Source organism: Pseudoalteromonas sp. SMS1, from assembly GCF_021530565.1.
Lineage (GTDB): Bacteria > Pseudomonadota > Gammaproteobacteria > Enterobacterales > Alteromonadaceae > Pseudoalteromonas.
The window spans coordinates 115344-173014 of the sequence record NZ_JAKGBI010000008.1; the positions used below are offsets into that span (position 1 = coordinate 115344).

The 57671-nt window shown below is 42.6% G+C and carries 49 protein-coding genes (2 of these 49 cut by a window edge); 17 read left to right on the top strand and 32 right to left on the bottom strand.

Going from position 1 to position 57671, the window contains the following annotated elements; translation table 11 throughout:
* The 3 genes from L1286_RS11340 to L1286_RS11350 all read right to left on the bottom strand — a co-directional run.
* Window positions 1–1509 carry the 5' portion of a DUF1566 domain-containing protein gene (locus L1286_RS11340; protein WP_235407166.1) on the bottom strand. Its footprint begins 558 nt before the window's first position, so only the first 1509 of its 2067 coding nucleotides appear in the window; it begins with the start codon at window positions 1507–1509; its stop codon lies beyond the left edge, outside the window.
* Between the two features lie 82 nt (window positions 1510–1591).
* Window positions 1592–3301 (bottom strand): hypothetical protein, encoded by a 1710-nt coding sequence (locus L1286_RS11345; protein ID WP_235407167.1) that lies wholly within the window; start codon window positions 3299–3301, stop codon window positions 1592–1594.
* A gap of 53 nt (window positions 3302–3354) precedes the next feature.
* On the bottom strand, window positions 3355–3999 hold the full coding sequence (locus L1286_RS11350; protein ID WP_235407168.1) for a hypothetical protein: 645 nt from the start codon (window positions 3997–3999) through the stop codon (window positions 3355–3357).
* A gap of 283 nt (window positions 4000–4282) precedes the next feature.
* On the opposite strand from L1286_RS11350, the gene L1286_RS11355 reads away from it, so the two are divergent.
* Window positions 4283–4894: a PKD domain-containing protein gene (locus L1286_RS11355; protein ID WP_235407169.1), complete on the top strand. Its 612-nt coding sequence runs from the start codon at window positions 4283–4285 to the stop codon at window positions 4892–4894.
* Window positions 4895–4950: 56 nt separating this feature from the next.
* On the opposite strand, the gene yfbV is transcribed toward L1286_RS11355, so the two are convergent.
* The gene (gene yfbV, locus L1286_RS11360) at window positions 4951–5397 is read right to left on the bottom strand and encodes a terminus macrodomain insulation protein YfbV (RefSeq protein WP_235407231.1); all 447 of its coding nucleotides are present in this window, start codon (window positions 5395–5397) and stop codon (window positions 4951–4953) included.
* 152 nt (window positions 5398–5549) lie between these two features.
* Here yfbV and L1286_RS11365 point away from each other — a divergent pair, with 152 nt between their 5' ends.
* From L1286_RS11365 to L1286_RS11395, 7 genes are all read left to right on the top strand, one after another.
* Entirely contained in the window at window positions 5550–6755 is a 1206-nt protein-coding gene (locus tag L1286_RS11365; RefSeq protein WP_235407170.1) for an acetate kinase, read from the top strand.
* On the top strand, window positions 6752–8896 hold the full coding sequence (pta, locus tag L1286_RS11370; protein WP_235407171.1) for a phosphate acetyltransferase: 2145 nt from the start codon (window positions 6752–6754) through the stop codon (window positions 8894–8896). The genes L1286_RS11365 and pta overlap by 4 nt, the downstream gene beginning before the upstream one ends.
* Before the next feature lie 114 nt (window positions 8897–9010).
* Window positions 9011–9391 (top strand): ACT domain-containing protein, encoded by a 381-nt coding sequence (locus L1286_RS11375; RefSeq protein WP_235407172.1) that lies wholly within the window; start codon window positions 9011–9013, stop codon window positions 9389–9391.
* Window positions 9391–9897, top strand: a complete 507-nt coding sequence (locus tag L1286_RS11380; protein ID WP_235407173.1) for a PTS glucose transporter subunit IIA — start codon at window positions 9391–9393, stop codon at window positions 9895–9897. The genes L1286_RS11375 and L1286_RS11380 overlap by 1 nt, the downstream gene beginning before the upstream one ends.
* Window positions 9894–10241: an ArsC family reductase gene (locus L1286_RS11385; protein ID WP_235407174.1), complete on the top strand. Its 348-nt coding sequence runs from the start codon at window positions 9894–9896 to the stop codon at window positions 10239–10241. Before L1286_RS11380 ends, L1286_RS11385 begins: the two co-directional genes overlap by 4 nt.
* Entirely contained in the window at window positions 10238–11389 is a 1152-nt protein-coding gene (gene dapE / locus L1286_RS11390) for a succinyl-diaminopimelate desuccinylase (RefSeq protein ID WP_235407175.1), read from the top strand. Before L1286_RS11385 ends, dapE begins: the two co-directional genes overlap by 4 nt.
* Window positions 11389–12063 carry a M15 family metallopeptidase gene (locus L1286_RS11395; RefSeq protein WP_235407176.1) on the top strand — a complete coding sequence of 225 codons (675 nt, stop codon included), beginning with the start codon at window positions 11389–11391 and terminating at the stop codon, window positions 12061–12063. The genes dapE and L1286_RS11395 overlap by 1 nt, the downstream gene beginning before the upstream one ends.
* A gap of 50 nt (window positions 12064–12113) precedes the next feature.
* Here the strand turns inward: L1286_RS11395 and L1286_RS11400 are convergent, their stop codons facing one another.
* Both L1286_RS11400 and L1286_RS11405 read right to left on the bottom strand, forming a co-directional pair.
* Entirely contained in the window at window positions 12114–13328 is a 1215-nt protein-coding gene (locus L1286_RS11400) for a pyridoxal phosphate-dependent aminotransferase (protein WP_235407177.1), read from the bottom strand.
* A gap of 186 nt (window positions 13329–13514) precedes the next feature.
* A complete protein-coding gene (locus L1286_RS11405) occupies window positions 13515–13859 on the bottom strand; it encodes an Hpt domain-containing protein (protein WP_235407178.1) in 345 nt (114 codons plus the stop codon).
* A gap of 132 nt (window positions 13860–13991) precedes the next feature.
* Here L1286_RS11405 and L1286_RS11410 point away from each other — a divergent pair, with 132 nt between their 5' ends.
* From L1286_RS11410 to L1286_RS11420, 3 genes are all read left to right on the top strand, one after another.
* Window positions 13992–14597 (top strand): tRNA-uridine aminocarboxypropyltransferase, encoded by a 606-nt coding sequence (locus L1286_RS11410; protein WP_235407179.1) that lies wholly within the window; start codon window positions 13992–13994, stop codon window positions 14595–14597.
* Complete coding sequence (locus L1286_RS11415; RefSeq protein ID WP_235407180.1) at window positions 14587–15375, top strand: CLCA_X family protein; 789 nt, start codon at window positions 14587–14589, stop codon at window positions 15373–15375. The genes L1286_RS11410 and L1286_RS11415 overlap by 11 nt, the downstream gene beginning before the upstream one ends.
* Window positions 15376–15541: 166 nt before the next feature.
* Window positions 15542–17572: a hybrid sensor histidine kinase/response regulator gene (locus L1286_RS11420; RefSeq protein WP_235407181.1), complete on the top strand. Its 2031-nt coding sequence runs from the start codon at window positions 15542–15544 to the stop codon at window positions 17570–17572.
* A gap of 6 nt (window positions 17573–17578) precedes the next feature.
* On the opposite strand, the gene L1286_RS11425 is transcribed toward L1286_RS11420, so the two are convergent.
* Together L1286_RS11425 and apbC are read right to left on the bottom strand one after the other, a co-directional pair.
* A complete protein-coding gene (locus L1286_RS11425) occupies window positions 17579–20044 on the bottom strand; it encodes an EAL domain-containing protein (RefSeq protein ID WP_235407182.1) in 2466 nt (821 codons plus the stop codon).
* A 216-nt stretch (window positions 20045–20260) separates the two neighbouring features.
* Window positions 20261–21334, bottom strand: coding sequence for an iron-sulfur cluster carrier protein ApbC (gene apbC, locus L1286_RS11430; RefSeq protein WP_235407183.1), 1074 nt, complete (start codon window positions 21332–21334; stop codon window positions 20261–20263).
* A gap of 193 nt (window positions 21335–21527) precedes the next feature.
* Between apbC and metG the strand changes: the two genes are divergently transcribed.
* Window positions 21528–23552: a methionine--tRNA ligase gene (gene metG, locus L1286_RS11435; RefSeq protein ID WP_235407184.1), complete on the top strand. Its 2025-nt coding sequence runs from the start codon at window positions 21528–21530 to the stop codon at window positions 23550–23552.
* Between the two features lie 58 nt (window positions 23553–23610).
* Here the strand turns inward: metG and L1286_RS11440 are convergent, their stop codons facing one another.
* From L1286_RS11440 to tmk, 6 genes are all read right to left on the bottom strand, one after another.
* Window positions 23611–27291, bottom strand: a complete 3681-nt coding sequence (locus L1286_RS11440) for a sensor histidine kinase (protein WP_235407185.1) — start codon at window positions 27289–27291, stop codon at window positions 23611–23613.
* A gap of 104 nt (window positions 27292–27395) precedes the next feature.
* Entirely contained in the window at window positions 27396–29240 is a 1845-nt protein-coding gene (locus L1286_RS11445) for a metallophosphatase (RefSeq protein WP_235407186.1), read from the bottom strand.
* The gene (locus L1286_RS11450; protein ID WP_235407187.1) at window positions 29221–30018 is read right to left on the bottom strand and encodes a TatD family hydrolase; all 798 of its coding nucleotides are present in this window, start codon (window positions 30016–30018) and stop codon (window positions 29221–29223) included. The genes L1286_RS11445 and L1286_RS11450 overlap by 20 nt, the downstream gene beginning before the upstream one ends.
* Before the next feature lie 9 nt (window positions 30019–30027).
* Entirely contained in the window at window positions 30028–30354 is a 327-nt protein-coding gene (locus L1286_RS11455; protein ID WP_235407188.1) for a PilZ domain-containing protein, read from the bottom strand.
* A gap of 4 nt (window positions 30355–30358) precedes the next feature.
* Complete coding sequence (gene holB / locus L1286_RS11460) at window positions 30359–31270, bottom strand: DNA polymerase III subunit delta' (RefSeq protein WP_235407189.1); 912 nt, start codon at window positions 31268–31270, stop codon at window positions 30359–30361.
* A 32-nt stretch (window positions 31271–31302) separates the two neighbouring features.
* A complete protein-coding gene (tmk, locus tag L1286_RS11465; protein WP_235407190.1) occupies window positions 31303–31935 on the bottom strand; it encodes a dTMP kinase in 633 nt (210 codons plus the stop codon).
* A 402-nt stretch (window positions 31936–32337) separates the two neighbouring features.
* Between tmk and L1286_RS11470 the strand changes: the two genes are divergently transcribed.
* Window positions 32338–34524 (top strand): GGDEF domain-containing phosphodiesterase, encoded by a 2187-nt coding sequence (locus L1286_RS11470; protein WP_235407191.1) that lies wholly within the window; start codon window positions 32338–32340, stop codon window positions 34522–34524.
* A gap of 167 nt (window positions 34525–34691) precedes the next feature.
* Here the strand turns inward: L1286_RS11470 and adk are convergent, their stop codons facing one another.
* From adk to glk, 6 genes are all read right to left on the bottom strand, one after another.
* On the bottom strand, window positions 34692–35336 hold the full coding sequence (gene adk / locus L1286_RS11475; RefSeq protein WP_235407192.1) for an adenylate kinase: 645 nt from the start codon (window positions 35334–35336) through the stop codon (window positions 34692–34694).
* A 261-nt stretch (window positions 35337–35597) separates the two neighbouring features.
* Window positions 35598–36602 (bottom strand): type I glyceraldehyde-3-phosphate dehydrogenase, encoded by a 1005-nt coding sequence (gene gap / locus L1286_RS11480; protein ID WP_235407193.1) that lies wholly within the window; start codon window positions 36600–36602, stop codon window positions 35598–35600.
* Window positions 36603–36618: 16 nt separating this feature from the next.
* On the bottom strand, window positions 36619–37239 hold the full coding sequence (locus L1286_RS11485) for a bifunctional 4-hydroxy-2-oxoglutarate aldolase/2-dehydro-3-deoxy-phosphogluconate aldolase (RefSeq protein ID WP_235407194.1): 621 nt from the start codon (window positions 37237–37239) through the stop codon (window positions 36619–36621).
* 22 nt (window positions 37240–37261) lie between these two features.
* Window positions 37262–39115, bottom strand: coding sequence for a phosphogluconate dehydratase (gene edd, locus L1286_RS11490; RefSeq protein ID WP_235407195.1), 1854 nt, complete (start codon window positions 39113–39115; stop codon window positions 37262–37264).
* A gap of 270 nt (window positions 39116–39385) precedes the next feature.
* Window positions 39386–40396 (bottom strand): LacI family DNA-binding transcriptional regulator, encoded by a 1011-nt coding sequence (locus L1286_RS11495; protein WP_235407196.1) that lies wholly within the window; start codon window positions 40394–40396, stop codon window positions 39386–39388.
* A gap of 11 nt (window positions 40397–40407) precedes the next feature.
* A complete protein-coding gene (gene glk / locus L1286_RS11500) occupies window positions 40408–41424 on the bottom strand; it encodes a glucokinase (RefSeq protein WP_235407197.1) in 1017 nt (338 codons plus the stop codon).
* 280 nt (window positions 41425–41704) lie between these two features.
* Between glk and L1286_RS11505 the strand changes: the two genes are divergently transcribed.
* Window positions 41705–42730 (top strand): LacI family DNA-binding transcriptional regulator, encoded by a 1026-nt coding sequence (locus L1286_RS11505; RefSeq protein ID WP_235407198.1) that lies wholly within the window; start codon window positions 41705–41707, stop codon window positions 42728–42730.
* Here the strand turns inward: L1286_RS11505 and L1286_RS11510 are convergent.
* From L1286_RS11510 to L1286_RS11520, 3 genes are all read right to left on the bottom strand, one after another.
* Window positions 42727–43677, bottom strand: coding sequence for an ABC transporter substrate-binding protein (locus L1286_RS11510; RefSeq protein ID WP_235407199.1), 951 nt, complete (start codon window positions 43675–43677; stop codon window positions 42727–42729). The genes L1286_RS11505 and L1286_RS11510 overlap by 4 nt on opposite strands.
* An 81-nt stretch (window positions 43678–43758) precedes the next feature.
* On the bottom strand, window positions 43759–44340 hold the full coding sequence (locus L1286_RS11515) for a pyridoxine/pyridoxamine 5'-phosphate oxidase (protein WP_235407200.1): 582 nt from the start codon (window positions 44338–44340) through the stop codon (window positions 43759–43761).
* A 58-nt stretch (window positions 44341–44398) separates the two neighbouring features.
* On the bottom strand, window positions 44399–44737 hold the full coding sequence (locus L1286_RS11520) for a gamma-glutamylcyclotransferase family protein (protein ID WP_235407201.1): 339 nt from the start codon (window positions 44735–44737) through the stop codon (window positions 44399–44401).
* Between the two features lie 215 nt (window positions 44738–44952).
* Between L1286_RS11520 and L1286_RS24230 the strand changes: the two genes are divergently transcribed.
* Window positions 44953–46134 (top strand): GGDEF domain-containing protein, encoded by a 1182-nt coding sequence (locus L1286_RS24230; protein ID WP_235407202.1) that lies wholly within the window; start codon window positions 44953–44955, stop codon window positions 46132–46134.
* A 310-nt stretch (window positions 46135–46444) separates the two neighbouring features.
* Here the strand turns inward: L1286_RS24230 and L1286_RS11530 are convergent, their stop codons facing one another.
* The 5 genes from L1286_RS11530 to L1286_RS11550 all read right to left on the bottom strand — a co-directional run bounded on the left by L1286_RS11530 (window position 46445) and on the right by L1286_RS11550 (window position 50709).
* A complete protein-coding gene (locus L1286_RS11530) occupies window positions 46445–46810 on the bottom strand; it encodes an NUDIX domain-containing protein (protein WP_235407203.1) in 366 nt (121 codons plus the stop codon).
* Window positions 46811–47451: 641 nt separating this feature from the next.
* The gene (locus L1286_RS11535) at window positions 47452–48258 is read right to left on the bottom strand and encodes a hypothetical protein (protein ID WP_235407204.1); all 807 of its coding nucleotides are present in this window, start codon (window positions 48256–48258) and stop codon (window positions 47452–47454) included.
* Window positions 48251–49288: a hypothetical protein gene (locus L1286_RS11540; protein WP_235407205.1), complete on the bottom strand. Its 1038-nt coding sequence runs from the start codon at window positions 49286–49288 to the stop codon at window positions 48251–48253. The genes L1286_RS11535 and L1286_RS11540 overlap by 8 nt, the downstream gene beginning before the upstream one ends.
* Window positions 49289–49291: 3 nt before the next feature.
* Window positions 49292–49957 carry an ATP-binding cassette domain-containing protein gene (locus L1286_RS11545; protein ID WP_235407206.1) on the bottom strand — a complete coding sequence of 222 codons (666 nt, stop codon included), beginning with the start codon at window positions 49955–49957 and terminating at the stop codon, window positions 49292–49294.
* A gap of 2 nt (window positions 49958–49959) precedes the next feature.
* Window positions 49960–50709, bottom strand: coding sequence for an ABC transporter permease (locus tag L1286_RS11550; protein ID WP_235407207.1), 750 nt, complete (start codon window positions 50707–50709; stop codon window positions 49960–49962).
* A gap of 300 nt (window positions 50710–51009) precedes the next feature.
* On the opposite strand from L1286_RS11550, the gene L1286_RS11555 reads away from it, so the two are divergent.
* Both L1286_RS11555 and L1286_RS11560 read left to right on the top strand, forming a co-directional pair.
* Window positions 51010–51600, top strand: coding sequence for an acyl carrier protein phosphodiesterase (locus L1286_RS11555; RefSeq protein ID WP_235407208.1), 591 nt, complete (start codon window positions 51010–51012; stop codon window positions 51598–51600).
* 56 nt (window positions 51601–51656) lie between these two features.
* Window positions 51657–52028 (top strand): VOC family protein, encoded by a 372-nt coding sequence (locus L1286_RS11560; protein WP_235407209.1) that lies wholly within the window; start codon window positions 51657–51659, stop codon window positions 52026–52028.
* Window positions 52029–52043: 15 nt separating this feature from the next.
* Here L1286_RS11560 and L1286_RS11565 read toward each other — a convergent pair whose 3' ends face one another.
* The 4 genes in view from L1286_RS11565 to L1286_RS11580 are tightly spaced (at most 22 nt apart) and all read right to left on the bottom strand, a layout consistent with a single transcriptional unit that may run on beyond the window.
* Window positions 52044–53696 (bottom strand): HD domain-containing phosphohydrolase, encoded by a 1653-nt coding sequence (locus L1286_RS11565; protein ID WP_235407210.1) that lies wholly within the window; start codon window positions 53694–53696, stop codon window positions 52044–52046.
* Window positions 53697–53712: 16 nt separating this feature from the next.
* A complete protein-coding gene (locus tag L1286_RS11570) occupies window positions 53713–55938 on the bottom strand; it encodes a CHASE2 domain-containing protein (protein ID WP_235407211.1) in 2226 nt (741 codons plus the stop codon).
* Window positions 55935–56753, bottom strand: a complete 819-nt coding sequence (locus tag L1286_RS11575) for an MBL fold metallo-hydrolase (RefSeq protein ID WP_235407212.1) — start codon at window positions 56751–56753, stop codon at window positions 55935–55937. Before L1286_RS11575 ends, L1286_RS11570 begins: the two co-directional genes overlap by 4 nt.
* A gap of 22 nt (window positions 56754–56775) precedes the next feature.
* A protein-coding gene (locus L1286_RS11580; RefSeq protein WP_235407213.1) for an Ig-like domain-containing protein crosses the window boundary here: on the bottom strand, window positions 56776–57671 show its end. The gene runs 4843 nt beyond the window's last position; 896 of the gene's 5739 nt are visible here — the last part of the coding sequence; its start codon lies off the right edge, out of view — the gene reads right to left on this strand; the stop codon is at window positions 56776–56778.

The window sequence follows — 57671 nt, forward strand, 5'->3', positions numbered from 1 at the left end:
GGGGCTATACCATTGATCCGTCTCATCTATTAGCCTTTTGTCGCCTGTATCGTTAAGCACTTTGACTGGCAAGGTATTAACTTGAGTACTTTTAGATACTTTTACTCCGTCACCCAAGTCGACTTCCAATTCAAATCGGTATTCTTGAGGCAATGCAGTGGCAGTAAAGCTAGGCTCAAAGGTAGAAGAGCCATCCAAAGTAACTTGGCTACCAAAGCTTTGACGCCAAGTCACTTTGCGTGCAAAAGACGCCGGCACATTGATACGCGCGAGCAGTGGCACCTTACTTTTCGTATACCGCTTGGTCGCATGTTCAAAAGCAATCACTGGCAGCTTTTTCACACTTACATCGATAACTTGCTCATTTTTATTGCCATGAATATCAGTCGCTGACAGTTGTACACTTGCAGTTTCATTACTGTCAGCAATGGCTGTAAGCACATACTCGCCATCAGTAACATGTGTAATTTTCAGTAATGCAGGTGACAAGTTATTCAATTGAAAATCATATACTTCTTTCTCTGGTTCCATCACATTTACAGTCAATTGTGTCTTCTGGGTATGCCATAAAGTCGGGTTTGCTAATTGGTGAGAAAGTTGCGGCGGTAAATTCGGTTCTATGGTGATATCAAATTCCTTTTCTAATACCGCTTGTTGATCGTGTGTTATGATTTCGACTTTTACTGCCAGCGTCGCCTTTGACGCAACTTCGACATTTTGTGCCAATAGCTCAACATTCTTTGTTGTTTCATTTTGTAATGAAATTGAGCTGAATAGAGGTGGTACAACAACACGCCACGTATAGTTAATTTGAGCATCAACTGGCAGGTTGTTTATTGATGCGCTCACCCCACCAGGTATTAACGCCGTGTAGTCACTATCCAACTCTAAATTCAATTCAGGTTGAGGCGCCACTACACCAAGAGAAATATTTTTACTTTTAATGTACTGCCATCCATTGTGTACATAGACCGCATTCACCAAAATTGCGTTTGATCCGGAATAACGTTTATTTACTTTTAAAGTTACCGTGTCACCATTTGGTGTCACTTTCAAGCCTCTATCATTGCCAAACTCATCTGCAACGACCCACTCTATATGAGTGCCCATTGGTAGACCCGATAATGTGTAATCTGCCGACTGCCCTTTACTGAGTGTGTCTGCTCCTTGTATCGTAACGTTTATTGGCTCAGGCTTGTTCTGCTTGACCTCCAACTCTAAATCAGCAACATCATAGTTCCACCCGTCGATACCATAAGCACGTATAAAGATATACGAATCTGTACTAGCTGAATTTAAAGCAAGCTGCAGTGTTTGTTGCTTATCCCCTGTCGTATATATCTCGCCGTTGAAAAATGACTGCTGCCATTCAATTTGCTGGTATTTTCCACTGTCAACCACATTAAACATCACAGCTTCACCAGGCTGAATATATTTAGGCCCATGGACTTCTAATGCTTCAGCTTGAAAACCCAATGCAAGCACAAGCAAAAGCCATAAATGCTTCATACACATAGAACTTTCCTTTTTTAAACCTGAAATATAAGTAGAAGCTGCCTAGCAGCTTCTACTATTTTTGGTGGGACTTGACTTAATTAGCCTTGAAAGTTAAGTACTTGTCTTTCGGAATATACGTGATTTCATTCGAACGCTCAGTGTAGAAGCGGCTCTTATCACTGTAGAATCTGCTGTAGTTACGACGGTTGTCTAGCGTACCGACTACCCAGCCAATCGCACAACCCCAAGGGCCGAAGCTACAACCAACTTGTTTTGCAGCGTCCGACCAAGCTTGGTGCTCAGCGTCGTTCAATGGTGCAGCTGAAATACGAGGGTACACGCTGTCCATTACACCAAATGCGATTCTACGCATAATGGCTTCTTTGACCGTCGCTTTCATATCCTCATCCCAGTATTGGCTGAAAGGCGGGTTAATGAAGTTAACTTCGAAGTCTTGAGTATTTTTAGTCCACTCATGGAAACTACTCTTACGCTTCTTCCAGAATAGGAAACCACTTGATTTGTTAGAAGTCATACGACTGATGATGCTATGTGCTTTATATTTTGCTTCATAGCCAAACGGTACTTCGATTAACCACTGAACGCGTAGTGCAGGTTGAATGAAGGTATCCATTTTCGCCGCAAGTTCACTTTCAGTTACACCATCATTTTTAAGCTTACAAGCACCGTGAAGGTTAGTTGCAACGCTTGCACTTGAAGAACCGAAACTACCATAAACCAGTGCATCAACTTCATTTGGATTGATGTTATTCATGTACGCACCATCTTCGGTTGATTTATCTTCACCGTTGTAGTTTTCGTACAAGTTATCAAACCCTTTTGGCTTGTAGCTGATCAATTGCTTAGGCAATGTAACACTATGAATTGGTGTGATGTTATTCAGTGCAGAATCACCTGTGCCCGCATATGAAGGGCTCATGTTAAGAACAAACTCAGCAGCTACCAGCGGCATCGGTCTCCATGATGCAATCTGTGGAATATTGGTGTTCAAACGACGAATGCTGTCAACGTGCGCATCGTAATCAAGTTGATAGATGATTTTTGTGTTCGCACCATACATTGTCGCAAGTTCAATGTAGTTTTCTTTGGCACGTTGCTCGATGTTTGCAGCGTAAGTTTCATAACGCATGACACGCTCATCGATCTCAAAAATCTGCTCTTCAAGACCTTCAATTTCTGCAACTAAGCGATCGATTTTATATAAAGCAATGTTGTTTGTAGAACGGTAGTCGTCATAAATACGTTTTGCTTCGTAATATGCATCTTCAGTCGCATAGCGCGCTTCAAGACACTCTTGCGTAGTCATTACACCGCTTCTTAGACAGCCGCTATAGGCGCTGAAACGGTTAGTATATTCAAGTAAAGCCATTTCGTATGACTGTTTGAATACACCGTATTGCCAATAATCAATCTGACCTTTTAGTGCTGTAAGCTCAACGTTTGATTCGATCTTTGCATCAACCAGAGGCTCGCCATCTAACTGCAGTTGAAATGCTTTGTCACGCCAAACTTTCGAACGAGTTTGAGAAGAATCAAATTCAGATTTCGCGTAATCAAGGTTACTACAAAACGAAATACCCTGTGTTTCCACATATCCGCCAAGAGAAGCCGTCCCCAAATCAGGTGGTGCAACATAAGCCGTTTTACAATTTTGGCTAAACATTACATCTGCACCACCTGTATTCACTGTGCTACCAAACGAGCAATCTTCACGTAGGCTAGGAAGTGCCATTGAAGTTGCAGGAATTGATAGAACTGCCAGTGCTAAAATAGATTTTTTCACTGTTTTCATCCTTATATTAGTATTAAGCGAGTCCTTGGACCCAATGTAGTGATTTACTGAACTTCATGTTCATTTTTTACTGCATTTGTCATCGCATCGATTTCTCGTTGCCATTCCTTCCTTGATTCTCTTCTTTTTTCTAATGCATCAGCGACGGTACTGCGAACGTAACTTAAGTCTTCCTCGTAGGCATTCTCGCCATACTTTTCGTCAAACTCAGCCTCAATCCTTTTGAGATCTAGTTCACCAATACGCTTAATTACTTTATTAAGGTGGGTATAAGCACGTTTAAGCGATGCAATATCTTTATCGCTTAAGTTGCTTTGATTAATCATTTCAACTGCTTGTGTAGCTTCGAGCTGTGCTCGAATAAAGTCATATTCTCTTTCAAGCTCTCTGAAATCATGTAGTTCATCCAACGGACGAAGCGGAAAGTCAAACACTGAAGTGTCGCCGTCTGTTAAGGCCGGCTTGGGCGCGTCAGACAGTTTTGCTTGCTCTGCAATAGCAGGGGTTTCACGTGTGTTGTTAGTTTCAATTTTTGCATTTGAAGGCTGTATTGAGGACTTACTATCTAGTCTTGAGATCTCATTTTTTGATTTGTTATCACTGACTGAATAATAATTTTCATAACCTAACCATGCTCCAATTACGGAGGTTACTACTACAACAGATACCACATACGACTTAACTTTCACCACTCACTCCTTGAATCTTCCTAGACATCATTTATGAGAATTAAAAATCTAATATGTTATTTTTTGAGTAAATTACCTAACAAATTATAAACATTACTTCCGCGATAAGATCAACCTTTTTATCCACTTTTTTTCACTTTTGATTTACACAATTAAAATAATATAAACTTCACTTTACTTTTTTATCGTTGAAACGTCCCTGTAAAAATTGCATGTAAAAATTGTCGACTAACGTATCTAATACGGATAATATGCTGGGGAAGAAGGAATTAAGGATTAAAAAATGATTCTAAAATGGAACTTTTGTGCAAAGTTAATTTTGCTCGCTGCTGTAACTCAGGCAACAAACCTACACGCAGCAGATTTGACCTATCAATGGAATTTTGGCGATGGAAATGAGAGCACAGAAGCAAGCCCCAAACATGAATACGACACGCCTGACTTTTACACAGTCACTTTAAAAGCCTATGTAAATCAAGATCTAAGCTATAGCAAACAATACGAAGTTGATGCTGTAACCCCTGCAATAAAATCGTTAACCGTACAGATACCTGAGCGCGTTGAGCAAAATGAGGAGACACTCCTTTCGGTTAATTTAACGTCCGATTATGACCTCAGTTTGGACTACACGTGGACGCTACCAGACAATAAAGTGATTTCTGGTGAAAATTCTACGGTTAAATTTGAAAATAGTGGTGAAAACAGAGTTGCACTCAACGCTTATTTCAAAGAACGTTTGGTTTCAGAACAAGTTATCAAGATTAACGTTTTAGCGAAAGACGATACAACACCAACTACCCCGCCAACAAAAGAAGAGAGTGGTTCTGGTGGTTCGTTATTTTGGCTGTCTTTTATTGCGTTACTAGTCACTAGGTTGAAAGCCAGCAAGCTGTAAGTCCATGCTGCTGACGCGCCTGCGGTCGCAAGGCGCGCATGCGTGGGTGTAGGATGTTAAAGATTTTCTTTGGTAAACGCCTTATCCATTTTCTCAAACATGTCTTTTAGCAATTTTGCCAGCTCTCGATATGTTGGTTTTCTTGTGCAGATTGATCCTTCATAACCTTGTGCGACCATTTTTTGGTATAAGTCTCGGTACCAACTGGACAATGCAGGAGTCAAAGATGTGTCACATCGCTTACCGAGCCAGAGCAGCCCTTGAACAGGTAAAGTAAGAAAAAATAACGCAATGGCAATTGATTGCGGTAAATAGTCCATCCCAAGTAGACTGGTCTGAAAAAACACAGTGAACAACGCGAGAATCGGCATTGTTTGCAGTGCCAGTTCCGTGGCTTTAATGACTTTAAATTCAGGAAATAAAGGGATTAATTCTTTTCGCATTGGCCATTCTTTGGCGTATTGGCGACCCAGTTGCACTTGTGAAATAAGACTTTTCTGCATCATAACTCCTAGGTGCTAACTATTATCTAAAAAATAAGGTAAAATTGAAGTCATACTAGTCAATTATACCTTAGTATTAAGCATAATGCCGATTGAACTTCTTCATTTAGCTTAATACGCAAATACTCTTATTGTCAAAACGGAAAGTCATTATGTCATCGTCGCATGTTTTGGTCCTCAATTGTGGCAGTTCTAGCCTCAAATTCGCAATCATTGACTCTCACTCTGCAACAGAGCACCTATCGGGGTTAGCCGAGCGTCTAGGTGAAGCCTCACCACAAATTAAATACAAGATTAATGGTGAAAAGCATACTGTTGCTTTAGCTAATGGCGACGCGCATGAAGTCGCCATAAACCAGCTTGTAAAGTTGGTAAAGTCACTAAAATTAGACCAACAGTTAGTGGCTGTTGGCCATCGTGTCGTTCATGGTGGTGAACACTTTACAAAGTCAGCACGCATCACCGAGTCTGTTTTGGAAGCGATCAAGCAAACAGCAACACTGGCGCCGCTACACAACCCTGCCAATTTACTTGGTATCAAAGCCGCGAGTGAAGCATTTTCATCTCTTCCTCAAGTCGCTGTTTTTGATACGGCTTTCCATCAAACTATGGCGCCACAAGCGTTTTTATACGCGCTGCCCTATGAGCTGTACAAAAAACACAGTATTCGACGATATGGGTTTCATGGCACCAGCCACTACTACGTATCGGCACGAGCAATCGATCTATTAGGCTTTCAAGGTAAACCTTCTAAAATTATTACTGCACACCTTGGAAATGGTTGTTCAGTTTGCGCTGTTAAGGACGGAAAATCCGTGGACACCAGCATGGGACTCACACCACTTGAAGGGCTCGTGATGGGTACTCGTAGCGGTGATATTGACCCTGGCTTGTTTGCTTATTTGGTGAATCAGCTCCATTACTCTGCCTCACAAATCGACACATTGCTAAATAAGGAAAGTGGGTTATTGGGGATCAGCGAACTTTCGAATGACTGTAGAACCATTGAAGAAAGTGCAGCACAAGGTCATGCTCAGGCGCAACTTGCGCTGGATATATTTTGTTTTAGACTCGCCAAACAAATTGCCAGCTTTGCCGTACCCTTGGGAGGCATAGATGCACTAGTATTTACTGGCGGGATCGGGGAAAACTCGGATGTCATTCGTGCAAAGGTTGTAGAACAGCTCGCCTTCCTTGGTTTTAAATTGAACACAGACTCTAACTTAGCTGCAAGGTTTGGTAATGAAGGCATCATCACAGATCAAGAATCCACACCTTTAGCATTAGTTGTGCCTACAAACGAAGAGTTGGTTATCGCGCAAGATGCAGCCAAACTGGCCAAGGAGCACGCATCATGAGTCGTAGAATTATGCTCATCCCCATTTCGACAGGGGTAGGTTTAACATCAGTCTCTGTCGGGTTGGTGCGCGCACTAGAACAAAAAGGGGTCAAAGTTAATTTTTTCAAGCCAATCGCACAGCCTAGAAACGCTGATATTGGCCCAGAAAAATCGACGCTCATCATAAAACAAGGCTCCGCCATTGAGCCTCCCACCCCATTCGAGCTGCATTATGCAGAACAAATGATCGGGGATGGAAAAGGAGACGACCTTCTTGAGGAGATCGTAGAGCGATTTGAAAGCTCAGTGCACGACGACGAAGTTGCTATCATAGAGGGTATGGTCCCAACCAGAAAACAACCCTATGCAGGCAGAGTTAACAGAGAGATTGCACAAACGCTGGGTGCCGATATCGTGTTTGTATTAACACCGGGCAATGACAGCAATGATCAATTAGAAGATCGCTTGGAAATTGCATCCGGTAATTACGGTGGTATTGACCATGCTCGTGTTCTAGGTTGTATTTTTAACAAAGTCAATGCGCCACTTGATGAGGATGGTCGAGCACGTGCAGATCTCGTAGATCAACATGAGCCTGAGCAGTTAGAAAACGAAATGAACCGTTTAGCTTCATTGCCTATTTTCAGAAAACACCCATTTATGCTGCTCGGCGCGATTCCTTGGGACTTTGACCTTGTAGCGCCTCGTGTTCGAGATCTGAGCGAATACCTACAGGCCGAGATCATCAATGAAGGAGATATGGCACATCGTCGTTTACGCCGAGTAACATTTTGCGCCCGTACCGTCTCTAATATTTTGAACCACTTCACGCCAGGCGCGCTGCTGGTAACACCTGGTGATAGGTCTGACATTTTAGTTGCGGCCTGTTTATCAGCGATGAATGGCACAAAGATTGGGGCAATATTGCTCACTGGTGGCTTTAAACCTGAGCCTCGTATTATGGAGCTTTGTCAGCAAGCAATGAACACAGGCTTACCCATTCTTGCAACAGAAGCGGATACTTGGCGGACCTCATTATTACTCCATAACTTCAATATGGAAGTGCCAGCAGACGATGAACAACGTATTGATAAAGTCAAACAGCACAACGCCGATCACATCGACCCGGACTGGTTAGATAGTTTATCTCAGGGCGTTGCCCGCACGAGAAAGCTCTCTCCTCCCGCATTCAGATATATGTTGACGGATTTAGCCCGACGTGCGGATAAGACCATTGTTTTGCCCGAAGGCAATGAACCAAGAACGATCAAAGCGGCTGCGATTTGCGGTGAACGTGGTATTGCAAAAACGGTTCTGTTAGGTGAGTACGATGAAATCCAACGCATTGCAGCTCAGCAAGGTGTGGTCTTAAACGAAAACGTGACCATCTTAGACCCAAGCCAAGCCATAGAGAAATATATTGCTCCTATGGTCGAGTTGAGAAAGAACAAAGGGCTCACTGAAGTGGTTGCTGCAGAGCAACTTCAGGACAACGTCGTCCTTGGTACGATGATGCTTGCCGAATGCGAAGTCGATGGCCTTGTATCTGGTGCCGTCAACACAACTGCCAATACAATTCGCCCTCCTCTGCAGTTGATTAAAACTGCACCTGACTCCTCTTTGGTGAGTTCTGTTTTCTTCATGCTGCTGCCTGACCAAGTGTTGGTCTACGGAGATTGTGCAATTAACCCGGATCCGTCCGCTGAACAGCTCGCTGATATCGCCATTCAATCCGCTGACTCGGCAGCTGCCTTTGGCATAGAGCCAAAAGTCGCTATGATTAGCTATAGTACAGGTACTTCTGGACAAGGTGCAGACGTGGATAAAGTCCGTGAAGCGACTAAGCTTGCTCAGGCAAAACGACCAGATCTAGATATTGACGGTCCTTTACAATACGATGCAGCCATCATGGAAAATGTTGCCCGTAAAAAAGCACCAAATAGTAAAGTTGCAGGTAAAGCGACTGTATTTGTATTCCCTGATTTAAATACAGGTAATACAACTTACAAAGCGGTTCAGAGAAGTGCTGACCTCATTAGCATTGGTCCAATGCTTCAGGGTATGCGCAAGCCGGTCAATGACCTCAGCCGAGGTGCATTAGTCGATGATATCGTTTATACCATTGCACTGACCGCTATCCAAGCAGCACAGCGTCATTAATGTCGCTTCGTAACTAGCTGAAGAGAGAAGAATTATCTTCTCTCTTCACAAAAGGGTTTCTTTTCATCATGCTTGCCTATACTATGAATAAGTCGATGCTGTTAGAGCGCAAGTATGTCAAAACAAACGCTACAAATACTACAACAAGACTTTACTATCCATAGCTTAGATAGCGATGATGGTATTCCCGCAAATGTTTTAAAATCAGACATCTTTTTTATCGCTAAAACAGCAGAAGAGTTATCAATTGTTTGTCCGTCTCATGTTGACGTGAAAAGTTTTGCCGCAGAGCCTTATTGGCGAGCCATCGAGATTATTGGGCCACTTGGGTTTTCATTAACTGGCATCATGTCTAATATTTCTGGCGTTTTGGCTTCTGCCAATGTGTCGATATTTTCTATATCAACGTATGATACCGACTATATTTTAGTCAAAGAGCAACAATTGAATAATGCCATACAAGCCCTTAAGAAAGACGGTTACCTGTTCGTTTAATGATATTTTCTACACCCATTAAATATGCGCCCATAACACAAATTGCAAACCCTCTGTTGCATATAGCTAGCCCTTTTTCAGGAAAAGTGCTGCCACTACAGAATCACCCCATACAATTATTTGCCAGCGGCGTTTTAGGGATCGGTGTTTGTGTGAAGAGCAACCAGGCACTGATGCTGTCGCCTTGTAAAGGAAAAATAATCAAAACGACTCAGCAAGGTTGCGAATTTATCATACGCGCTGATTCAGGGTTACAACTTTTAGTACATTTACATATTCCACCTGAATACAGGAAAATGGAAAAACTGATACAACATAGTGTCGGAAAAAAAGCGGTATCTGCAGGCGATGTTTTGTGTTACTTCGATGTACCTCAGGAGCAAACAATTCTCGGCGCCATTGTGATTCTCAATGCGGACAAATTAGGGCCATGTTATTATCCACTCAACCAAGTCAATGCGGGCACAGATCCGCTTATAACATTAGCAAGAGCATGTAAATTATGAGTATAGTTCTATACGGTATTCCAAACTGTGACACGATAAAAAAAGCCAAAAAATTTCTAGAACAAAATGACATTGAATACACCTTTCATGATTACCGTAAGGATGGATTGACTGCGCAGCAACTAGATACATTTGTCGCTAACCTAGGTTGGGAAACAGTGTTAAACAAACGAGGTACAACTTATCGCGCATTAAGTGATGAGCAAAAGCAAAACCTCAATGAAGCATCAGCTAAACAATATATGCTTGAATCACCAGCAATGATCAAGCGCCCTATCCTCGCTTTTAATTCAAACTATCATATCGGCTTTAAAGCAGACCAATATCAAGAGATATTTAAATGAGTGAATCAGCCTCTTTAAGTGATGTTGTTGAGCTCGCCTCGGCTCTGATCCAGCGTCCTTCTGTCACGCCAGAAGATGCGGGTTGTCAACAACTCATCAATAGCCGATTAGAACCTTTAGGCTTTAAAGTTGAAGAACATTTTTTCATCGATACATTAAATACTTGGGCTAGAAAAGGATCTGACGGACCGCACTTTTGCTTTGCTGGCCACACAGATGTTGTGCCAGTAGGTAATGAGAAGGACTGGCGTCACCCCCCTTTTGCAGGACTGGTAGAAGAGGGGGTACTTCATGGTCGTGGCGCTGCAGATATGAAAGGTTCACTCGCGGCAATGGTTGTGGCGACTGAACGGTTTGTCAAGAAGCATCCGGACCACAAAGGATCTATCAGCTTTTTAATTACATCTGACGAAGAAGGTCCCTTTATAAATGGCACGACCAAGGTCGTTGATCTTCTTGAAGCGCGCAATGAAAAAATTGATATGTGTCTTGTGGGTGAGCCATCTTCTCGAGATACACTAGGCGATGTTGTAAAAAATGGTCGCAGAGGGTCGCTCACTGGGCACTTAAAAGTAAAGGGAATACAAGGCCACGTTGCATACCCTCACCTTGCTAGAAACCCTATTCATGAAGTTGCACCAGCGCTTGCAGAACTCAGCTCGAAAGTGTGGGACAGTGGCAATGATTACTTTCCAGCGACGAGCTTTCAGATCTCTAATATTCACGGGGGAACTGGGGTTGGAAATGTGATTCCGGGTACAGTCGATGTCCAATTTAATTTCCGCTTCAGTACTGAGTCAACCGTCGAACAGTTGCAGCAAGGTGTCAACGACATTCTCGCATCGCATAACCTAGATTATGAACTTAACTGGACAGTAAATGGCTTACCATTTTTAACAGAACCTGGGGCGCTCCTCAATGTGACGCTTGAGTCGATTAAAGAAGTGACAGGCGTTACTTCAACGCCAGAAACATCTGGGGGCACTTCAGATGGACGCTTCATTGCCCAAACAGGCTGTAAAGTTATAGAGTTAGGCCCGCTTAACAAAACGATTCATCAGGTAGATGAGCAAGTTTGTACAAAATCTCTCGACGATTTAGCGCTGATATATGAGCGCATTCTAGAAAAGCTCCTGGCAAAAAAATAATGACTGAATTCAAGCTTCAAGCGCTGGGCCTTTCTGGCTCCCATCTAACGGATTACCAAGGCAACCAAATCCATGCGGGTGTTTTGGAGGACCTTAAAGGTTTAGACGCCTCGGCCAAGGCGGCAGGATTTGATTTTACCATTGCATCAGCGTACCGAGACTTTCATCGACAAAAAGCAATCTGGAACGCAAAATACAGTGGAAAGCGCCCTATTTTGGACAGCCAAAATCAAGTCATTGATATTGCTGGCCTCACGAGTGAAGCAATTATCGAAGCTATCCTGCTTTTTTCGGCAATGCCAGGGACAAGCAGGCACCATTTTGGCACAGACATAGATGTCTATGCCAAAAACTGCCTATCGAATGGGGCATCACTTCAGCTTGAACCATGGGAATACGAAGTGGATGGGCCTTTTTATGCATTCTCGTGCTGGCTTGAAGAAAACCTGCATAGATTCGGTTTTTACAAACCCTATGATAAATTCAGAGGTGGGGTGGCAGCAGAGCCTTGGCATATTAGCCATTTTGAGTTGGCAAATGACATGTCAAGCCACCTCGATATCGCAACCATTGCCGATGTGATTGCACAGCATGACGTGTTAGGTAAGAACACCATTGTGCACAACATAGACACTTTATATCACCGCTTTGTTGTCAACGTCGCCTCGAAATAAACGCCCATTTAAAATACGATGCCCCTTCTGTGAGGGGCATATATCAAACACTACTGTCTATAACTATCGAAAAACCGTTTCATGGATTGTAGTGCTGGCTCTAGCTCATCTTTATGCGGTAAAAACACTAACCTGAAGTGATCTGGTGATGGCCAGTTAAATGCCCGACCATGGACAAGCAAGATCTTCTCTTCTCTTAATAAATCGAGCATCATTAACTCATCATTTTTCACGTTAAAATGCTTAGTATCCACTTTAGCAAACGCATACAATGCCCCCTTTGGCTTTACACACGATATGCCCTGAATATCATTTAGCCCCTGCCATGCAATATTTCTTTGTTCGTAAAGCCGCCCACCTGGTAATAAGAGATCGTCAATTGATTGCACGCCTCCTAGCGCTTGTTGAATGGCAAACTGGGCTGGCACATTGGCACACAAACGCATTGAGGCCAACATATTTAGACCTTCCAACAAGTCACGCATGACAGATACTTTACCACTAGCTACCATCCACCCCATTCTGAGGCCTGCTGCACGGTATGTTTTGGCTAGCCCATTAAAAGTGATGATTGGTAAGTCATCACACAAAGATCCAATTGAAAAGTGCTCTGCATCATCAAATAGTATCTTTTCGTAAATTTCATCACTGAGTACGAGTAAATTGTGCTCTCTGGCGATATCAAGTAAGCCTTCCAGAAGCGCTTTACTGTACACAGCACCAGTTGGGTTATTAGGGTTAATAAGTACAAGTGCTTTTGTTTTGCTGGTGACCTTTTCACGAATGTCTGCCAAATCAGGGAACCAGTCAGCACACTCATCACACATGTAATGTACAGGTACGCCGCCTGCTAAAGTGACAGATGCAGTCCAAAGTGGGTAATCTGGTGCCGGGATGAGCACTTCATCACCATCATTGAGCAAGGCTTGTGTCACCATCTGAATCAACTCACTCACACCATTACCAATAAAAATATTGTCGACGCTTAAATTAGGAAAATCTTTCTGCTGATAATATTGATAAACGGCCACTCTAGCAGAGTAAAGCCCTTTTGAATCACAGTACCCTTGCCCTTGACGAAGGTTTCGAATGATGTCTCGGTGCATATCTTCAGGCATATCAAAACCAAATGCAGCGGGGTTGCCAATATTCAATTTGAGCACTTTGACCCCTTCATCTTCCATTTTTTGTGCTTGGCTTAATACAGGCCCGCGTATATCGTAGCAAACACCTGTTAACTTATTACTTTTAATTATTTTATTCATGATTAGTCTCACCCCCATTCCATGGCTAGCATACCCATTACATGACTAATTTAAAAGCGTTTAACAGTGCTTATTATGGACAATTTGGGAGATATTGAGCGTGAAGTTAGTTTGGCCACCGCTACATACAACGATGGCCCAGCAATGCGTGGCGATTACAAAGGAAAAGAATGCATGTGGACAGGTTTACACACTTGAAGTGAGCCACTGTTGCAGTTTAGATTTGGAAGACACAACTTGATCGGTTAAGTTGTCAATTTGTGCTTTGGCTTTGTCAACTTCATTGGCAAGTAATGCCATCTCAATTTCTCGCGCAACATCAGACAAGCTCATCGCCCCAAACTGTGCCGCATTTGACTTTAAACTATGTGCGTTTCTGGTCGCAGCTTCTAGATCAGAGTCAATTGTCATTCTCACTTCGCTTTCAAGTCGTTCAAATTCGGTTAAGCAAAACTCCAATGTGTCAGTAAACTGGTCTCCTAAAAGAGACTGCATATTGTCCAAGCAGGTTTCGTCAATTATAGTGCTCATAAAATTCCTTTACAGTAGTATAACCCGTATACGCCCTTCATAACTATATGCTAGCCAAGAGTGGCGACAAGGGCAAAGATAACCACAAAATTATGTTAATATAGATAGCACTTTAACTTGCTCCGACCCTCTATGAAAAGAAGTACCTGTAAAATTTGCCACTTTTCTGTAAAAACATGTATATGTGCACATATTTCAAAGCCAATATGCAATAAAACTCGTATTGTGGTTCTCCAACATCCCAGTGAGCTCTCCACACCTAAAAACACAGTTCGGCTACTTAACTTGCAGCTAGAGAATATTGATATTTTTGTAGGAGAAACGCCAGAAGACTTTGAAGATGCACAAAAAATTGCTTCAACCATGCATTGTGCCCTTTTGTATCCTGGAGAACATGCACTGGGCATTGAAGAGATCCCCCGCAACCAGCCACGAATTGATTATTTGTTTGTGCTCGATGGCACCTGGAAAAAAGCCCATAAACTCGCCATGCTCAACCCTTGGTTAAACAAGTTACCTCAAGTTTCTTTTAACAACGCGCCGACGAACCAATATAAAATACGCAAAGCAGAGCAACAATATAGCCTTTCAACACTTGAAGCTTGCGCCTACTTTTTAAGTATCTATGACACATTAGACCCAACTCCCTTGTATGACTTACTTAAGGGCATGATTTATGAACAGACCAAGTTTATGCCCGACCATGTTAAGGAGCGGTATCTAGACAATGACGACTAGGCTGACTAAGCACTTTCGCAGAACAGGGCCTGATTATCGGTTTGGCGATCAAGTCTGTTTTGATGAAATCAAAACCACATTCGGTTTTAAAACCATTATTTTAGGAAACTGGGTCACAAAAGATGAGCAGTATATAGCAGCAAACCTAATCTACGATGCATTGGCAGATCTTGCTCAAATGCTGTCACTGCCGCCTCATGCTATCGGCCTGAGAAATACATTAAATTTGGCTTTTGGAAGCAGAGGTCAAAAAGGGGTTCAGGCCCACTATGAACCCGCAAGAAGAACACTAGCCCTGGCCAAAAATGCTGGCGCGGGTGCTTTGGCACATGAATGGTGGCATGCATTTGATCACTACATTTGCAAACACCTGTTTTCACACTGTAGCGCTTCAGACTTTGCATCATCTATGTGGTTGAACGCTTCACCCAACTTACAACACCCCCTAAATCAAAAACTCAATCATATATATAAATCTGTATTACTTAATGAAAACGGCGAACAACCCAGCCCTTTTTTTACACGCTCGATTCAGCTCGACAAGCACCTAGGCAGGCTATATTACAGCCTCCCTGAAGAATTAACGGCGCGAGCATTTGAATGTTCGATAGCCTATAAAACTGAAATCGAAAATGAGTTTTTAGTCTCAGACGTCAAAAACTCTAAATTAGAACGCTCTGGCGGCTTTTTACTACATCAAGAACGCAGATTAATTTGTGACAAATTTGATAACTACTTTAAATCACTTGGCGATGCATTACACTCACTTCAGCCTTAAAAGCTATCGTTTACAACCCTTGTGCGGATAGAAATGAGAAAAATCATAATAAAATACCTGATTAAAATCTTATTTATTTAATATACTATAGGGCTAGCACAAAGCAGTACTGAACCAAGATGCCACACGAATATAACAATATTGGCATTAGTAGAAGGATCACAATGTGAGTTTTTTAAGGCAATTCCACACCATTGTTTCGGACCAAACGCTTTCAACAGACGAAAAAATACAATCCCTACTCACATTTGGATTAGAAGTGTTTTCTTTAGACATTGCCATCGTTAGTAAAGTAGTCGGAGAAAACTACGAGATTTTATATGTTGAATCGGATAACCCAGACCTGACACCAACATGTACTTTTGACCTTGGTGGCACGTACTGCACTCACACCTTAAAAGCGAACAAAGCCCTTTCATTTCACTGTGCTGGCCAGAGCACCATTTCTACTCACCCTTGCTACATCAACTTTCAATTAGAATCATATATTGGTGCCCCCATTAGGGTTGGTAAGGAGACAATGGGTACAGTGAATTTTTCTTCACCCAACGTCAGCGCTCCTTTCACCGCCGCGCACATAGATTATGTAGAACTTTTTGCCCAGTGGCTCGGCTCGGAATTTGCCAGACGCCAAGCTGAATCCGTTCTGCGCAATAACTATAAAACACTGCAAAAAATGGAGGAGGTTGCGTCAATTGGCAGCTGGAGGATTGATCTAGAGTCAAAAGATATTTTTTGGAGCAACCAGACTAAGCTTATTCACGATCTCAATATTATCGACAAGCCGAAGCTAGACTTGTGGCTTTCCTTCTTTGAAAACGAGGACTGCCGACAAACATTCTCGCATTTCATCTCTGAGGCCATAACGCATGGCACACCTTGGGAAGTAGAACTGCCAGTGGTTACTCAAATTGGCAGGCGAATTTGGGTCTCGCTGCATGGCGAAGCACAGTTTAATGAAGGTAAATGCACAAGTTTATTTGGCTCCTTACAAGATATTACCCACTCTGTTGAACTGAGAGAAACCCTCAAAGCACAACGAAGAGAAGCAGAAATGCTTCTTGACGAAAGGAGCCACTTTTTATCTAAAATAAGCCATGAGATGCGTACACCGCTCAACGGCATTTCTGGCCTTTTGATAAACTCTCTTGAAGAGCAAAATCCTGATAAACGCACCGAAAATGTGCAACTTGCGTTAAGAAGTGCGGACATACTACTTGGCTTAGTGAATGAAGTACTCGACTTTTCAAAAATCTCCCAAGAAGGGCTTAGTCTGTCAACTAAGCCAACTGATTTGCCCCAAGTGATGTCAGATATTGTTGAACTCTACAAGCAGTTGATTACGTCACCCAGCGTTGATTTCGAGGCCAATATAAACCTTTGCCAAGATTATACCGTTGAGTGCGATCCCGTTCGGCTCAACCAAATTATCACGAATTTGTTGAGTAACGCACTTAAATTTACACCACAGGGAAAAATTCAACTTTCTGTACACACACATCATATTGATACTGGCATAGTGCTTCATATCATCGTCTCAGATTCAGGTATTGGCATGTCACCCGCAAGTCTAGCAAGTTTATTTCAGCCATTTAAACAAGGTGAAGAAGAAGTTGGTAGTCGCTATGGCGGCACTGGACTGGGTATGTCTATCGTTAAAGAATTAATCGACGTCATGAATGGTGATATTGACGTTCAAAGTAAACTCGGTGAAGGAAGCTTATTTAAAGTATCAATCCCGCTTCAAACTACCTCCAAATGCAAGCAAGATACACCATTCCAAGAGAATACCCCATTTGACGCATCTAAATTAAACGTACTTGTAGTTGAGGACAACGAAATAAATCAAAAGGTCATGGAAGCTTTTTTACAAAAGTTCAATGTCACCTCCGACTTTGCAAGTAATGGTGAAGTTGCGCTGCAAAAATGTTCAGTCAAATCTTATGATTTAGTTTTTATGGACAGCGTTATGCCTGTTATGGATGGACCAACGACAGCAAGAAATTTAATCAAACAGAAATTACTCCCAAATCACGCCCACATTGTCGCACTCACAGGCAATACTTCCGCTGAAGACAAGGCTGTCTGTGAGCAAGCTGGCATGCAGGATTTCTTGTCTAAGCCAATAGAGCTTATGCCACTTGCAGAAGCCCTTTCTAACTGCTTAGAAAAAATACAAGCGCATAGTGATATATAATGCAACTTAGGAAGTCAAATAGTGAATGACATCTTCAACTTCCGTCATTCTTTGCAACCACAATTTGTAGTCTTCAAACGGAAGTGGTCGAGAAACAAAGTACCCTTGACCAATGTCACAGTCATAGCTTTGTAATTGTCGATAACTTCCTTCACTCTCAACGCCTTCGGCTACAACGACTGAACCAAGGCTGTGAGCCATATCGCACGTTGCTTTACAAATAGTCTGATTGGTCTTGGAGCTTTCAAGGTCCATGACAAAGCGCTTATCTATTTTTAACTTATCAAACCCAAGTTGACTCAGGTATGCTAACGAAGAATATCCCGTTCCAAAATCATCGATGGCAACTTTAATACCGATACTTCTGTAATCAGCTAAGCTGTCGTATAAAGTTGTTTCATTTTCAACCGTTGCAGACTCAGTCACTTCAAGTACGATTTGACTCGGTGCCAATTGGTATTGATTGACTAATTCAATCAATTGTACTGTAAGTTCTTTACGCCCAACATCACGCCCAGATATATTCAGAGACAAATGATGGCTTGGTAAAAGCTTGACCAATTCAGCTTGCTGTCTCAAACCACATTCGATAACCCATTCGGTCAGTTCATATATAATGCCTGATGACTCTGCAATTGGAATAAACTCTGTGGGCGGGATGATGCCGAGCTCTGGATGATGCCATCTTAGTAATGCTTCAGCGCCATATACACGACCTGATTTAAGGTGCAACTGTGGCTGTAAATACAAGCTTAGCTGTTCACGCTCGATCGCAACCTTTAAAGCCGAGGCAATTTTAATGCGTCGCTGAGATACGATAGAGTTCCCAAAATCAAACAGCTGCCACTTATTCGTGCCTACGGGTTTAGCGGCCATCGCTTGCATGGCACATTGAATAATCGAATCTGCGTTCGATGCATGAATTGGGTTGCTCGCAACGCCAATCTCAAGCTGGTCGACCAACAGATCGCCGCCAAAATCGATGCCCTCCTCAAAACTCGAAGACAATACACACACAAACTGTTCAATTTGACTCAACTCAAATTTGCCGATTAATACCACTGCGAAAAGCGAATCGTCGAGTCGATAAATTGAAGTTTGACTCTTTGAGTCTTCAGCAATGACCACATTGCCATAGGTATTCAATTGCTTCCCTACTTTGCTAAGCAGCTTTCTGAGATGCGAGTTGGCGTAATTCCACCCCATATTTAAGCGAATAGTCTGCAAAACCAAAGGTCTAAAGAGCAATAAAGTGTGAGGTTTGTTTACCTTGTCCAGCGCCTCTAAGCTTTGTTGCAGCATGTAACGGTTAGGCGCCCCCGTGTCTTTGTCATGCGTTGCATAAAACATGAGACGTCGTTTCTTATTTTTGTCATGCCAATACAAGTAACAGGCAAGCATAATGACATGTAACGTAATGAGCAGGTGGCTCAGCAAGGACTCATCCACAGGCCAAAAGAACCCAAACTGGTTCACAAAGATGGACGCTTTCAATGCAAAAATTGGCAACCAAGTAAACATCAAAACTAAGACTTCGTCTTTATGTTCAGCGTATTGGCTTTTCAGTACGACGACATATAATACGCAACAGATTAAGCTCGCAATCACATGGAAAATGAGCGAGTTTTGGGCATTCAAAGGCGCAATTAACACGGCTAGCGCAGCAATAAACCAAATCGAAGCGGTAACCAGATTTGTATATTTCCCATCAGCACGCTTTTCGATCATAAAAAAATATAGAAATAAAATCGCAAAAATCAGGGATAACAGAAATATCTGGCTGTGGAATGTTGCAAAATAACCAATAAATTCGCTTGGAAATAAAAGCATGTTGGCGCCATTGTACACGCCACTTTGTATGCTGATACATAAAAAGTACGCACCAAGAGATGCCAAACCTCTACGCGACTGACCAATTGCCATTAAAAAAACAAAAAACGCAATAAAGTAATGAACGCCACTGCTAGCACCCAATATAAAAAGCCGCTTATTTAGTAGATATCTATAATCTGAAAATGACATTATAGATAGCGATAGCATACCATTATATTTAGCATTAACTTGAATGTATACTTCAGAGTTTATTCCATTTTCAATAATAGATTGGTGAGGAAGTATACCTTGCTCTGGTGAAGTATAGCCTGAAACAGGCGAGATCAGCTCATAATCAACGATCGCCCCCGAAATAACGCGGTATAGCTTAACATGGCCTTCAATTGGGCTGGTTATCGCGACCAATTGATCCTCACTGGACTGGCTACTCACCTTAACCCAAATGGTTTCGCCTTTGTTAAACTTTGCTTTCGTACTTATCGTATTGAACTGGTCTTTTCGATCAATAACAGCATCTATTGACAGTTGATTAGACGTGTCTTTTAAAAGCTCTATGTGAAAAGTTGGCTGTTCAGCCCCGAGGCTAAAACAACTGAACAATAGCAGAATCACAAACAGCTTAACTGTTAAAAACCACATACCCACCTCCTTGAGTAAGTGATTAACTTTGGCTGATAGGACTGTTAGATCTGTTCAATATTAGTACCGATAATATAAAATATATATTGCATTTTTTATACAGTATAGAGGTACATATATTGACCGCCAACAGTTGCATCATTCAAGTATGGAAGCTGAATGAATATTTACCAGTTAATTGGAAAAATAATGCCCCGTTGGCGTTATAAAAGGCAATTAGTCATCTGAAACGATGATTTCTACACCTTGTGTCTCAAGTGACTGTAGAAACAACATGCTACTCACAAGTTGCGCGCAATAGGTATAATGGTCGGCAATTGGCATGGCTTTTTCTATGATATTTTCTCCACGCTCTGATTCTTCTCGAATACAAATATCTAAGGGGATCTCTGCCAGCAAAGGGACCCCATGACGTGCAGCCAACTGATTACCGCCATCTTGACCGAATAAATGGTTTTTACCCCCGCAATGGGTGCAATTGAAGTAACTCATGTTTTCAATGAGTCCGATGATTGGCAAATTCACCTGTGAAAACATAGCAATCCCTTTTTGTGCGTCAGCCAATGCTAGATCTTGGGGCGTGGTAACAATTACAGCACCACTGGCAGGCAATTTTTGTGTCATGGTTAACTGAATGTCACCAGTACCAGGTGGCATATCAACAACTAAATAGTCTATCTCACCCCAATCAGTTTCATTTAACAACTGATTGAGCGCTTGAGAAGCCATCGGCCCTCGCCATACCGTCGCATTTTCAGCTGGGACCAAATAACCAATGGACATGGTCTTCAATCCATATTTTTCCATCGGGTTAAGCAATTTATCATCTTTTGCAGTAGGTTGCTCACCCACTAAACCAAGCAATGAGGGAATTGAGGGCCCATATATATCCGCATCTAGTAGGCCAACACTTGCACCTTGCGCTTTTAGTGCTAGAGCCAAATTGACAGCAGTCGTGGACTTACCAACGCCTCCTTTTCCTGAAGCAACCAACACAATATGTTTAATTTTCTTAAATTTGTAATGATTGGGGATCTCTGTCTGTATCGCTAGATTCACCGTGTCATTGAGTTGCTCTGCCAAATAACTCTGAATCAAACTGTGTTGTGACTGCGCTGCAAATGGTAACGTGACCAAAACATCCCAACACTTGCCAACTTTGTTTGCCTGTTTAATCCACTCAGACTGAATCCCTAGTGGAAAAATCGCACTTCGGTAGCTGTTTAAAAGCGCAATAATTTGCTTTTCGACCGGATCTTCTTTGTTGAACAAACTCTTGAAACCAAACATACAAATAAAACGCCATCAGGTGGTGAAAATAACGCTGGAATTATGTAACATTCAGTTCATTAAGACCAGTCAAATTCGCGTTAAGAGGGCATATTCCAGTTAAAGGTGAAAACTGTATTAAATTCAACCGTTAGAATGAATACATGACTTTAATTGGTATTAGTCAATGCGGCTAAAAAACCATGGGAAAACTATGACAAAGAGAAAAATTCTCATTACCAGTGCATTACCGTATGCAAATGGCCCGACACATTTAGGGCATTTATTAGAATATATTCAAACCGATGTTTGGTCTCGCTTCCAAAAAATGCGCGGCCACGAAGCATACTATGTGTGCGCGGATGACGCTCATGGTACGCCAATCATGTTGAATGCTCAAAAGCAAGGCATTACACCTGAAGAAATGGTTAAAAATGTGAGTATTGAAAGACAGCGAGATTTTGCAGATTTCAATATTGTTTTTGACAACTACCATAGTACCCATAGCGAAGAAAACAAAGCATTGAGTGAGCTTATTTATACTCGCTTGAATGACAAAGGACACATTAAAAAGCGAACTATCTCACAGCTTTTTGACCCTGAAAAAAATATCTTTCTACCAGATCGATTTGTAACTGGTACATGCCCTACATGTGAGGCAGAAGACCAAAATGGTGACAGTTGTGACGTATGTGGCGCAACTTACAGCCCGACAGAGTTAAAGAAACCTAAATCTGTCATGTCAGGGGCGACACCAGTCCTCAAGGACTCAGAGCACTTCTTCTTTGATTTACCCGCATTTGAAGGCATGCTCAAAGAGTGGCTTCACTCAGGTAGTTTACAAACCGAAATGGCGAATAAGCTTGAAGAATGGTTTGCAGAAGGCCTACAGCAGTGGGATATTAGCCGAGACGCGCCTTACTTTGGTTTTGAGATCCCGGGCGCACCTGGCAAGTATTTTTACGTATGGCTCGATGCGCCAATCGGTTATATGGCAAGCTTTAAAAACCTGTGTGATAAAAGTGGTATCGACTTTGATAGCTTCTGGGGCAAAGATTCGGACGCGGAGCTATATCACTTCATTGGTAAAGACATCATTTATTTTCATAGTTTGTTCTGGCCTGCAATGCTTGAAGGCGCTGACTTCAGAAAACCGACCAATGTGTTCGCGCATGGTTTCGTCACTGTAAATGGTGCGAAAATGTCTAAGTCAAAAGGGACATTCATTAAAGCGCGTACCTATCTAGAGCACTTGGATCCTGAATATTTGCGATATTACTACGCGGCCAAGCTCAACAGTGGTATTACAGATTTGGATCTTAACCTAGAAGATTTTGCACAACGCGTAAATTCTGACTTGGTTGGGAAAGTAGTTAATATTGCGAGCCGATGTGCCGGTTTCATTACCAAGAAATTTGCAGGCAAACTGAGTGATGAAGTGATGGACGAAGCGTTGTTAGCTGAGTTCACAACCGTCTCTGATGCCATTGCAACACATTACGAAAATAGAGATTATAGCCGCGCTATTCGCGAAATCATGACCCTAGCAGACAAAGCAAACCAATTCATTGACGCTGAAGCACCATGGGTTTTAATTAAAGATGAAGCAACACAGGAACGTGCACACCAAGTTTGTTCACTTGGTTTAAATATGTTCAAAGTGATTTTAACGTACCTTAAGCCTGTTCTTCCGGGTATGAGCGCCAACGTTGAGCAATTCCTTGCGACGGAGCTGAACTGGGACACCGTCAGTGAACCGCTTAAAGGCCATGAAATTAATAAGTTTAAAGCACTGATGCAACGTGTAGATTTAGATAAGGTAAATGCAATGGTAGAAGCTTCAAAAGAAAGTTTAGAGGCAGCGAAGCCGGCGGTCGACCCAAATAGCCCGCTCGCAAAAGAGCCTATCGCAGATGAGATCGAGTTTAATGATTTTGCGAAAGTTGATTTGCGAGTAGCGAAAATCGCCAAGGCAGAGCATGTTGAAGGTGCCGAAAAACTATTGAAGCTCACGCTGGATTTAGGCGGAGAAACACGCCAAGTGTTTGCAGGTATCAAATCAGCATATGCGCCTGAAGATATAGAAGGTAAACTGACCGTCATGGTAGCAAACCTCAAACCACGTAAGATGCGCTTTGGACTCTCCGAAGGCATGGTGTTGGCAGCAGGTCCTGGTGGCAAAGAAATATACATCCTGAACCCTGACGAAGGTTCAGAGCCAGGTATGCGCGTGATGTAAGAGCACGATTAAAGCTGGAAAAGCCGCCAATCTAGGGCGGCTTTTTTAGTGTGATTTACTATGCTTCTTTTGCATTAATAGGACTAGTTGCCTTGATGTAAGGCACTTTGATTTTAACTTCTAAACCTTTATGCGGTTTTGACCAAGCCGATATCTCACCTTTAAGTAACTGCGTCACTAAATTGTACACAATGTGCATCCCCAAACCACAGCCACCTTGGCTTCGCTTAGTTGTAACAAATGGGTCAAATAGCGTCGTGAGACTGCTATCACTCATACCGATGCCATCGTCTTTGTATGTCAGTGTCCAGGTGCCTTCTAGCATTTGCAAACTGACCTGCACAGTACCTTCTTCTTGATGCTCAAACCCATGGATCATCGAGTTATTATATAGGTTTGTCAAAATCTGGTAGATCGCGCCTGGGTACGTGTTCACATCGATATCTGTGTCACCGTGAATACGAAGCACAACTTTTTTACCTTTCGCCAATGGTGCCAGCGAGCTAAAAACATCTTCAACATACTCTTTTACATTGATGTCACGCTGTACCTCGCTAGAGTGATCAACCGCCACTTGCTTAAAGTTGCTGATCAGTTCTTTCGCCCGATCTAAATTTCGGTTCATCAGTTGGTAACCTTCGCGCTGCTCATTGATTGATTGTTCAAGTTCCGACTGTTTCAAAGTTTGATTTTCTAATTTTGTCGCTATTTGCTTCAAGCTTTCTTCGTTATACGAAATAGCCGTAATTGAAATCCCCAATGGAGTATTTATCTCATGTGCTATCCCCGCGACCACATTACCCAGAGAAGCCATTTTTTCACTTTCTATTAATTCTTGCTGGGTGCGTTTTAACTCCATCATCGCCTGTTCTAGCTTTTGATTCTTGCGATACAACTCATCGGTACGCACCGCAACCTTAATTTCCAACTCTTCATTCAGTGACTGTAGTGCATTTTGATGTGCTTTTAATTCAGCAATGTCTTTCAAGGCCCCTGCAACGCGCATCACTTTGCCGTGACTATCACGACTGACTACTTTGCCTCTCTCTAGTACCCATGTCCAATCACCATCCACTGTCTTAACCCGTATCGCTATCTCATAGGTGTCTTCCTCACCTTCTAAACAGCCGTCAAGTTTCTCTTCCCAAGCTACGCAATCTTTGGGGTGAATAAAGTGTACAGCATCATTCGCTGCCATCTGCGTCTTACAATCACCATAGTCAATTCGCGGTTTAACACTATGGCGATAAATTTTGCCAGTTTCTATATGCCAATCCCACAATTCATCTTGGCTTGCCCACAACGAGAGTTCTAGCCGCTCTTGCAACTCATTCATGATTTGATTGTCGCTCACGACCTGTTGAAAACGCTTTTGCCTCTGCCTTATCCACAAGTAAAATGCCAGCGCAAGCGTCAATATGTATGCAGCTTTGGTATAATCGTTCCACCACCAAGGCGCACGAATCAAAATATCAAATAAATGGGTGGGTGATATTTGGTTGAAGCGGTTTATCGTGTAAGTTTGTACCTGATATTTCCCTGGATTGAGCTTAAGCAAATTGATTTGTCTCACACCGTCTGCGAGCTTCAGCCACTTTTCGCTCAAGCCAATAATTCGATAGTAAAAACGAAGGCCTTCAGAGCCATAATCCAAACTGGAATAGTGTAACGACAGAATATCCTGATCATGGTTAAGCTCTATCGTCGTTGTCAACTCTGGCGCCAACTTCAACTCGTCATCCGTCGATGGATGAAGCTCATTACCGAGTAATTCAATACTGGAAACTAAAAGCGGTCGACTGGTTGGCGCGATTTTTATTTGTTTAGGATAAAATTGATTAAACCCTTTTGACCCACCAATAAATACTCTGCCGTCTGGCGATAGCCAACTGGCGTTGTAGTTAAACTCGTTCCCCTGAACGCCATCCACTGGGAGGAAGTTATCTATTTTAAAATCGTGAATGTTCACCCGTGATAACCCGCCACTGCTACCAAACCATACGTGATCTTGCCCATCAAATATCAATGCCCAAACAGCACCATTTGTAAGCCCATCAGACTTTTTAATCACTTTTGACACAGAAAAGTCATTATTGACAACAGACACACCCGACTCACTCCCAACCCAAATTCTGCCATAACTGTCTTCTTGCAGCATAAAGACAATATCTGACACCAATGAATCAGCAATTGTGATCTGATCTAATACGCCTTCTTCATATTTGAACAGCCCATCACCGATACTGCCAAACAACAGTCCATCACCGTAAGGAATAATCGAAGACACATGATTGGGCGCAGTTGGCAACTTTAAATATGACTCAAGCTCTCCAGATGTTTCATTGAAATACAGTAACCCCATGGTCCTTGAACTAACGAGTACTTTGCCTCGATAAGAAATAACGTCATTGAAACTTAGCTCAGGCCCCTTACCCACATCAGGTGCTAAGTTAAGTAATTCACCACTTTCTAGGTTCAACCTAAATACCCCTAAGCCCCGGGTAGTTAGCCACATATAATTAGCTTGAATATGTAACTTTGTGATAAACGCGTTGGCCAATATAGATAACTGCTCATACTCTTCATAACCAGCTCTGAATCCATGTTCTTTAAAAAAGTAAAGGCCAGAAGATGTTGCCAACCAAAGCCTATCTTGTCTATCTAACGAGAAGTTTCGAATATCGGGTTCTTGCATTGGACTATCAGGGTAATTGTAGGCACTGACATGGCCAAAGTTTTCGCTAAGACGACTAATAAAATGAAGCCCACCGGTTTCTGTACCAAACCACAAATCGCTATTACTGTCCTTAAGGACAGACAGTATGCTGTTATCTTGCAGGCCTAACCCTTGGCCTTCGTGCTTAAACCAATGCTTTTTTATATTGCCTTTGAGGTCAAATAGGTACACGCCAAAGTTTGTGCCCAGAAACAGACTGTTAGATGATATATGAATTTGATTTAACTCTAGCCCCGCGCGATTGTCCACTTTGCTGCGCCATAAAACCCGTTCGTATAAAGTGTCATAGCTCATTAGCTCATTATCTTTAGAAAGCAGAAAAATCCGCTCACCATTCAAACGCATATGCTTAAAATCATCACTTAAGAGCTGATTCCCCTTGCCTGATTGAATATTAAAGGCCATTAACCCTTCTTCAGAGAGGTAATAAATGAGGTTTTTGTAAGTCACGACATGACTGATAAAGCGTCCACTTAGCTCTAACGTGCTTGGTTTAAGTGTCGTTTTATCAATTAAATAAAAGTCGTTATTTTCTGTCGAAACGGCAATGTGGGTGCCAGTACAACTGAGCGTTTTCACGCGGTCGGACGTAATCACTTCAAAGTGTTCTTTTAAAAAGCTCTGAAATCGCCCCGTAACTGTATGATATGCACTCAACCCAGTGCTCGTGCCTATCCATACCCTTTCACCACTGTGACAAAGGCCTGTGATAAATGCGCCTGCTAACTCATTAGGATCCTGTTGCCTACTGATAAACTGTTTGAATTCATGACCATCGAAACGATTTAAGCCCGCTTGGGTACCAATCCATATGTAGCCCAATTGGTCTTCAGCCAAAGCCATGATCGTCACTTGACTCAGGCCAGACTCATAGTCGAAGCGACGCATAACTTGGGAGGTATCTGTGAATAGTGGCCCAGCGAGAGAAATACAAGAAACCATGCCAATTAACAAGGCACATAATGCTCGCCCAAACAAAGTGCCTGAAACGAGCTGGTACATTATTACCCTTAAGTGCAACTTAAACAGCATACAATGCCACTTAGTATCAAAACTTACCAATAACTATAGCAAAAGCTGCGTTAGACGCTGTAAACTAAGGTGCTTTAATTCAAATCGAAGTGACTTACTTCGCCAGTGCCATGCAATAAAGCGTAGCGTTCAAGTTTACCTTGCTCCAGCTCAATCAAGCTAATCGCCGAGTCCGAGACCAAATACCTGCCCTTACCATAATCAGAACGGTGCTTCGATACCGCAAGTTGCCAGCGCTTGGTAAACAGGTTAAACGGACTCCAAGTGGCAAATAACCACGTATCCAATTTTTCAAGAATACTTAGTAAACCTTTCGGGAATTCATTTTTGATACCAGATGCCGTTAATTGCCAAATCCTATTGTGGTGACGGCCAAATCTTGCCTGCACTGAAAAACAAAATGAATAATGTACGTCCCCAGATAAAATAATCGTTTCTTTGGGTGTGTCTTCACGCTTAAAGATTTCAATCAGTTTCTTTGCAGCTCCCTCATGGGCCATCCAATTTTCGACATCTACCACTAGGGGCTCTCCGCACGTATTGAATATTGCCTGAATCGTTTCAATCGCTTTCACCCCAAAGACTGGCGCAGGGCTTACTAACAAGACACTCTCATGGTTGATAAGCACGTCTTGTAATTCCATCAAACTTTCCCAATCCATCAATCCGCTGGGTTCGTTAAAGTCTTGTTCGCTTCGCCAACGGTGAGTTCGCGTGTCTAGCACAACCACTTTTGGGTATGTGTCAAGACAATAATGCCATTGACCAAATCGGTGTATTGCTTTGTCAAACTTAGGAAAATGCCAGGTCCCTTCTGCGAACGCATCATGAAATGCATCGAACAGAGTTCCCGTTTGTTGAAGTGCATCATTACCTAACCCCTGAAACAGCCAATAAGAGATTAGCCCATTATTGACAATGCGTTTGCTGTCGGGTGAATTGGCAATGTTTTGTTCCCACTTTGGCGTTAAGTTCCAATCATCTGTGATGTCGTGGTCATCAAACATCATCAAAGTCGAAATGTTTGCCATCAACCTTTCAACTCGGGGTAAATTAGAAACAAAGTCCTCCAATGCACGCGTTTCAGCCTCAAATTGCAGAGCATGGGGCCTAGATAATTTCTCTGTATTAAACTCAAAGGGGTTAAGCAGTTGCCATGCTGCTGAGCTAAAATTCAGGATATAAAACGCAATAAATTCTTCGAAGCTAATGAGATGATTCCCAGATTTCACACTAGAGAAATGCGGTTCATCTTTTCTTGTCCAATAACCGAGCGAAAATTTACTGCGCTTGTTCCAAGGCTCTTTTGGCAGGTATTTATCCCTCACATAAAGCTGTGATGCGAGCGTCTGCGGTAAATTCAATGCCAAAGGCTGCTCGCGATAAATACCAAGCAATGGAATGAGCTGGTGGATGGCAACCAGCATGGGGCCTGCCACATCATCGGCGTATACCTGATCGCCAGACATCAGCAGTAAACTTGGTCTTTGCTCAGTGGATTTTATCTGACGCCCTAAGAAGTCATCCGCAGCAAGTAAACTGTCTTTGCTTGGATGATGCGGGTTTCTGCATGAGCCATGTAACACTTTCGACAATACTTTAGGCACGACCAAGCTCGGTGTCTGGTGATAACACAAAGCTTCATTATGATAGTCAGTGCCATCAATTGAAACTCGATAACACAGTTCTTCATCTGTAGGGAATTCCTTGTCCTCGCAAGAAAGTACAAGAAACACCAAGAATAAACGCTCGCCGAGGCCGACGCTCGTCTGCGTAGATGTCGTTTTCAAGCCCTCTATTGAGGCATTCATTTCTACTGGCTTGGTAACAACAAATTGCAAACAAATGCTTTGGGGGTCTGCTCTGCGGACCATTGGTCCGCAGAGTACCGTTGGTAAATTAGCCTGAGGTAATGACATTGTTCCGTTTTGCTAAGCTGAATAGCTGATAAAAGTTATTGGTTGTGGCATTTGCGAGTTCTTTGAAAGATAACCCCTTCAGCTCAGAGATAAAGTACGCGACATCTTGCACATAAGCAGGCTGATTCGTTTTTCCGCGATGTGGTACTGGTGCCAAGTATGGCGAATCAGTCTCGATAAGCAGCCTGTCCAAGGGTAGCTTTTTGACGACATCTTGCAGCTCAACCGCATTTTTAAATGTCACAATTCCTGAGATGGAAATATAAAAGCCCATATCAATCGCTTTTTTTGCCATATCCCAATCTTCAGTAAAACAATGCAATACACCGCCGCAGTTTTCAGCGTTGTGCGCTCGCATGATATCTAACGTATCTTGTTTTGCATCTCTTGTATGAATAATCAACGGCTTATTGAGCTCGTTTGCCACATCAATATGGCCTGCAAAGCTGTCTTGCTGAACTTTGTGAGTATCTTTTGAATAAAAGTAATCAAGCCCTGTTTCACCAATGGCGACCACCCTATCATGCTTGCCTAAATCAAGTAACAATGATTTGTCCAAGGCATCTTCTTGGTTAAGTGGATGTACTCCACATGAGGCGGATACATCACTAAACCCTTCAATCGCTTGTAACATACTTGGGAATTGTTCTAGCGTGACACTAACACACAAAAAGTGTTCGACCTGTTTGTCACGTGCGTTTTGTAATATTTCAGGCAACTCGCTTTTTAACTTAGCGAAATCTAGACGGTCTAAATGGCAGTGTGAATCTACAATCATTACTACTTCTTACATTGTATAGGTGGGTTTGTCGTGGTTGAGCGCAGTGCCCAGCAACTTAACAATTTTGTCGTTTAATAACTCGAACTCTGAATCAAAGCTAACACCAACGCCTGGCGGGTTTGAGTTTTGTGCCCCTTGCGGCGTTATCCAGACAACTTTTCCTGTTGCTTCTTCTTCCTCTAACGCGTCGGGTAACATGATCCGTAAAGAAACAGCTACGCCCATATCGAAGCGCGTGTTGGTCTTGATGAAGATACCACCATTTTTCAAAAATGGCATATAGCTCCGATAGAGTTCGTCTTGGTCTTCAATATCTACTAATAGCTCTTGCACTGTATTAATCCTGTTTCATTGCACGCTGAAGCCCGAAAATTAATTTAGAGAGACTCAAAGCCCTGTTTATTCCGAGTACTTGATGATGATCAGATAAGAATTGTTCGATACTCGTTACGCAATGCTGATATTGAACAAAACCGAGTTGACCGTTCATTACCCTCTGTTTCGCAGCGCTCATTAAAAAGCGGCTAAATACACTGAGTAAACTGGGATCTTTATTCAGCTCATTGTCTAGGGCTGCAATATCTGAAATCCTAACAATATCATGGGCTACTTTCCATAGATTATCTACTTCATTCATAATCCCTAACTTTAACCACCTCTCTAGCAACAGCGGTTGATCATAAAAAAGCTCGGTCCACGGGTGGACAGAAACATCAATCCCTAGTTGCCCTAGCCAAGGAGCAATGTGATAAGTATCCCCAATATTTACTTGAACTTTATTACAGCGACTCAAAATCGTGGCTTTGATCTTTGATACATCGTTACACGTCATTAATATGTAACGCTTTGACGCAGGCTCCTCAAGCGTTTTTAACAACGCATTAGCTGCTGACTCAGTCATTTTTTCGATTTGCTCTATGACGACAACTTTGTTGCCACCTTGCTGAGCTGAATGAAAAATAAAGTCATTGAGGGATCTAATGTCGTCAACACCAATGCTATTTTGTTCCGCCGTCAGTAAAAACAGATCTGGGTGACTCTGTGCTTTAAGCAAATTGCAACTTTTACAGCTCCCGCAGCGAATGAGTTCAGCTTGCGTATTGTTGCATAATAAAGACTCAGCTAATTCAGATACCAAGCTGCTCTTGCCGACTCCCTCAAGCCCATGGAAAAGCTGCGCATGATGAAAACGTTGTTGAGAAAAGCTATCTTGCAACCGATTGTGAAAGACCTTTAACCAAGGGTACATATATCAACAGGCCTTATTTACTGAAAAATACATCATAGGTTCTCAAGCAAACTATCAACGGCATCTAAGCATCGCTGTAACACGTCCGCTTTGGAAACGCTCGCATCAATTACGGTAAATATTTCTGGCTGCGCAGCCGCTTGAACTAAATAGCCTTGTCTTGCTCGATTTAGAAAGTCTAATTTTTCTACTTCTAATCGATCCATGCCCTCGCCGCGTTGCTGAACACGATCCAATCCTATTTTAGGGTCTAAATCCAAGATAATATTCAGATCTGGCTTAAAGCCACCTAATGCTAAATCATTGATTGTTTTTATTGTGTTTAAGTCAATGCCACGCGCGTAGTGCTGAAAGCTAAACGTTGCCGCATCAAATCTATCCGAAATAACCACTTTCCCGGCCTCTAAGGCTGGTTTGATTTTTTCAATGATATGCTGAGCTCTTGCTGCCCCAAACAACATAAGTTCTGTCATATCAGCCATTTGAGGCGTAGAGGGGTCCAAGATCACCTCTCGGATCTTTTCACCTATTTCCGTGCCACCAGGCTCGCGTGATAGTACAACCTCATACCCTTTGGATTGTAAGTGCGCTTCAATCCCCTTAATGACGGTTGTTTTTCCAGCGCCATTGCTGCCATCACAAACCAACATGAACCCTTTGCTCATTTTCTACTCAGCCCTTCTATAAAATGGGTGTTATGCCGATATCTTAACTGCTTTTGACAAATTTATCAGTACTCTGGCGGGCTTTCGCATACTTATCGTCCAATTCACAACGACAACTCAAAGTGGACGCAATATGATACCTTAAGAAGCATAACGTGATTTGAGCACACAATACTTAGTGATTAAACGTGGCAAACTCGCTATTTCGGTTAAAAAATCGTGATTTAAGATATTCGCGTTTTCTTATGACAGCGCAATCAGTTTGATTTAGGTCCTTATTTTAGCTATTTGTCATTGAATTGTGTACGCGTAGACCTTAGTATTGTTCAAAATAATAATACGAAATATTTAGTTTTGAGTACTTTTAGTCGATTTTTCTTGCTTGAAGAAGAACAAAGACCCATGGTTAAGGTTCCCGCATGGCGCCTTAGTGCACTTAGGATTATCCTAACCACGGGCTTAATACTTTGCTTTGGGATATTCCTAAACAGTTTACCCGCAGCTATCGACTATAATTTAGACTATGTTATTGCGCTAACCGCTGGCTACACGATAGCGCTTGGTTGTTTACTTTATCTCAGCCGACGCGCATTTTTCCTCACCGCACAACTGCTGCTGTTCAGCATTGTAATGGCCGGTGTATTTATTAACTTCTTTATCCCGACTGTAGAGCTAGCCCACCTTGGGTCTATATTCATGTATATTACTCCAATCATTGCGCTAATATTAATCGGTAAAAAAACAGCAACCTTCTACGCTGTTATAAATATCCTGCCTTTTTTCGTGATTGTAAATAATATAGACCTGTCCCTTTTACCTAAAGGGCAGCGCATGCTAGTAGACGCACCTTTACATATCCAGCTTTTATTATTCTTCTTTTTAAACTGCTGCATTCCACTGGCAGTATGGCGAACAAGTCTAGCAGCTAATCGCTTAAATCAGCATATGCTTGAAAACAATACACTCCTGAGGTCTCAAAAGCAGATATATCAACGCTTTTTTCAAAAGTCGTACAATGCAATCGTCCTTGTTGACCCCAAACTAAATATTGTCGAAGCTAACGATAAAGCGAAAAGACTATTAAGCATCCAAACAAAGCCCCTACCACTTAACTTAAGTCGTATTACCACGGATGATATTACCTACTTAACCTCAGACAATGACTTGCTCATGGACGTTGCTAAAACCTTCACTGTCGAAGAAAAGTGTATAGAGGTTGCCGCACAAGAGCAGCACTCGGACAGAATCAAAGCGTGGTATCTTGAAGATGTGTCTGATCAACAACAAATGCAACACGATTTATTGGCTTTGGATGTCGCACACCAACAAGCAAAATATTTTGACAAAACTACGAACTTGCCAAATAAAACCTGGCTACTTGAACAGTTACAGGTGCATATTGATAGGGGAACCCCTTTTGCCCTACTCATAGCCGATAACCTGAATAAGCACGTATTAGACTATATGATTGATGGTGAGCAGCATCGCACTCTCTACGCACGGATCAATCAATTAATAGAACAAGAAGCCGATTTACTTGACCAAATCGCTTATATTGGTGCCGGTCGCATCGCTATTTTAGTGGAAACACAAAGCTCATTGAGTGAAACAGCCACTCGCTGGCACAAAAATCTCGACTTTTGGTTAAAGCTGGGCCAGCATCAATTTCATTCAAAATATGCTATTGGTATCGCAACCTACCCTGAACATGGCTACGTCGCAGAGCGATTACTGAAAAATGCATTGCAAGCATGTGAATTGCGCGCGCCAGAACAAATGGTCACCGTTTTTGACCAGCTCACGCGCAGGCAAACCCTTGCTCGTCATGAAATGGCATTGTTACTTGAAAAATCTATTGAGCTCGGCGAGCTTAAACTTTACTTGCAAAGTAAGCACGATATCGATAAAAACATCATAGGATATGAAGCGTTAGCGAGGTGGCACAGTAATCTTTTAGGCTGGGTTCCGCCGTCACAATTTATACCTATTGCAGAAGAGTTTGGGCTAGTCAGCCATGTTACGCGTAACATGCTTCATATGGTATGTCAGTTTTTGACACAAAATACGTATATTGACGTACCGATTGCTATTAATATCAGTTCTCGAGATATTGCAGATCCAGAGTTTGTCAAAGATATCCAGAAAATCACGCGTTCGTATGGTATTTCGCCAAGCTCAATTGAGTTAGAACTGACTGAATATAGCTTTGCCGATGATCACAATCAAACAATGGAAAAACTAGATGCGCTTGGTTTTATCTTAAGTATCGATGATTTTGGTACCGGTTATTCAAACATTGCGAGAGTATTGGAATGTCCAATTAAACGCTTAAAGCTGGATAGAAGTTTGTTGACGGATATTAACGATGTTAAGAAGCAACATGCCCTGCTGCTCGGTTTAATTACAATATGTGACAACATGCAATTGTCACTGCTTGCAGAAGGCGTTGAAACACATCGAGATTACGCAATGTTGTGTGAACTTGGGATCAAGGAATTTCAAGGGTATTGGTTTAGTCAACCTTGTGCAGCTGATGAGTTGATAATGAAACATAAAACCGCTACGACAGGCACAGCCACACTGTCATAATTTGGTCACATAAATAGTATTTAATACCCCGGTCCAAATTATTTAGTTTGGCAATTGGATTCCCCCTTTTTTAATTAGCGCCTTATTGTACAAGGCGCATTTTTCTTTCGCACATAAAAAACCCAGCATGTCGCTGGGCTTTGTTGTCCTAATGCAAAAGCTGTCAATTAGCCTAGTAATTCGCCTAGCTTCTGACTTACGCTTTCAACAGCTTGTGTGCCGTCTAATTTGTGGTACTGCGTGTTACCAGCCTGTGCTTCTGCTTGGTAGTAATCGACCAAAGGTCTTGTTTGGTCATGGTAAATACCAAGGCGCTTACGCACAGTTTCTTCAGTGTCATCAGCACGGATGATAAGGTCTTCACCTGTTTCGTCATCTTTGCCTTCAACTTTTGGCGGGTTATAAACAACGTGGTAAACACGACCAGAACCAGGGTGCACTCGACGGCCGCCCATACGCTCAACGATGATTTCATCAGCGACGTCAAATTCGATAACGTGGTCGATGTTAATTGCATTTTCTTTCATCGCATCGGCTTGAGGAATCGTACGAGGGAAACCATCTAGTAGGAAACCTTTCTCACAATCAGGCTTTGCAATACGCTCTTTTACCAAGCCAATGATAATTTCGTCAGAAACTAACTGGCCTGCATCCATTACTTTCTTTGCTTCTAAACCTAGAGGAGTACCTTCACTGATCGCGGCGCGTAACATGTCGCCTGTAGAGATTTGTGGGATACCAAATTTTTCCATCAGAAATTGAGCTTGAGTGCCTTTACCAGCACCAGGCGCGCCTAAAAGGATGATGCGCATATTATGTTCCTCGATTCGGAGTTTACTGTATTTTATTTGTTTGGAATTTTTTCACATTGCGCAGTGATTCTCAAGTGACTTATACCAATTGATAATAGGTTTTAAAGCCATTTTTGACTAAATGAACTTAGTCACTGACACGTTGTGCAATAATCAGACAATCATTGTGTATGGATTGGATGAGCCGATATGTACCCGGCTGATAAGACCATGTGATGAAAATAAAAACCCCGCATATGCGGGGTTTTTTACAAGACATTTTTACAAGAATGCGCCTAACGCTTTAACCTGATCGAGCATTCGGTTTGAGAAGCCCCATTCGTTATCATACCATGCCATCACTTTAACCAGTTTGCCTTCAACTTTAGTTTGCGTTGCATCAAATACAGAAGACGCAGGGTTATGGTTAAAGTCGATAGATACCAATGGTAACGTGTTGTACTCCAATACGCCTGCCATTGCACCTTCAGCTGCGGCTTTGACAATCTCGTTGACTTCTTCAGCCGTTGTTTCACGCTTTGCAACGAACGTTAAATCGACAAGAGAAACGTTTACGGTCGGCACTCGAACCGCCATACCATCTAGTTTACCAGCCAGCTCAGGCAGTACTAGACCGACAGCTTTCGCCGCACCAGTTTTGGTTGGGATCATTGACTGAGTAGCACTACGTGCACGGTATAAATCTTTGTGATACACATCACATAGGTTTTGATCGTTAGTGAAAGCATGAATAGTCGTCATGCTACCCTGTTCTATACCCACCACGTCATTCAGTGCCTTTGCAACCGGTGCCAAACAGTTTGTTGTACATGATGCATTTGAAATAATGTTGCTCTCAGCGTTTAGCACGTCACTATTGACACCATGAACGACGGTGGCATCTAAATCAGTACCTGGCGCGGAGACAATAACTTTCTTAGCGCCCGCTTCAATATGCTTTGCCGCCGCATCACGTGAAGTAAAGATACCTGTACACTCAAGCACAATATCTACATTCAGTGCTTTCCAAGGCAGATTAGCTGGGTCACGCTCTTGCGTTAATGTAATCTCATCATTGCCAATAATTAGGGTATTGCCAGCAAGCGTCAGCTTCTCTTGAAAACGACCATGAACTGAATCAAATTGCGTTAAGTGTGCATTCGTTTCTGCTGGTGCTAAATCATTAATAGCGACAATTTTAATCTGTTCGTTTTGACCTGACTCATAAAGTGCGCGAAGTACGTTGCGACCGATACGACCATAGCCATTAATTGCGATGTTAATCATGATTACATTCCCCTAATTATTTAACTTCACTTGCTTGTTTCGCAAGCGCTTCGATGGCTTGCCAATCTTTATTTGCAATGAGCGATTTATCCAGCATCCAAGTACCGCCAACGCAAACTACATTTTTTAGCGCCAAATATTTAGGCGCGCTTTCTAGTGAAATTCCACCAGTTGGACAAAATGTCACTTGTGGCAGTGGCCCACCAATAGATTTCAACATTGGTGCACCACCCGCAGCCTCCGCTGGGAAAAATTTCAAAAACTTAAAACCATGTGCCGCAAGCTCCATCGCTTCACTTGGTGTTGCGGCACCGGGTAAAAATGGTATATCTGTGCTTTTTGCTAACGCTAATAATTCAGTGCTCACACCAGGACTTACCATGAAGTCAGCCCCTGCATTAACAGATGCATCAAACGATGCCTTGTCTACAACAGTGCCTGTTCCAACATATGCGTCAGGCAAGGCTTCTTTGATTTGTTTTACAGCTTCTGCGGCTACCGGCGTTCTTAATGTGACTTCCAATGCGCGCAGACCACCATTGTACAGAGCTCTGGCTAGCGGGATTGCATCCTCTAACTCTTCGATAACAATGACAGGTACCACTGGTGCTGCCGATAAAATTTCTTGTATTTTCATAATTACCCCATTCCCAATGATGTTATTCGTCGATACCAAAGGCGCTCGCACCCATATCTGCACTGCTTACCATGTTTCTAAAGCCTGTAAATAGCTCACGCCCTGTACCAAAAGTTAATTCAGGCTGGGTAAGCTCAAGCTCTCGTTTAGCAAGCTCTTCGTCTGAAACGTGAAGCACTAGATCGCCATTTGGTGCATCTAATGTGATTAAATCGCCTTCACGAATTTTTGCTATCGTGCCACCCTCAACGGCTTCGGGGGCTAGGTGAATGGCTGCAGGTACTTTTCCTGAAGCACCAGACATCCGGCCATCAGTCACTATCGCCACTTTAAAGCCTTGATCTTGAAGTGTCGCCATCACAGGCGTTAACTTATGTAGCTCAGGCATGCCTTTGGCTTTAGGACCTTGCTCTTTAATTACTGCGATAAAGTCTCTATTTAACTCGCCGTTTGCAAACGCGTCTTGAAGTGCGGCTTGAGAGCTAAATACTTTTGCAGGCGCAGACACAACTTGATGTTTTTCATCCACCGCTGAAACTTTGATAACGGCTTTGCCCAGATTACCCGTTAACAGTTGTAACCCACCCTGCTTGTTAAACGGGTTTGACACTGGTCTCAGTACATCTTCATCCAGAGAGTTTTCTGGACACGGCACCCACTTAACTTTACTCGGGCCTTCGCTGTTGGTCATGATCACATTAGTGTCAACATCCAACACTGGCTCTTGGGTATAATCATCTAACCCTTCGCCAACGATTGTTTTAACATCGTTATGCAAAAAGCCAGCATCGCGCAATTCACGCATTAAGAAGCCCATACCACCCGCTGCTTGGAAGTGGTTAACGTCAGCAGAACCATTTGGGTAAATACGTGTTAAAAGCGGAACCACTTCAGACAAGTCAGCCATGTCCTTCCAAGTAATCTGAACTCCAGCAGCTTTTGCCATCGCGACCAAATGGATTGCATGGTTTGTTGACCCACCCGTCGCCAGTAGACCAACTAACCCGTTAATGACTGTTTTCTCACTCACGACTTCGCCAATCGAGTTTGCCGATTTGGTCTTAATAAGTTGCTCAAGCATCATTTGAACAGCACTGGCGGTCAGGCCATTACGTAATTCGGTATAAGGGTTGATGAACGAACTACCAGGTAAATGTAACCCCATAATTTCCATCAACATTTGATTTGAGTTCGCAGTACCGTAAAAAGTACACGTACCCGCGCTATGATAAGATGCACTCTCTGCTTCAAGCAGCTCTTCTCGGCTTACTAAACCTTGAGCGAAGCTTTGACGAACGCGTGCTTTTTCCTTATTCGGAATACCCGATTCCATAGGACCAGCTGGCAAGAAAAAGATTGGAAGATGACCGAAAGATAATGAACCAATCAGTAGTCCAGGTACGATCTTGTCACACACGCCTAAGCAAAAAACACCATCGAAAACATCATGAGATAACGCAACAGCCGTGGACATTGCGATTACATCACGCGAGAACAAAGATAGCTCCATACCGTCACGACCTTGCGTAACACCGTCACACATTGCTGGTACACCACCAGCAACCTGTGCAGTCGCATCATATTTGGTAGCTATCTTTTTGATTAAATCCGGATATTCAATATAAGGTACATGAGCAGAAAGCATGTCATTGTAAGAGTTAATAATCGCAAGGTTTGGCTGGTCGTCAGCTTTTAATCTCGCTTTGTCACTGCTTGAACACGCAGCCATAACGTGTGCTAAGTTACCACAACCTAAGCCAGCTCTAACGCGTGTTTGTTTTTTTGCTTCTTGAATACGCTTTAGGTAGGCACTTCGAGTCTGTTGGCTGCGTTTTACAACTCTTTCAGTAACTTCTTGAATTCGAGGATGCAACATAATCTGCCTCTCTGCATGTTTAGAGGAAAAAGGCTCAGCACATTCATCTGTACTGAGCTGCTTTGATTTACCCGTTCAAAGGTACGCTATCAGGTTGTCTCTCACCTCAACCTGACACCGGTGTCACTGTATTAACTCACATTCCTGACACCGGTGTCAACAGTTGAATATGAAAATTAGATTAAATAACGTGGTTATCTAAATTATGGACAAAAAAAGCCCAATCGCTAGGATTGGGCTTTTGGCAAGTAAATGTTAAAAGTTATCTTATTATCTAGCTGCGGTGGATTCCCGCGTAATAAGTTTTGCTTCCAAAACTTTTTGATAAACTTCTGTCGAAGGATCAGATATTTGCATGATTAGCTGCTCTACAGCCTGTCGAGTCATCTCTTCTACAGGTTGTGCAATTGTTGTGAGTCCTGGCCAAATATGCCTTGCAATAGGTGCATTATCAAATCCTGCAATTGAAATGTCCCCGGGGACCTTAATCTGCCTTTGAGTTGCCAATTTAAGTACTGCTGCCGCCATGTAATCATTTGATGCAAATACGGCCGTGGGCATAGGATCCAGATCGAGTATCTCTTTGGCACTATCTGCACCAGAATGGTAACTGAAATTACCTTCTGCAACCAAGTGAGATTTAAAGTCAATGCCATGCTTGACCAACGCATTTCTATAACCACTAAAACGCTTTTCGGTCGCACTATGATCAGGGTGACCTTTGATAAACGCGATATCTCTATGCCCCAGGGATATCAGGTGCTCAGTTAATTCAAAAGCCCCTTGCTCATCGTTACTACGTACCGAAATCGAAGAATCATCTTGGATAGCAGAAGCAACCCGTGCATATGGAATATCTTGCTGTTTTAAGTAATCAATTAATTCTTGTGAATCTGAAAAAGGCGGAGTTAACACTAACCCATCTAGTCTAGAGGTCGTGAGCAACTGCCCTACATTTTCAATCAACTCATCACCTCTTAACTCACACGGGTGAATCAACAAGTTATAATTGAACTTGTGGCAAGCTTCTAAAGCGCCACTTTGCACTCGCGTGATATAACTTTTACTCGGGTTATCATACAAACACCCTATTATAAAGCTCTTATTACGCGCGAGCCCTCTCGCAATCGGATTAGGTTTGTAATCAAGCTCTTTGAATACTTTTAGCACCTTTTCACGCGTTGCGGGGCTAACATTGGGTTCATTATTCAATACGCGAGATACCGTTTTTTTGGATACCCCTGCATATTCAGCAACACTGTTTATGGTAACTTTTTTCATATTTATTCCATTTACGAAAACTGGTCTCGGTCATGTAAGCATGCCGCAGCACCAATCAGAGGAATATTGTCCTGCACAACCAAAGTCACTGGAATCTGTCCAGCGTACTGAGACATTATCCCTTTTTCCGTAAACCTTTCAACAAATCGGCTAGAAATAAGCCTTTCGGTCATGCGTGGCAAAATTCCACCGCCTATAAATACGCCACCTAACGCCCCAAAGGTTAACGCGATATCTCCTGCAACACTCCCGATCCAGTCACAAAACTGGTTAAGGGTCGCGTCACATACATCACACTCATTCGCTCTCGCGCTGATCTGCGCTGCATTTAAATCTTCAGCAGGCACTCCTTTGACTTGTGCCATTGCTTTATACAACCGAGCCAAACCAGGACCAGAGAATACCGTTTCAACCGAAACGTGCTGAGTACTGTCTTTGAGCACTTTTAAAAGCTGCCTATCCAATTCAGTGACCGCAGCCAAACTAATGTGCCCTGCTTCACAACTCATCACTGCGCTGCCGTGAATGTCTTTCACATGGCATGCAGCACCAAACCCAGTGCCAGGCCCTAACACGGCAATGTTTGCTTTCGGATCCGCTTGTCCAGCTTTTACCTGAATATTGTCTTCTTTATTGAGATGCGGTGCGGCGAAAGCAAAAGCAGCAAAATCATTAATAACGGCAAGCTCACAAAAATCAAAATCACGTTTAATATCTTGCGTGTTAAAGTTCCAGCCAAGATTAGTCAAGTAGACTTGCTGTCCTTTAATTGGTCCGGCTACTGCAAAGCATGCCCGGGAGGGAGTTTTTATTGTGAGCTTAGCTAGAAATGCAGAGAGAGCAGATTCAAAAGATTGAAATTCCGCACTGGGAAAAGTGAATTGATGGTCTATAGCGAACTGGTTTGTGTCCAAATTAAATTCTGTCACGACAGCAAAACGTGCATTTGTTCCACCAATATCTGCAACGATGATTGGTTCGAACGCACGGTCATGACCATTTAAACTTTTAAGTGTTGTCTGGCTCATGTTGTTTTTCTCTGTTGTAGTGGTGTTCCAACCACTATTCAAGGTTGCCCTTGATTGTTATCCCAATTAATACTCAGCCCAAACTTTGCACGCTGGCTGAAAAAAATGCTGCCCCATAAAAGGGCAGCCAAATATGTTTTGACAACAAAATGATAAAACAATGACATTATGACACCGGTGTCAAACTTCATCAATAAAAATTTGCACCTTTTGTGAAATTGGTTGCAAAAAAAATATAATCACAGACAATGTTCAAGACATCATTAAAGTAATACAAAAAATGAAAACGAAAGGAAAAGCAACGTCTTTTGACATCGCCCATTACGCTGGCGTTTCTCAATCAACCGTTTCAAGAGCACTCAGAAATAGCCCTCTTGTAAACGAAGAGACCCGCAAAAAAGTCTTTGAAATCGCAAAACAGCTCAATTACAAAGTCGACAAAAATGCCAGCAATTTGCGTACCCAGCAAAGTGCTACTCTAGCGATTTTGCTTTTCGAAGACCCGACTGGTGATGAGTCTCAGATCAACCCCTTCTTCTTAAATATGCTTGGCAGTATCACACGTGCCTGCGCTAAAGAGGGTTATGACCTGCTCGTATCATTTCAATCAGCCAGTCAAGATTGGCGCGCAGAATATGAAGACAGTCACCGTGCCGATGGCATTATCTTGCTCGGGTACGGAGATTATATGGATTATCAATCTCGCCTACAAAACTTGCTTTCGCAAAACACGAAGTTCGTGTGTTGGGGGGCAACGGTTGAAGGTCGACCAGACCTCACTGTAAGTTGTGATAATTATGGTGGCGGTCAGTTGGCCGCACACCATTTTGTCTCTTGTAATCGCACCCACTGCGTGTTTATTGGTGACGCATCCGAACATAGCCCTGAGTTTCTTACGCGTTTTAAAGGGTTTAAAGATACCCTCGACCAGCACCAAATCTCATTGGGAGAGCGATGTGTTGCAAACGCTATTTCGACGGAAGACTCTGGCTATCATGCAACTCGCTCTTTGTTAGCGAATAATGTTGCTTTTAATGCGCTGTTTGCAGCGAGCGACCTCATAGCAATCGGTGCAATTAAAGCATTGAAAGAAGCGGGCTTGAGGGTACCTGAAGACGTCAATGTGATTGGCTTTGATAATATTGCTGCAGCAAATTATATTAGCCCTTCTCTGACGACCGTTCAGCAAAATACAACGTTAGCTGGTCAAATGCTCGTCCAAAATCTGCTGGCGCTAATTCGCGGAGAACAAATTACCGATACGTTACTACCGCCGAAACTTATTCTGCGCCAATCAACCTCCTAGCTGTTCGATTTTAATTTGGGGGCCTTACACTCTGAAAATAGCTGCTCCCAACGATTTCGATGACTTTTAACCCAACGTTGTGCAACTTGTTTCGGACTTAATAACTCCCTATTTACTTGTGCAGATAATTGCTCTATTTCTTGGTTTGTTAGATCAAACCGTTTAACACTCTGGGCTAAGCAAGGAAACAGCTTAACAAAACGTTGACTCGCAACTTTTTTCAGCCAACCAGATTTTGGATTACCGCAATCATGGACTAATGTAGAGTTGATCCCCCATTCAGGCTCGGTTTCGCACTCGATACTGTGTTCTGGGAACTCAACAAACTCTCCTGGATAGACTGCCCCCACCCAATTGGGTGTCCAGTTAAATATCAGTACCGGCTTTCGTTCAGAAACAGCCTGTTTTAGCTGTTTCCATAATTCTCCATCGTCATTTACCTGCTCAACGATAAAGTTCAAACCCAGCGCCTTGATCCGTGCTCTATCTGGCTTTTCCCAAGGGCCTGCAATATAAACTCCCTTCCCTCGAGAACTTGGACTAGCAAAAATACTAAAACACTGTTTAAGCGCTTTCCAATCCGGCAAACCTGGGCACATACTTTTGACATACAAAGGGTACCACCAATCCTCTCTAGTTGTGACCGAGTAGTCGCCTAAATCAATGAGATCACCAGCTTGGTGTAGCTGTGCATATTTGTCCTCCATCGTGCCCTCCCAAATCTCAAGCTGCAGGTCAACACGGTTGGTTTTCAGCAAATACCATTGCACATCTACTGAAATATTTATTAACTCAACTTCATACCCTAAGCGAATAAAAATCTCGCTCGCAATATTTGCTAATATTCGCTGGCTTGACCAGTCATTGACAACAACTCTTATGGGCTGTGAAAAGGCAGAGAAGTGGCTGCATGCGAGTAGAAAAAATGCAATCAAGCACCTGTTCATAGTCGTCCAAACTTTGTATGTACGTCTCTAAATTATAGATAGTTAAACCAATAACGGTATGTCTCAAGTGCGCGTAACCAATTAAGGTTGCAAATAGGCTTTATTCCACTTTTCATTGCGTAAAGTAAACAGCTCGCGAATGTGCAATCGATCATCTTTGAACGTCAAAAACTCAATACGTATTGGCTTAATACTGTACCCACCCCAATTGGTTGGCATTTTGCTCGGTTCTGCCTCGTTATGGCGAGCGTATTCGGCAACTTTTTGTCCAAGCATAGATGGATTATCAATAAGCTGACTTTGCTCGCAAACGTGTGTCGTCATTTGGGCTGCTCTAGTGCGAGTTTTCCAATACTTCTGTGCATCGGTGTTAGACAATTTCGTCGCGGTACCAGTCACTCTAATTTGATAGCCGACATGATCCCACCAAGCGGTAAGTGCAACTTTGTTACATTTACTAATTTCTCTGCCTTTTTGTGAGCTAAGGTAAGTACAAAACACCAGACCGTCGTTTGAAACAGATTTCAAATCAACAAAACGCGCTGCTGGAAAGCCGTCTTGGTCAATCGTCGATATGCACACTGCGCTCTTTTGATTTAGTGGCGAATCAATACGTGCTTGCGCCCACCATTGCGTGAATTGCGCAATAGGATTATTCATCATTTTGCTCCATGCTGTTATTGCAATTTTGCTTTTTATCCACTGCTCAATGAATTAGGAATTAGTCTGCCAATGCGTAGATACTCGCCTTAATGTGCTCGCCGCTTTCTGTACATGCCTCACACTCAACCCGCGCATACCCGGCCCCTTCAAACTCATCGAGGGCTCGCCAATGATTTGGTAATGCCTCAGATATAAAAATATACCCTTCTATTTTAGCCCCTTCCTTATTGAGCTTGATACCTGGGTACCCTTGCTCAGCGCCCCACCCCTCTTCAAATAAATCCCCCTTCACAAAAGCTTTCTCAAAACTACCACCGATGTTTTCAAGCAAATGTGAATTCGGTCTATTTGGAGCCAATGTTCCGTATACAAACAAAACTGTATTGCTAGTGACCATTAAACTTCCCAAAACCTAAAACTTACCAAACTACATCTTTCATTTATTGCATGATAATCACGAGTCGTAAAGTAAAATGGTGTTGGCGAACTACACAGCAAAAAAACTAAGCTTTGCTAAGCTTTACTTTATGTGCGTAGGCAAGGAACCATGTGATTACTCAAGAAAATCAACATCCCTGTCATTTTGTTGTTAAAAAACAGGATAAGCGATAAGTGCAAGTTCATGATTTAACGATAATGCTCTCTTTGTTTATTGCCTCACTGACAGGTTCAATTGTGCTCATGTCAATGGCAAGAATGAGCCAAAAAGTTGAAGGGGCACGTTATTGGGCCGTTGCATTGGCGGTGCTGTCTCTGGCTTATTTATCACAATTTTCGATGCAAAGTTTTCCTCGCGCAATTTTAGTGACGATGTTCAATACATGTTTGATCATCGGACACTCTTTATGGTTAATTGGTGCATGGCACTTTGTATACACCAAACCATCCCATAGACGCATTGCCGTTCTAATTGTTCCCGTACTCACTTTATCGTTTTTATTCACAGTGATTATTCCCGATAGAGAATGGCGCTTGGCTGTCATCGGTATTTGGTTAATTTGCGTGAGGGCACACTATGGCTGGGTGCTATGGCAACATGCTAAACATGATAAAAATGAGTATTTGGCAACGCAAATAACCGTCGCGGTCGTCATACTTGAGATCACGTTAAGTGCTTTGTATACCTTGTACGGTGCGTTTGGCTCTTTACCTAATATTGGATCTAACTTTAGCTGGGTTGGTGGTTATACTTGGCTTGTGGCGTTAATTGGAATTGTCGCAGGCACGCCCCTCCTTATGCTGCTAAGCGCAGGCCGATTTGTTCGTAAGTTGGAGTATTCTGCGCATCATGATGAGCTTACAGACTTACTTAATCGCCACGGACTCAGTAAAAATTTAGAGAACATACTGCCACTGACAAAAAGAAAATGCGATTCTTTTGCTGTGATTATGCTGGATGTAGACCACTTTAAGTATGTCAATGATACGTATGGGCACACCATGGGTGATGCAATATTGGCAGCGCTAGGCTCAACGTTAAAATCGCAAGTACGCAGCTCAGATTTAGTGGTGCGCTGGGGCGGGGAGGAATTTTGTATCATATTGTTCGACATTACTCCAACGCATACGCTACAACTATCTGAAAAAATTCGCGAAGCTTTTTCGCACAACGCCCAGCACTTGTCTCCTGAATTTATTACCAACCCCGTGACAGTAAGCGCGGGACTTGCATTTAGCAGCACGGTTTCAAGGAAGCACATTGAGTCAACCCAAGCTTTAGCTGATCGAGCACTCTATCTCGCAAAAAAGAATGGTCGTAATCGTAGCGAGTTATACAGCGATGAAGAGGTTTAAAAAGTGCACTGACTAGCTTAACATCAGCCTGCTTTAACATGACTTAAATTGCTTTAATTACACGCTGCGCATTATTGACTGACACAACATGCTAACCGAGGTCGCTTTTTGCAAGATATACGCTCACCAACAAAGGCCATAAGGTTAATTAGACAACATCATTACAGCGTCATTGCAACCCCCAAAATTACAACAACTTTTACCAAACAATATAGGAGAGCCCTAAGTTTGCTACTCTTTTAACCCTCGTAGCAAATCGCCTTTCAATTAATTCACCATCAACAGGCGTATTAGGATACCAAAACGCATTTTAGTAAAACGCGAGCTGCCTCAGCTGAATGACCTCTGGTTGCACATTATCTTGCTCAACTTTGTCCCAAAACCCACTTTTCAACATGGGTGGGAAAACATCATTCTCTGCTACAAATGATTTATCCTTAAACCCTGTATCCACAATAAACTCACTGACTGCCTCTACGGCTGTGCAATCAAGAGCTCCACCAACAAGATCGCAATGGTACCAAAATTTTACAGAGCGCTCTTCAGGCGTGTACATCTGCTCAATATACATAAGTTTGTTAACCGTTACATTCAGGCCTGTTTCTTCTTTTACTTCGCGGACCACTGCTTCTTCCAAAGACTCGATACCCTTCACACCGCGCCTGGTGTAACTCAAAAGTCATACCTCCCCTCTCTTTTGTGATTCACCATCAGTAACTTTTCATTATTTATCACAAATGCCCCAACAAATATTCTCTGTTTCATCGTATCCCCTATTATTTTTATAGACGTTTTCAAAAACACCACTGCAAAACAAAGGTATTTTTACATAGGCTGTTACTCATTTTGACTTATCGAAAGTCAGATTTAAATCTGTATTACTAACTCAGGTTGAGCTCTGGCAGCGTCATTGTCATCCGACTTGGTCGGTTTAAAATCTCATGAAAAAGATCACTCAACGCTGTCTATGATTCATTTAATAAGACTTCAATTTGTTCGCTTTCTTCCAAAACTGGGGAATAATAGTTCGAAAAGCAGTTCTAAAAAGAGTACGTTTTATCGACTTAAAAGTACCCTACTCTTTGCAGATCTTGTGATAATTTTTAAGTATGTGCATGCCAAATACAGAGCACACTATGTCGGACACAAACAAAAAGCACCATTCACTGCGCAACCTCTGGATGAGTTTCAAAGTTGTTATCGAAGATAATGTTTTTTAGGTACGTAATTATTTGCCAGTTTATAACAAAATCACAACGATTTATTGATCGAGGTGCATTCTGTTACGAGCGTCAGCTAAACTGCCGTGTGTTTATGTTATGGCACTAACGAAAAAGAGGCAACGCGCCGCTGAAAGTAGCTTGCACTTTTCGTGTCACCAATTGATGTGTAGTACTGAGCCATAAGGACATAACAATCTTTGATCCTGTTGGTAAGTTCTAACTGTGAAAAATGCGTAATGGCACTTTTTAAGGCCGCAACTGCGCTCTTGTCGCGTCTTTCAACTCGCCACTGCGCATTTTGGTACATTACAAAGGACATCACTTCTATATTCTCTAACTTGGCAGCTGACTTCAACGCCGCTAACAGCTGTAGATCTTTATCCAATGCTGAGAAGTCAACCACTTCTTTTGCATACTTTTTTAATAACCATCGATAATACACTGACTTTTCAGGATCAGTCTCATATGCAGTCACCAATCCGCTGACAAGCGCGACTGCCTTTTCTTTATTTCCTTTTGTAAATGCCTGTTTGGCTTGAATAGCTTGGATTGAATACGACAGATTAATGCCTTCATACTGTTGCATCGTTTCTACTTGCAATATGTAATCATCCACTTGAGCATATTGATTTTTATCAACATAGACCGAAGCTTGTTTTAGTAAAGATAACCCCATCAATGTAATATCATTGCGTAAACTGGCATATTTGTAGGCTGTTTGATAGTTTAACAGTGCTTGATCAAGCCTTTGCTCTTGACGTTTTCGGTCTCCTCTTGCCATCCACGTCATCGCCAAACTTTTATACCTTGTGACGCTATAGTTTTTCTCAGGCGCACTAGAGCAGCCCAAATTAAAGCAACACATAAACATAATGACGATATATCCAAACCCTTTAATCATGCATCTCAATCCCTGTGCTTTGAGGTGGTTTCTCAATGCCATCTTTGAGTATTGGGTGGTTATTCAGCGCTTGGAGCGTCTTGTCCATTTTATCTAGTACCTGTTGCATACTATGAATCGCAATTGCAAATTGCTCTCGCTCACTATGCACTTCTTTGAGCATAATCTGCATTACTGTCAGGCTTTCATTCAAGTTACTCAGTACCACTGGCAATTGCCGATCTGTTACTTCTCCTATAATTGTCACAGGCTCATTGTAATGCGTGAGTGTTGTCTGAGCTTGATTCATCAACCGTTCGGTTGTCTGCAAAGTCTGGTTAAGCTGACTTATTACATTTGGCATTTGCGCCAAAAGCTGCTGACTTTGCAGCAATGTTTTCTCTGCATCAGGTAGCAAATCACTGTCTTTCACTTTCTCACTGACAGTCATCAAGTTGTCGCTAATTTTGGCCACTCTATCCAATACTTTAAAAATAGCCCCAGCTTCTGGGTTGTCTTCTTTTTGAAAGTTTTGCAACAGCTGATTAATGCTGGACAAAATTGACTCTATGTCATCACCAGGCTGTACAATATAGCCTTGCTCACTAAAACGCCTGCCTAGTTCGCTGTTAATATGTGGGATCAAGCTATTCGGTGCCAACGCCTTATAGTTTTGTACCACTTTTATATCTGGAAGTATCAACTCAAATGTCGTTACATCATCAAAAATAGGGTGTTGCTCGCCAGCGAGCACGGCATATTCAACCACCTTAGATTGGTATTCACTGAACACCCAGAGGTCAACTTCGATGTCATTTGTTTGATGATTTAACCTAAACCCGTCAATACGGCCGATTTTTAGTCCTTTAAAATAAACAGCGGGTAACGAGCTCAGGCCACTTGCATCGTTAAGCACCGTTTTAAAATACGTCTTTTCTGAAAACGTATGATTATTTACCAATATCATCGCCGTGAAAACAACCAATAAGACAATACCTGCAATACCAAAAGCCAGCACAATATTATTGGTTTTTTTGGGGCTATGTTGCATCCGTTAATGCTCCGAAAAACACACTGTGCTGTTTAGTTCCAATTGTGTGTCTGCAAGCTTGTCTATGACTTCCTTACGGTTTGAACACAAAATTAGCGTGGTACCTTTCTCTTTCAAACAAAGTAGAAGATCTAACACATAGTGACTCCATTGGTCGTCAATTTCTGTCATGGGAGCGTCCCACACAACGGCTTTGGGCTTCAATAACAGTGCTCGTGCCAAACCAGCCAAAGAGGCTTGACCAGAAGACAGTTGCTCAGTTCTTTGAGCGAGGTAGTGTTCTAGGGCAAATTCTCTCGCGATTGATTTAACTCGCGCTAGCTTTTCTAACTTGCAAACGTCTTTGTAGTGACGATTTAACGGTAACATCAAATTTTCTTCTAAGGTTAAATTAGAAATTAAACCTGACAACTGGAACACAACTCCTAGGTTACGTCTGAACTCTGAGTAAGACTGCGCGTTCATACTCTTTACCGAGACGTTATCAATTAACATCTCCCCGCTATCTGGCCTAATGATGTCACTGGCGATGCTAAAAAACAGGGTTTTTCCACACCCAGACCGACCAGAGATCACTAAACACTGGCCACTGCCAACCTGTACATTTAGGTCACTAAACACCTTCCTATTTTTGATTGAGTGATTAATGTTTTTGAACTCTATATTCATACCTAATTGCCCACTAAAACAAGGTAAAGCAAAGTAAGTCCTACATGGATTAAACACAATGAAACTAATCCTCGCCCAACGGCTTTAATATTCCGTTGCGGTACCTCGGTAATCGCCCTATTTACCGTGAGCCCGTGATAACTAGAAATAAGACTAATGAATAAGCCAGATAGCGCGACTTTGACCAGCATAATGACAATGTCCAACCAATGCAGCTCACCAATTAAGCGTGCGAAAAAAGTACTGACAGGTATCGATTGAAAAGCATTACTGACTAAGTAGCCACCAAAAATCCCGCACGCCACAAAGTAGCTCATTAATAAAACCAATGAGATCACCATGCCCAACACCCTAGGGGCAACCAAATAAGAAATTGGAGAAACCCCCATGGAGATCAGTGCATCAATCTCTTTGCTCACAACCATATTTCCGAGTTCAGTAGTAATGGCTGTGCCAGACCTTGCTAGTACGATGAAGCACACTATAAATGGGCCTAAATCACGTACTATGGTGGAAATTAGAATGTCGTAAATCCAGTTACCTTGGCCTATCGCTGCCAAAAGCGGATAACCCTGAACAATTATCAAGGCACCAATCAACATCGCTATCAACACGACGAGGCCAAGCGCTTCGACACCTGTAAACCGAACCTGCCTAACCAATACATCAAAACTGATAGAGCGGTTACGATGGAAAAAAATAAAGTCTGAAATGACGTATGCTGAGAAAGGCAAAAATCCATATGCAATCATCACTGAACCTCATCTTCAGAGTGCAGTTGATTCAACATGAAAGATCTTCTGTGTAATTATTCGTTCTTTAAGATTAGCAGAACAACGGAAAAGTTGAGTTACTGGTAGAGAAAAAATCACAATGTTGCTTTCTTCAGTTTATTGACATACAAGCATTTTTATTCGCTATAAAATTTGGACATACTGATTGTTCTCAACTGAATTAACATTGATAAATCGGCGAATAGCCCTTATAAACTTAGCATGGCCTAACAACCATTCACTGGAATCTAAAATCCACTGTCTTGCAAAGGTATTTATTTGAATTATGTAGCGCACTTGTTTTTGGCACAAAATAACGCCGACTCCTATTTTGGAAATTTACTCGGAGACTTTCAAAAAGGGCTGGATCCGAGTGCGCTCAACCCACGAGTTAAAAAAGGACTGGCCAATCATATTTTGGTAGATAAGTTCACTGACCAGCATGAAGCAGTGAAGTACTCTAAATCATTGTTCAGCGACAAAAGGAAACGCTTTTCTGGCGTCGCATTGGATGTTTTGTACGATCATTTGCTCATTTCTAACTGGTATGTGTTCTACTCAGAAGACTTCGAGTCTTTCAAAAAACGGAGCTATTCCCTTTTACAACAAAACATCACATACATGCCGGTCAGGATGCAGTACGTGGTGGGCAATATCATCACGCATGATTGGTTTGCACATTATCAGTCTTTGCAGGGAACTAACCAAGCTTTGGACAATATCTCCAAACGCATACGGTTTAACAATCAATTTGCAGGTATCGGCGAAGAGATAGAAGCAAACTTTGCTGAACTTGAGCAATTATTTTTGGGATTTTTTCCCGAACTACTCAACCATGTATCAAGCTGTGGCATCGAGTCCTCAGCTTAAAAACAACAATGATAAATCAATAAGCTCAATGAAATTAGAACAAGGATCCATATGTTATGAAACTGAACCAAGTCACTCTGCCTGTCATTGACATGAACAAGGCCGTCGCGTTTTATCAGTTGCTCGGCTTCACGTTAATCGTTGATACGCCGCATTATGCTCGATTTGAATGCCCTGAAGGAGACAGTACATTTTCTCTCTCTTTGGAATCTGCAGCATTTAACAATGGCGCAACCATTTATTTTGAACACGAACAGTTAGAAGAATGGGTTCATACGCTACTAGATAAAGGTGTGACATTTGAGCAATTGCCCACTATGGAACGCTACTTATGGAAAGAGGCCATCCTGTTTGACCCTTCAGGGAATCAAATAAAGTTGTATTGGGCTGGCGAAAATCGCCGCAATCCCCCCTGGCGTGTTAATTGATCCCGTTCACTAAGGTCAATCTGAGCCGTAGCCCGGAATTTTGGTCACATCAACCTCATCAATCTGTTCGGGCTTTAGATACTCCTTCGCATAATCAAGGTATACGCCAGAATTGACAAACACATCGAATAAATCTGGGTCAATGTGATCGCCGAGCTTCATTTTCCCCATAATGAATAAACATTCACTGAGCGGTTTGGCATCCTTGTACGGTCTGTCTGCGGCAGTTAAAGCTTCAAAAATATCCGCGATTGCCATAATTCTTGCGGGGACCGACATTTGTTCTCGAGTCAATCCTTTTGGGTAGCCTGTGCCATCCATTTTTTCATGATGGCCACCAGCAAATTCAGGCACGCGACGAAGGTGCTTAGGAAAAGGCAGCGCCTCCAACATTTCTAGTGTGATATCCATGTGTTTATTTATAACTAACCTCTCTTCTTTGGTCAGTGTGCCTCTGGCAATACTTAAGTTATACACTTCTTCTTCACTCAGTAAGGGCTGAGAGTTAGATGCGATTTCAACACAAAAGCGGTCAGCCAAGGCTTGCACCCTTTGTTGATCTTCTTCTCTCATAAACTCACCACCAATATTCGCCTTTTGCAAAAAAGCACTTTCTTCGTCGAGCTCTGCCAGTTTGCACGCTAACTCTTGCTTCAACTGGTTGGCATTTTCTTGCTCATCGAGTACTTCTGCTCGAACAATGTCTTTTGTATAGCTTAGCTCCACGTCACGTTTTGCAATTTCTATTTTCGCAACAACCAGCTCAATCCTATCGTAAACGGAGTGCAGTTTTGTGGCCTTATCCATGACATATTCAGGGATAGCAATTTTTCCACAGTCATGTAACCATCCCGCGAGTGACAATTCATGCCTATCAGCTTGGTCCATTCTAAATTCAGCCATTGGCCCTTGTTTTGCGTTGTGCACAGCTTCAGCTATCATCATGGTTAATTCAGGAACGCGTCTACAATGCCCTCCCGTATACGGTGACTTTTCATCAATGGCTTTTGCAATCAAACGTGTAAAGGCTTGAAACAGTGTTTCCATATCATCAATAAGCTGACGGTTTGTAATGGCCACTGCCGCCAAGGAGGTGATCGAGCATATCAATTCCACTAGCGAGGTAGAAAACGGTACAACCTTACCGTTGCTTCTGGGGTTAATGAGCTGTAGTACGCCATTGAGATCTCTCTCATGGTTTGCCATAGGGACTGTCAGTACTGATTGAGTGTGGTATCCGGTCTTTTTATCCATTGCACGCGCTGCTGATAAATCATAGGCACTGCAATCATATACATCGTCTATGCGGATCAGTTCTTTCTTAGCTGCTGCTAGCGCCACCAATGCGCTTTCATTCGGCTTGCCACTTTCCAGATAAATAGGAATAGATGGAAAAGGGATCTCTACACCGGACGTACCACCCATATGCATCCCTAATGGCTCATTTATCAGCGTAGCAAAATTGAGCTGCTCATCCTCCGAAACAGCGTAAATCGTGCCACCTTCAGCGTTACTCAAAGCAATCGCAGACTCTAAAATATGCTCTAATAATCTGTCTGTGTCATGCTCAGCAGACAGCTCGGTTGCCAACTTCAATAAATGCTTGAGTGCAATATTGCTTTCTACAAGTACTTCTTCAGTGACTGTTTTACTAATAGACAAATCCATGACCCATCATGCCTTTCTACTTAGACTTGTGCGTGTAACTTCCATCCCAGCTTTCCCCAGGAGGGTTTACCTGCATCTCACGCACTCTTTCACACAAAAGTCGGTAAATCTTTCGTTGTGGTTGCAACTCTATAAGTTTAGTAAAAGCTGGCAAAGCTTCCTGCCAACATTGCGATAAATACATCTTCCAAGCGGAATTATGTGCTTCTAACTCGTCCAATTGTGCTTTGGTCACCTCACTTTTCAATGCAATAGGCTCATAAATGGTAACTGCGACGTTTTTGCCTTTTACCTTCACTTTATCGATTGGCCTAAAAATTATGTTGGGACAATGCTCATAGGTCATTTCACTAATTAAAATGCCAACGCCGTAGAACTTTGTTAACCCTTCTAAGCGTGACCCCAAATTGACCGCGTCACCTAGTACCGTGTACGCCCTGCGATATTCGGAGCCCATATCTCCGACATTCATGTCGCCAGTATTAAGACCAATCCCAATTGCAAAGGGAGGAAACCCTTGCGCTGTCATCTTGTCTTGCAGTTCATCCACTTGAACCTGCATTTGCATTGCACATTTAACGGCTAACTCAGGATGCGCTTCTACCAATAAAGGCGCATTCCAAAAAGCCATAACCATATCACCCACATACTTATCTATCGTGCCTTGGTACTCGAAAATTATCTGTGTAATTGGTGAGAAATATTGATTTAGATAGGCTTTTAAGCGACCGGCATCGAGAGACTCTGAAATACTTGTGAACTCGCGAATATCGGCAAACAATACTGTCATGACGCGTTTTTCTCCTTCCATAGAGGCTTGATCTGGCTGCTCCAGCATTGACGCTATGTGCGCGGGTGGTACGTACTGATCAAAAATAGACTTTATTTGTACACGTTCTTTGTGTTCTTTTACAAAACCTAAACTACCCAACACGGTGGTTTGAGTGACTGTTAACCCAAGCACTGCAATTTGAGGGAAATCGAGCCGCCAAACAATCCAAGCATAAAAACTAAAGAATATAAAACAACCGGTTATGCCTATTGCGACGAGTGTCATCCCAAACACACCCAATACAGGTAAGATAATAGAAGTAATGATCCCCAAAGCCAGTAACAAAACAACAACAGCACCATCTATCCAGTCAGGCCTAGATGGAAGGAGTTCGGGAAAAACAAGTCCCTCCAGCACATTTGCATGTACTTCCACGCCGGGGTATTGCACACCCACGGGCGTTGTCCGCAAATCTGCATGCCCTACCGCAGATGTACCAACAAATACAATTGCCTGATCAAAAAGCGCCGCATCGATTTCCCCCTTGAGTACGTCGGTTGCCGATACATACGGAAAGCTGAAAGCAGGTCCTCTGAAGGGGATCGCAACCCGACCATAGTCATCCGTTGGGATGAGTGTTGTACCAAGCTTAATCCCTTGAACACTGTGTCCATCACCAAAAGGTTTTGCAATAATTTTTACCTCATCAGCGAGGGTGTATAACCGCGCAGCCTCAAGAGCAAGCGCAGGAAAGGCTTGACCATTGTGTTTTATCATGAGCATAGAATAACGAACAAATCCGTCTCCATCAGGGGCACTATTTATAAATCCCGTGCCAGGGCTATTCAATTGCAACACTTTGACGTTTGCGACATGACCTGCAAAATCAGGAATTGGTAGATCACTAGGAGTAATATCGCCAGAAAAAATAGGCGTCGGTAGCTTACCAACAAGAATGTCTTTTTGATGTTCAAATAGCATACCAAGCACTGTGTCTGTGGCATCGAGTGTTTTTGAAAACGCAATATCAGCGTCTATATCCGGTGCAAGTGTCTCTAAGGTATTAATCATTTCGGCTTTTTTACCACCTAAATGATGTACCACTTGCATGGCAGGGTTAAGCTCTGGCTCAGAAAACAAAACATCATAAGCAACCACCGCAACGCCCGCATTAGCCAACTGTGTTTGTAGACGCGCCATAACATGCCGACTCCATGGAAAGCGCCCCACGTCAATTAAGCTTTGTTCATCAATATCGACTATCACAATGGGTAAAAATGAGCGCTGTTGCCACTCTAAAGACTCTTTCAAGCGGACATCGTAGGCTAACCCCTCAAACCTTTTGATAACTTGACCATACGGAGAGGCTGGAGACAGAGCCAATAAATGAAGCAGGATAAATAAAAGCGTTATCACTGAACCGGTAACCCACTGTAGTCGGTACAGCTTAAACCACTTTCTTAAAGTCATGCTATTTCAAGGCCTTCAAAGGCCAAGATTGTATTGAAGGGATAGTTGCTATTTCTAATATTCTTGTCGATTTGGTCCAAATCATGGTCTGACCTTGCCGGATCGTGACTGATTATCACAAGGTTTTTTACTTGTCCTTGCTCTGCTAGCGCGAGCGCATCTTTTATTTGCGAGTGGCCCCACCCCATTTTCAGAGGGTAATCACTTGGAATAAATTGACCATCATGAATGAGGTAATCAGCCCCATTCACAAATTCGACCCATTCATCAAAGTCTGTGACAGGTTCATTTGGTGGGTATAGTTCATTGTCAATGGCATAGACGATAGTCATGCCATCTACGGTTAATCGATATGCACTCCCCCCCCCTGGGTGATTCATCGCTTTGCGATCAATGTTTATGTCTTGATAAAGCCATGAATCCTGCTTTTGGATGTGCAGCTTAACATCGGCTGGCAAATCAGTGGATTTTACCGGGAAATAACTCCCCTGCATTTGTTTTAGAATCGCATCCGGTGCCAATTCTTCGGTAATACCAGGAATGATTGTAATATCGCGCTTGGGCATATAAGCCGGAACAAAAAACGGAAAACCTTGAATATGATCCCAATGATTGTGGCTAAGTAATATATATATCGGCCTTTTGTCCCTCAGGAGTTCATCTCCCAGCAATCTGATCCCTGTGCCTGAGTCGAGTATCACGTGAGCACCGGCATTACTTTGCAAGGAAACACATACGGTGTTTCCCCCATATTTTACTGTGTCAGGCCCCGGCGTGGGGATAGACCCCCTCACGCCGTAAAATTTTAACTTCATTATTTACAAACCTCACTGCCAGCTAGTCTGACACTTCAATCTTACCAGCCTGAAGAACAATCACTTTGGGTTCATCTTGCTGTAATACAAGGACAAAACTATTACCATTATTTAAACTAATAGCAGACTCAAGCTGTCCTGTCATTGTCGCGCTAAACTGCTGATAACCGACAGAGTTGAACGACAAGTCAAAGGTCCCCGGCTCTTCGTCTAATTTCACCCTTGCGACGTACACATCCAACCCTGACGTAGCTTGTAAGAACATTACCAACTCACCGGTACTCTGTGCCCAACCTTGTTTGACCGCGACAGCCGTTGTTCCCAGTTGTTCAAATATGAGCACCCCACTCGCACCAAAGGTTGTATCTAACGTACCATCACTGTTCACTCTCACAACAAAGTTTTTAGTGCCTCCGGTGCCAAAAATGACAAATCGTCCTTCACCGTCGACAAAAGACCCCTTAAGCGTCAATGTCTCACCAGAGACCAAACCAATATCTAACGCAGCAACACCTGCAGTACCAAAAGTTGGATCTAATACGCCAGTAACCGTCGCTTTAGCCAAAATAACACGTGGCTCTGTAAACTCTTGTTCGTCAGTACCAATCCCAATTAAAAAGGTTGAAACTGGATGTATAAAGTCAATCCCTCGTGCAGTGGTGCCACAAGAGACCCCGCTTGGAACTGGGTATTGAAAATGCCCAGACATAATTCCAACATTGGAGTAAATAAACGCATGGCTTTGATCTATACAACCATCATTGATTTTAGCAAACGCTAAGAAATCGCCAGTCGCAAGGCTATACAGTTTGGTTATCGCAATCGTACTGCCCGTGCCACCATATTCACCAGCATTGATACTAATGGCACTACCACTACTCCCTGGAATAAAGTCAAAGTCTTGTACACCAGCGTTGG

Excerpts from the sequence above, each read along its gene's own strand:
- L1286_RS11355 (WP_235407169.1), top strand. The coding sequence starts at position 4,283 with ATGATTCTAAAATGGAACTTTTGTGCAAAGTTAATTTTGCTCGCTGCT.
- yfbV (WP_235407231.1), bottom strand. The coding sequence starts at position 5,397 with ATGCAGAAAAGTCTTATTTCACAAGTGCAACTGGGTCGCCAATACGCC.
- L1286_RS11365 (WP_235407170.1), top strand. The coding sequence starts at position 5,550 with ATGTCATCGTCGCATGTTTTGGTCCTCAATTGTGGCAGTTCTAGCCTC.
- pta (WP_235407171.1), top strand. The coding sequence starts at position 6,752 with ATGAGTCGTAGAATTATGCTCATCCCCATTTCGACAGGGGTAGGTTTA.
- L1286_RS11375 (WP_235407172.1), top strand. The coding sequence starts at position 9,011 with ATGTCAAAACAAACGCTACAAATACTACAACAAGACTTTACTATCCAT.
- L1286_RS11380 (WP_235407173.1), top strand. The coding sequence starts at position 9,391 with ATGATATTTTCTACACCCATTAAATATGCGCCCATAACACAAATTGCA.
- L1286_RS11385 (WP_235407174.1), top strand. The coding sequence starts at position 9,894 with ATGAGTATAGTTCTATACGGTATTCCAAACTGTGACACGATAAAAAAA.
- dapE (WP_235407175.1), top strand. The coding sequence starts at position 10,238 with ATGAGTGAATCAGCCTCTTTAAGTGATGTTGTTGAGCTCGCCTCGGCT.
- L1286_RS11395 (WP_235407176.1), top strand. The coding sequence starts at position 11,389 with ATGACTGAATTCAAGCTTCAAGCGCTGGGCCTTTCTGGCTCCCATCTA.
- L1286_RS11400 (WP_235407177.1), bottom strand. The coding sequence starts at position 13,328 with ATGAATAAAATAATTAAAAGTAATAAGTTAACAGGTGTTTGCTACGAT.
- L1286_RS11405 (WP_235407178.1), bottom strand. The coding sequence starts at position 13,859 with ATGAGCACTATAATTGACGAAACCTGCTTGGACAATATGCAGTCTCTT.
- L1286_RS11410 (WP_235407179.1), top strand. The coding sequence starts at position 13,992 with ATGAAAAGAAGTACCTGTAAAATTTGCCACTTTTCTGTAAAAACATGT.
- L1286_RS11415 (WP_235407180.1), top strand. The coding sequence starts at position 14,587 with ATGACGACTAGGCTGACTAAGCACTTTCGCAGAACAGGGCCTGATTAT.
- L1286_RS11425 (WP_235407182.1), bottom strand. The coding sequence starts at position 20,044 with ATGTGGTTTTTAACAGTTAAGCTGTTTGTGATTCTGCTATTGTTCAGT.
- apbC (WP_235407183.1), bottom strand. The coding sequence starts at position 21,334 with ATGTTTGGTTTCAAGAGTTTGTTCAACAAAGAAGATCCGGTCGAAAAG.
- metG (WP_235407184.1), top strand. The coding sequence starts at position 21,528 with ATGACAAAGAGAAAAATTCTCATTACCAGTGCATTACCGTATGCAAAT.
- L1286_RS11440 (WP_235407185.1), bottom strand. The coding sequence starts at position 27,291 with ATGTACCAGCTCGTTTCAGGCACTTTGTTTGGGCGAGCATTATGTGCC.
- L1286_RS11445 (WP_235407186.1), bottom strand. The coding sequence starts at position 29,240 with ATGTCATTACCTCAGGCTAATTTACCAACGGTACTCTGCGGACCAATG.
- L1286_RS11450 (WP_235407187.1), bottom strand. The coding sequence starts at position 30,018 with ATGATTGTAGATTCACACTGCCATTTAGACCGTCTAGATTTCGCTAAG.
- holB (WP_235407189.1), bottom strand. The coding sequence starts at position 31,270 with ATGTACCCTTGGTTAAAGGTCTTTCACAATCGGTTGCAAGATAGCTTT.
- tmk (WP_235407190.1), bottom strand. The coding sequence starts at position 31,935 with ATGAGCAAAGGGTTCATGTTGGTTTGTGATGGCAGCAATGGCGCTGGA.
- L1286_RS11470 (WP_235407191.1), top strand. The coding sequence starts at position 32,338 with ATGGTTAAGGTTCCCGCATGGCGCCTTAGTGCACTTAGGATTATCCTA.
- adk (WP_235407192.1), bottom strand. The coding sequence starts at position 35,336 with ATGCGCATCATCCTTTTAGGCGCGCCTGGTGCTGGTAAAGGCACTCAA.
- gap (WP_235407193.1), bottom strand. The coding sequence starts at position 36,602 with ATGATTAACATCGCAATTAATGGCTATGGTCGTATCGGTCGCAACGTA.
- L1286_RS11485 (WP_235407194.1), bottom strand. The coding sequence starts at position 37,239 with ATGAAAATACAAGAAATTTTATCGGCAGCACCAGTGGTACCTGTCATT.
- edd (WP_235407195.1), bottom strand. The coding sequence starts at position 39,115 with ATGTTGCATCCTCGAATTCAAGAAGTTACTGAAAGAGTTGTAAAACGC.
- L1286_RS11495 (WP_235407196.1), bottom strand. The coding sequence starts at position 40,396 with ATGAAAAAAGTTACCATAAACAGTGTTGCTGAATATGCAGGGGTATCC.
- glk (WP_235407197.1), bottom strand. The coding sequence starts at position 41,424 with ATGAGCCAGACAACACTTAAAAGTTTAAATGGTCATGACCGTGCGTTC.
- L1286_RS11505 (WP_235407198.1), top strand. The coding sequence starts at position 41,705 with ATGAAAACGAAAGGAAAAGCAACGTCTTTTGACATCGCCCATTACGCT.
- L1286_RS11510 (WP_235407199.1), bottom strand. The coding sequence starts at position 43,677 with ATGAACAGGTGCTTGATTGCATTTTTTCTACTCGCATGCAGCCACTTC.
- L1286_RS11515 (WP_235407200.1), bottom strand. The coding sequence starts at position 44,340 with ATGATGAATAATCCTATTGCGCAATTCACGCAATGGTGGGCGCAAGCA.
- L1286_RS11520 (WP_235407201.1), bottom strand. The coding sequence starts at position 44,737 with ATGGTCACTAGCAATACAGTTTTGTTTGTATACGGAACATTGGCTCCA.
- L1286_RS11535 (WP_235407204.1), bottom strand. The coding sequence starts at position 48,258 with ATGATTAAAGGGTTTGGATATATCGTCATTATGTTTATGTGTTGCTTT.
- L1286_RS11540 (WP_235407205.1), bottom strand. The coding sequence starts at position 49,288 with ATGCAACATAGCCCCAAAAAAACCAATAATATTGTGCTGGCTTTTGGT.
- L1286_RS11545 (WP_235407206.1), bottom strand. The coding sequence starts at position 49,957 with ATGAATATAGAGTTCAAAAACATTAATCACTCAATCAAAAATAGGAAG.
- L1286_RS11550 (WP_235407207.1), bottom strand. The coding sequence starts at position 50,709 with ATGATTGCATATGGATTTTTGCCTTTCTCAGCATACGTCATTTCAGAC.
- L1286_RS11560 (WP_235407209.1), top strand. The coding sequence starts at position 51,657 with ATGAAACTGAACCAAGTCACTCTGCCTGTCATTGACATGAACAAGGCC.
- L1286_RS11565 (WP_235407210.1), bottom strand. The coding sequence starts at position 53,696 with ATGGATTTGTCTATTAGTAAAACAGTCACTGAAGAAGTACTTGTAGAA.
- L1286_RS11570 (WP_235407211.1), bottom strand. The coding sequence starts at position 55,938 with ATGACTTTAAGAAAGTGGTTTAAGCTGTACCGACTACAGTGGGTTACC.
- L1286_RS11575 (WP_235407212.1), bottom strand. The coding sequence starts at position 56,753 with ATGAAGTTAAAATTTTACGGCGTGAGGGGGTCTATCCCCACGCCGGGG.